The sequence below is a fragment of the Methylobacterium sp. TK26 genome, from assembly GCF_055361565.1.
In genome coordinates, this window is the sequence record NZ_CM143965.1 from 2,223,300 (window position 1) to 2,278,373 (window position 55,074).

The following is a 55,074-nucleotide window of genomic DNA, read 5'->3' on the forward strand; positions in this document are numbered from 1 at the left end:
CGTCAACGGCGGAGGGGGGTGGGACCACCCGATCCATCTCCACTTCGAGGAGGGTGTCACGCTCAACCGTGGCAACGGCCCGATCGGCCCGATGGAGAAGCTCGTCCGCAAGGACGTGTGGCGGCTTCGCCCCGGCGGCAGCGTGCAGATCCAGGTGCGGTTCGGCGAGTTCGGCGGCTCCTACGTCAACCATTGCCACAACACGGCGCACGAAGACTTCGCGATGCTGCTCCGCTACCAACTCCTGACGCCGAGCCCGAGCGATCCCGACTTCGCAAGCACCGGCAGCCGGCCACATTGGCAGATCTCGAACACGCCCCTCCCATCGCCGGACGGCGTGACCTTCAAGATCCCCGAGGTCCTGCCCGAGGCCGACCCGAAGAACACCCAGTTCTTCACGCCCAACAAGGTCTGACCGCCGCACCGCCGACGCCGGCTGGCCATGCCGACCAGTCGGGCACACCTTGGGAGCGCGGTCTCTCGAAGGCTGTGCGAGCCCCACACCGAGGTACGAGCCGCCATCTATGCCAAAGTGCCGACGTCGTCCGCGAAGGCGGGTTGGGATATCTCTTTTTGATAATTTCGCCCTACATGAGCAGTATCGCTATCTCAGGGAATCCACTTAATGGCTAAGCTACCGGTGCTCATGCTTGCGCTCGCCGTCAGCGCGAGTGCGTCCTTCATCGCGATGGCCGATCAGCCGGGACCGGACTGGATGCCACTTGAGCAGGTCAAGGCCAAGCTATTGTCTTCCGGCTACACGTCGATCACGAGCATCCAAGCCGACGATGGGCACTGGGATGGAGAAGGAATCAAGGACGGACAAAGAATGAAGTTCGAGCTCGATCCGAAGACAGGCGAAATTCTCGGCGAGGCGCTTCATTAAAGAGGGTCGGGGAAAGATCTGTCTGCTTTTCTTGTGAGGATGCGTTGCGGTTCTGTAAGGTCTCCCGGCGATAGCGGTGTGCCAGTTAGCAGTCGCGCCTCAAAAATTACCGCGTTACCTCAATCACATAAGTGTTCGCGCTTCTGTTCGGACTGGAGCGCCACCAACGCAAATTCAGCGACATTTGCAGCAAGTATCCTTCGGTGGTAGCTGCGTTCCAAGCGCGGCATCACGAGAAGATCGGCCATGGGCCTGCTGGATGGATTGCTCGGTCATGGCTCGGCCGTCGATGGAGCCTCGCTGGAGCGACGGCTGGACGGAATCCTGATCGAGGGCGAGACGGCGCGGCTCGCGTTCAAGATCATTCGGGACGTCTTCGTCTTCACCGAACGGCGCGTGATCCTGATCGACGTTCAGGGCGTCACCGGCAGCAAGGTCGAGTTCCTGTCGGTGCCCTATCGCGCCATCACCCGGTTCTCGGTCGAGACGGCCGGCACGTTCGATCTCGATGCCGAACTGAAGATTTGGGTGTCGGGTGCGGCGGAGCCGATCCAGCGGACCTTGAAGAAGGGCGCGGATGTCCGGGGCATTCAGCGCGCCCTTGCGGAAGGCGTCTTGCGTTGAACCATCCCTTGGCCGACCGCCCGCCTGATTGGCGCATCTCGCAACACGACCGGCCTATTCCTCCCAACCCGACCCTAAGAAGCGCTTGATGGCGTTTCTTGACCGGTGCGGGCGTAGGCCCTTCGCCTCAGCCTTGCAGGCTCTCGGCGAAGTCGTCGGGGATCTCACCCCATTGACCGAGGATGGTCACGCTTTCCAGTTCGCCGGTCTCGTCGTCGGCGACGACCTTCAGGGCGGCCGCGCCCGGCATCCGCTTCGCCAGATTCTCGGCCTTCTTGACCGCGCCGCTCTCCGTCTGGGCCTGCTCCTGACGGGCGGGCCGCAGGCGTTTGCGGTGAAGCTCGAACGGCTGCACCACGTAGCTTGTCTTCATCGCCATCAGCTGTCGGTCCTGTTCTGAAAGCTCAGTGGCGGCGGTCGAGGGCGGCGACGTAGAACCCGTCCGTTCCCGTGCGCAGCGGCGTCATCTGTACGCCGTGCGTCGTATGGCGGATGGCATCACCCAGGGACGCCGGAGCCCCGGCCAGCAAGTCGGCGGCGGGGACCGTCGCAAAGTCCCCCCGCCTCGAGAGCAACGCCGCCACGGCGTCATCGTTCTCAGAGGGGAACAGCGAGCAGGTGACGTAGACGACGCGCCCACCCGCCCGCACGAGGCTCGCCGCCCGGTCGAGCACCGCCGCCTGCTCCGCGTGGCGGGTCGCGAGGCTGCCGGGACGAAGGCGCCACTTGGCGTCCGGGTTGCGGCGCCATGTGCCCGAGCCGGTGCAGGGCGCATCCACCAGCACGCGATCCACCGTGCCGTCGAGGTCGGCGAGCACATCCGCGCGCTGCTTGCCGCCGCGCGGGGTGCGCACCTCGGCCTGAGCGCCGGAGCGGCGCAGGCGCTCGTGGATCGGGGCGAGGCGGCGTGGGTCGCCATCGGTGGCGATCAGCCGGCCGGCGTTGCCCATGGCGGCGGCGAGCGCCAGGGTCTTGCCGCCCCCGCCCGCGCAGAGGTCCACGACGGTTTCGCCCGGCTTCGCCCCGGCGAGCAGGGCCGCGAGCTGCGAGCCCTCGTCCTGGATCTCGTACCACCCGTCGAGGAACTCCGCCTCGACATGGAGCGCGGGGCCGCGTCCGTCGGCGCCGACCGGCACCCGCAAGCCCTGCGGTGCATGCGGCGTCGGGGCGGCGCCGTAGCCTTCGAGGGCGGAGAGGATGGTGTCGCGCGGGCCGCGCAGGGTGTTCACGCGCAGGTCGAGGGGCGCGCGTCGGGCGAGCGCGCGCAGTTCCGGGATCAGGTCGCCGCCGAGTGCGGCTTCGAGGTCGGGCAGGACGAAGGCCGGGGCGTCGCCCGCGATCTCCGGCGGGGCGGTGTCGAGGGTCGCTGTCTCGATGCGCGTGCGCTCCTCGGCCGTGAGGGCGGGCGGGGCGTAGCCTTCACCGGAGAACAGGGCGGCGATCGAGGGGGCAGCGAGGCCCTGCTGCAGGCGCAGGGAGCCGATCACGATGGCGCGCGGCGTGTCCGCGCCCATGATCCAGGCGGCGGAGGCGCGGCGGCGCAGGGCATCGTAGACGAGGCTCGCGATACCGGCGCGGTCGCCGGAGCCGGCGAAGCGGTGGGCGAGGCCCCAATCCTTGAGGGCGTCGGCGGCCGGGCGGCGGCGCTCGGTGATGTCGGCCAGGACTTCGATGGCGGCAGCGCAGCGGGCGGCGGGGGTCAGGGGCTCACTCCTCGAGTCGGTGGGTTCGCAACGGGATGTTCAGGGCGATAGCCCCGAAGTCGGCGGCGCGGAAGAGGTTTCGCGGCGGCCACGATAAGGCCAAGCTTTGGCGCGACGATGGATGGTCATGCCTCGCGGCCCGTTCGGGCGGCGGGCCTGCACCGGAGTCGCATCGTCCATGTCGTCCCACACTCGAATCGTCAGCAGGATCGTCCTGCTCGGCTTCGCCACGTCGCTGCTCGCCGCCTGCGCCACCGCGCCGGCCGCTACCGACCTGACGCCGCCCCCTCGCCGGCCAGTCGATGCCAAGACGCAGCTGGAATACGGCAACCCGCCCCCGCCGCCGCCGCGCTACTGATCCCGCACGGGCGGCGCTCCGGCGCCGTCCTTCACTGGGCCTTGGTTTCGCGTGCCCGACGCGCTTCGTAGGCCTTGAGGCCGGTATAGGCGAGGTCGAGCATCGGCGTCGCGATGCCCTGCGCTTGGCCGCGCGCGAGGAGGTCGCCGATCACATGGTCGGCCTCGATGCGGCCCCTGCCCTCGATGTCGCGCAGCATCGATGCCGTGAAGGTCGAGCCCGCCGCCGTCAGTTGCCCCCTGGCGCCCGAGGCGACCTTCTCGCGCGGGGCGAAGCCCGACGCTGCGGCGATGGCGGTGCATTCCTCGTGGAGGGACGTCAGGAAGGCGGTGCCGCCCGGTGCGGCCACGATGTCGCCGATGGCCGCGCGCATCAGGGTCGTGCCAGAGGCCAGCGTCGCGAGGAAGACCCACTTCTCCCACATCTCAAGCTCAATGCGGTCGGAGAGGCGCGGCTGGAACTTCGGCGCGGCAGTCTTCATCAGCGCATCGACCGAAGCGATGCGGTCGGTCGTGCCGCCGTCGCGCTCGCCGTAGGTGATGCTGCACAGCTCGCTCATGTGCCGGATCGTGCCCTCCGGCGTCAGCGTCGCCGCGATGGCGCAGCTTCCGCCGAGGACCTTCGCGGCGCCGAAGCGGGTATCCAGCGCATCGAGATGGGCCATGCCGTTCAGCACGGGCAGGATCGCGGTCCCCTCCCCCACGGCCGGGGCGACATCGGCGATGGCCGCGTCGAGGTCGTAGGCTTTGCAGGACAGGAGCACGAGGTCGAACGCCCCGGCCTGCGGAAGGCCGGCGGCGGTGATGGTGCGGGGCTCGCGCAGGTGCAGGTCCCCGAGGGGGCTGGCCACCTTCAGCCCCTCCGAGGCTAGCCGCGCGGCGCGGGCCGGGCGGACGAGGAAGGTGATGTTGGCGCCGGCCTCGGAGAGGCGCGCGCCGTAATAACCGCCCGTCGCACCCGCTCCGACCACCAGCGTCCGCATCGGCCTCGTCCTTCGTTCGTCAGGTCCGGGAGGGGTAGTTGGGGCTCTCGCGGGTGATCGTCACGTCATGGACGTGGCTCTCGCGAAGGCCCGCATTGGTGATGCGGATGAACTGCGCCCGCTCCTGGAACTCCGGCACCGTCGCGGCGCCGACATAGCCCATCGCCGCGCGCAGGCCGCCCGAGAGCTGGTGCAGCACGGCGGCCACCGGGCCCTTGTAGGGCACCTGACCCTCGATGCCCTCCGGCACGAGCTTGTGCGTGTCGCTCACCTCGGCCTGGAAGTAGCGGTCGGCCGAGCCGCGCGCCATGGCACCCACCGAGCCCATGCCGCGATACGACTTGTAGGAGCGGCCCTGGTGCAGGAACACCTCGCCGGGGGCTTCGTCGGTGCCCGCCAGCAGCGAGCCGAGCATGGCGACCGAGGCGCCCGCCGCGATGGCCTTGGCGAGGTCGCCCGAGTACTTGATGCCGCCATCGGCGATCACCGGCACGCCGGCCTCCGAGGCGGCCTCGACGGCCTCCATCAGCGCGGTCAATTGCGGGACGCCGACGCCGGCCACAATGCGGGTGGTGCAGATCGAGCCCGGCCCGATGCCGACCTTGATCGCGTCCGCGCCGGCATCGATGAGCGCCTGGGCGCCCTCGCGGGTCGCGACGTTGCCCGCCACCACCTGCACGGCGTTCGAGAGCTGCTTCACCCGGCGCACGCTGTCGAGCACCTTGATCGAGTGGCCGTGGGCGGTGTCGACCACGATGACGTCGCAGCCGGCATCGATCAGGCGCTCGGCGCGCTCGAACCCGCTGTCGCCGGTGGTCGTGGCGGCGGCGACGCGCAGGCGGCCCTGCTCGTCCTTCACCGCGTTCGGGTAGGCGACCCCCTTCTCGATGTCCTTCACCGTGATCAGGCCGATGCAGCGGTAATGGTCATCGACGACGAGAAGCTTCTCGATGCGGAATTGGTGCAGGAGGCGCTTGGCCTCGTCCTGCGTCGTGCCCTCGCGGACGGTGATGAGCCGGTCGCGGGTCATGAGTTCGGAGACGGGCTGGCTCGCCTCGGTGGCGAAGCGCACATCGCGGTTGGTGAGGATGCCGACGAGCTTGCCGCGGTTGCCGTTCGGCCCGCGCTCGACCACCGGGATGCCGGAGATGCGGTTGTTGCGCATCACATCCAGGGCGTCCGACAGGGTCTCGTCCGGGTGGATGGTGATGGGGTTCATCACCATGCCGGACTCGTACTTCTTCACGAGGCGGACCTGCTCGGCCTGCTCCGGCGGCTCGAGGTTGCGGTGGATGACGCCGAGGCCGCCCATGGCGGCCATGGCGATGGCCATCGGCGCCTCGGTCACGGTGTCCATCGCCGAGGACATGATCGGCATGTGGAGGGCGATGGTGCGGGTGAGCCGCGAGGCGATGTTTACCTCGGTCGGCATCACCGAAGAGGCGGCGGGCCTCAACAGCACGTCGTCGAAGGTCAGGCCCTCGATGATCGACGCGGAACTGAGTCGGGCCATGTGCCAACGGTCCTTGAAGCAAGCGGCGCGGGTCGCGCAGCGGGGAGCGGGTTGGCAAGTGGCCCTATCACGCAAGATGCAGCCACGCCAATGCGAGGATGCCGCGTCGCGGTAGGCTTGTGTGCATGGCTGGGAGGCGCGGACGCCTCACCGCGCCGGGACGGCCGGTCCCTTGTCGGTGTATTCCGGCGGCAGGCCGATATAATCCGCCGCGATACCGTCGATGCCGGGCGCCCGGCCGAAGGCCTCGCAATCGGGATCGAGGGGGGCCTCGCCGAGGATCGTCACGCGGATGCGGTCCCAGGTCGGCAGGGTGTTCGGGGCCAGGAACGGGTCCTCGCCACGGGCCATGAAGTACCCGAAATCCTGCCCGAACTCGCCCGCGAGGTCGTAGGGATCGCTGGAGGCTGCGAAGCGCGGCTGGCTCGTGAAGGAGTTGGCGGCGCCGCCCCAGACCATCGCGGCCCGCTGCTGGTGGCGGCGGTCCAGCGCTTCGGCCTCGACGGTGAGGCTTCCGAGGCCGATGGGCAGGCGCGGGATCGGGATGCGGCCGATGCCGTCCGCGAAGCCGACTCCGAGTTGCGAGGCGATACTCACCGCCGCCGAGCCGGCAATGGTTCCGCCCGCGCCGATGAGGTTCGTGGGCTCCACGTGTGTCACCTTGGCCCGGACGGTGAGGTCCGCGTCGCGGCTCGTCACGATGTCGTAGCGGAGCGACAGGTCGTAACAGAGCGCCCGGTCGGCCGCGTTGGCGATGAGGCGACGGTCGGCGGCCGTGAGCGGCGCCGAACCTTCCACCTCGGCCGGGAAGGAGGTCGGGATGATGCGCACGGTGCGCGCGCGCTCGACGGCCGGCCTGTCGATGTAGAGCCGCGCCTCGGTGGCGGTGGCCGCCGAACGCTGAAGCCGGTCGTAGCGCGTGAGCGATCCGGAGGAGTTGATGAACACGGTGCCGCATGCCGCGACCCCCGTCATCAGGGCCGCCGCAGCCAACAGGCGAGACAAGGCGCGACGGTCGGGCCGGCTGGATTGCATCCGCACTCTCAATATCATGCTCTCGGTGGAGCGCCCGCCACGCGGGCCGGACGGCGCAACGCCGGTCCTTGCCGAAAGCTTATCCGTCACGCCTGCGTGAGGATAGCGGCCAAGCTACCCGGGCCATGCCGCCACGCTCCGGCTGTGGCTTCGCGGATACAATTCTGAAACGCCCGGATGGAAAACGCCGCAACCCCACATGGCCTTGCGCGTCTCCCGTCCGATGCCCCGTTCCCTGACCCTCTCCCAACGGATCGTCCCCCTCACGGTGGCGACCGCCCTCTTCATGGAGAACACCGACTCGACGGTGATCGCTACGGCGCTGCCGAGCATCGCGGCGAGCCTTCACGAGGACCCCATCGCTTTGAAGCTCGCGCTGACGGCGTATCTCGTCAGCCTCGCGATCTTCATCCCCGTCAGCGGCTGGGCGGCCGACCGGTTCGGGGCGCGCACCGTGTTCCGCGCGGCCCTGTGCGTGTTCCTCGCGGGCTCGCTGGCCTGCGCCGAGGCGAACGGCCTCGGCGGGTTCGTGGCGGCCCGCTTCCTCCAGGGAATGGGCGGGGCGATGATGGTGCCGGTGGGGCGCCTCGTGGTGCTGCGCTCCGCGCCCAAGGCGCAACTCGTCACCGCCCTCTCCTACCTGACCCTGCCGGCCATGGTCGGGCCGGTGATCGGGCCGCCCCTCGGCGGGCTCATCACGACCTGGCTCGACTGGCGCTGGATCTTCTTCATCAACGTGCCCATCGGCATCGTCGGGTTCATCCTCGCGACGCTCTACTTCGAGGACCTGCGCGAGGAGGAGCGCCCGCCCCTCGACGTGCAGGGCTTCCTGCTGCTGGGTTCCGGCCTCGCCTCGCTGATGCTGGGGCTCGCCTCGCTGGGGCGGCACCTGCTGCCGGCTTCCGTCACCTGGGGATGCTTCGCCGCCGCCTGCCTGCTGCTGCCGGGCTATTTCTGGCATTCGCGCCGCGTGGCGCATCCGGTCGTGCGCCTCGACCTGTTGCGCTACCCGACCTTCCGCGCGGCGGTGACGGGCGGGAGCCTGTTCCGCATCGGCACGGGGGCCATTCCCTTCCTGCTGCCGCTGATGCTCCAGATCGGCTTCGGCCTCGATGCCCTGCGCTCCGGCCTCATCACTTTCGCCGCGGCGGCGGGGGCGATGTTCGTGAAGACAATGGCGCCCGCGATCCTGCGCCGCTTCGGCTTCCGGCGGGTGATGGTGGTAAACGCCGTGCTGGCCTCGGCCTTCCTGGCCGTGAACGGGCTGTTCACGGCGCAGACGCCCCATCTCGTGATGCTGGCGGTCCTGTTCGTCGGCGGGTGCTGCCGCTCGGTGCAGTTCACCTGCGTGAACGCCATCGCCTATGCCGACCTCGACAAGCCGCAGATGAGCGCCGGGACGAGCTTCGCCAGCGTGGCGCAGCAGCTCTCGCTGAGCCTCGGCGTCACCTTCGGAGCGCTGGCGCTCGAAGGCACGGCGGCGTTTCACGGGCGGACGGCGATCGAGGCCTCGGATTTCGGCCCGGCCTTCCTGGCGGTGGCCGTCATCTCGGTGCTGTCGGTGTTTCCCTTCCGCGCCCTGACGCCGGAGGCCGGCGCCGAGGTGTCGGGCCGGCAGATCGCCGCGACGCCGTCGAACGCGGCGCCGGGGCGAAGCTGAGCCTCAGGCCGCGCGGGCCTGGGGCGCCCGGCGTCCGCCGCCGGACTTCCCCCCCGACTTGGCGGCGGGCTTCGCGCGCGGCGCGGGCGAGCCCATGCGCCAGCCCTGCCAGCTCCAGGCCCCCGGGCCGGTCATCGCATAGAGGAGATAGCCGCCCGCGAGGCCGAGATCGGCCAGCATCAGCGTCCGCTCGGCCACCAGGGCCGGGCCGGTGAACTGCCAGAAGGCATGGAGCACGCAGGCCGTGGCGGCGGCGAACAGCGCGAGCGCAAGGCCGGTGAGGCGCGGCAGCACCCCGAGGATGATCGCGAGCGGCCCGAAGACCTGCACCACGACCGCCGTCGTCGCGACGGCGTTCGGGGCCGGCATGCCGGCCCCGGCGAGCGTCAGGGCGAAGCCGGAGACGTTCAGTGCGCGGGCGATGCCGGTGGGCAGCAGGGCCGCCGCCAGCAACAGGCGCGCGGCCAGAAGGGTGGCATCGTTGGCGCGGGCGAGCATGGGGGTGAGTCCGGGGCGCGAGGAAGTCCCTCAGACTCGCGGCTTCGATTGAACGCCCCGTTAAGCGCAACCGTAAATCAGGTGGATGATCCGGGCGCGAACAGGCGTCCGCGTTCCGTCCACGCGACCACGAGGAGGGCGAGGCCGCCGAGGGTGGCGTAGCCGATGCCGATGGGCATCACGGTGCCGTCGAAGGCATGGCCGATCAGGTAGCCGCACAGGGCGCCGAGGATGGTGGTGTAGCAGCCGAGGAACGACGAGGCCGTGCCCGCCACCGCGCCGAGGGGTTCGAGCGCCAGGGCGTTGAAGTTCGGCATGGCGAAGCTGATGAGGAACTGGTTCGCCGCCAGCACCCCGAGGAACAGGGCGAGCGGCGGATGCCCGCCATAGGCGAAGCCCAGCGCCACCTGCCCCAGCCCGACGATGGTGAAGGCGATCGTCCCGGCCTGCGAGAGCGTCCGCATCCCGAGCCGGCGCACGACGCGGGCGTTGATGAGCGTCGCCGCGCCCATGGCGCCCGCCACGAGGCCGAAGGCGACGGGAAAGAGCGGCCCGAGCTTGTAGAGCCCGGTGTCGAACACCTGCTGCGCCGAGCCGACATAGCCCATGATGCAGCCCGTCAGCAGGCCGAGCGCCGTGGCGTAGCCGACCGCGACGCGGGTCGAGAGCGTCAGCCGCACCGCCTGCGCCGTCGCCTTGAGAGAGAGCGGACGGCGGTATTCCGGGTGCAGCGTCTCCGGCATCCGCCACCCGAACCACGCCGTCACGATGAAGGCGAGGATCAGCATCGAGACGAAGACGTAGACCCACGAGCCGAAGGCCAGCATCGCGCCGCCGATGGCCGGGGCGATCATCGGCACGATCAGGAACACCATCATGATGAGCGACATCACGCTCGCCATCTCGCGCCCGGCGAAGCGGTCGCGCACGATGGCGGTGGACAGCACCCGCCCGCCGGCCGCGCCCATGCCCTGGATGACCCGCGCCGCGAGCAGCCAGCCGAAGCTCGGCGCCAGCATGGCCAGCACGCAGCCCGCGACGTAGACGCCGAGGCTCGCCAGCAGCACCGGCCGCCGCCCGAGGGCGTCCGAGAGCGGCCCATAGATGATCTGCGCCGGCCCGAAGCCGAGCATGTAGACGTAGACGAGGAGTTGAAGGTGGTTCGGATCGGTGACGCCGAACCGTGTCTCGATGGCCGGGAAGGCCGGCAGAAGGTTATCGATGGAGATCGCCGTGACCGCCATCATCAGCGCGACGATGGCGACGAACTCGGTGAAGCCGGGCCCCACCCAGGCGCGGCGGGTTTCGGCGGCCTTCACGGTCGGAAGGGCATCGGACAAGGGGCGACTCGCGAAACAGGAAGGCCGGGCGGCTCGCCGCCTCAGCGCGTGTCCTTCTAACGCTCATCGCCCCGCGCGGGCCGCAGTTCAGGCCGGCTGCGGGCGCATCCCGACTTCGGCCTCCGGCCGGCGCCCGACGAACAGGGACATCATCGCCGCCACGAGGCAGAGGATGCCCGCCGCCACGAAGGCTTGGGTGTAGGTCCCGCTGCCGGTGCGGGCGACGCCTGCGAGCCACGCCGCCGAGGCCGCGCCGATCTGGTGCGCGGCGGCGATCCAGCCGAACATCAGCGCCGCGTTGCCCTCGCCGAAGGCCTTGCCCGCGAGGTTCACCGTGGGCGGCACCGTGGCGATCCAATCGAGCCCGTAGAACACGGCGAAGAGCGACAGGCCGTAGAAGCTGAGATCGAACGAGTAGGGCAGGAAGATCAGCGAGAGCCCGCGCAGGGCGTAGTACCACGCCAGCAGCTTGCGCGAGTCGAACCGGTCGGTGAGCCAGCCGGAGGCCGTTGTGCCGACGAGATCGCAGATGCCCATCAGCGCCAGCAGGCCGGCGGCGGTGACTTCCGGGATGCCGTGATCGAAACAGGCCGGAATCAGGTGCGTGCCGACGAGCCCGTTGGTCGAGGCGCCGCAGATGAAGAACGTGCCCGCGAGCAGCCAGAAATCCTTCGAGCGCACGCCCAGGGCGAGGCCGCGCAGCGCCCGCTTGGCCGGGTTCTCGGTGAGCACCGGAACCGGCTGAAGGGCCGTCTCGCCGTAGCGCGGCAGGCCGAGATCCGACGGGCGGTCCCGCAGCAGCAGCCAGACCAGGGGCACGAGGACGAGGGTCGCCCCCGCGACGGTGAACGAGACCGTCCGCCAGCCGTGATCGACGGCGACGTGCGCCAGCAGCGGCAGGAAGACGAGCTGGCCGGTGGCGCTGCTCGCCGTCAGCAGGCCGAGCACGAGGCCCCGGCGCTGGCCGAACCACCGCCCGGCCACCGTGGCGCCGAGGACGTTGGCGACCATGCCCGAGCCCGAGCCGACGACGATGCCCCAGAGGAGCATCATCTGCCAGGGTGTCTGCATCAGGCTGGTGGCGCTAGTGCCGACCGCGAGGATGAGCAGCGCGCCGCAGACCGAGGCGCGCAGGCCGAACCGCTCGATGATCGCCACCGCGAAGGGGCCGATCATCCCGTAGAGGAAGATGTTGATCGCAATGGCGATGCCGATCGTCGCCGCGCTCCACCCGAACTCCTTCTCCCAGGGCACGATGAGCACGCCCGGCGTCGCGCGCACCCCGGCGCCGACGAGGAGTACCACGAACGTCACCGCTGCGATCACCCAGGCGTAATGGAACCGTGGGGCCGGGCGGATCTCGGCGGAAGAGGTCATGGTGTCGGGTCTCCCGCGCTCATGCGCGCAACGCTTCGGCCAGGGACCGCACCGAATCGGGATCGACCCGCTGCGCCAGTTGCTTCTGCGCCGCCTGCCAATGCGGCTTTGCCTCCGCAAGGGTGGCACGGCCGGCTTCGGTCAGTTCGGCCAGGCGGCTGCGCGCGTCGTTCTCCCCCGCGCCGACGCGCACGAGGCCGCGCCGCTCCAACGGATCGAGGTTGCGCGCCATGGTGGTGCGTTCGAGATCCGCCTCGGCGGCCAGCCGGGTGACGGGCAGCGGCCCGCAGCGGTCGAGAATCTTCAGGATGGCGTATTGCGTGACCCGCAGGCCGGTCGGCTTCAGGGCCTGATCGTAGAGGGCCGTGGCGGCACGGGCCGCCCGACGCAGCGCGCCGCAGGTGCAGATGTCTCGCTCCAGGGCCGGCGGCGCGTTCATGGATGGGTGTATATGCACCTAACTGGCTCCGAGCAAGCGGGTGACGGATCGCCGGGATCGACTCCCCTGCCTTAGCGGGTGTCATCGACTCGCTGAACGGCTCTGGTAACGCTCGGTCCGTCTGCAAACCCGGTACGGGAGACTCGCATGACCCTCGAAACCGCCACCGCCCTCTCCTCCCGCGAGGAGCGCAGCGCCCGGACGGGGCTCATCGATGCCGCCGCCGATCTCGTGACCGGCCAGGGCGGGACCGGCGGCTTCGTGCGCGACCTGTTCGGCCGCGTCCCGCCGGAGGATCTGTCGCCCTACCCCGCCGACGCCCTGGCCGAGCTCGCCGGCCGCGCGCGGGACTTCCTCGCCGCCCCCCGCCATCCGGGAGATCCGGCGCGGCTGCGGCTGTCCGACCTCACGCTCCCCCGAGACGGCAAGCAGCGGGACGTGACGGTACTCGAGATCGTCAACGACAACCGCCCGTTCCTCCTCGATTCGACGCTGGCGGCGCTGACCTTCCACGGGCTGACGGCGCAACTCGTCGCCCACCCGATCCTCGGCGTCGAGCGCGACGGGGGTGGCGGGTTGATTCGTGTCGTGGGCGAGACCACCGCCGACGCCCACGGCACGCTGGCGCGGGAGAGCCTGCTCCACATCCATCTGGATCGCGTTGAGGGCGAGGCACGCAAGTTCCTCGAAGCGAGCCTCGTCCAGGTCCATCACGACGTCGCCGACGTCGCCGCCGACCACGGGAAGATGCGGGCGCGGCTCGCCGACCTCGCGGCGAGCTACGGGCGGACCCCGTCGCCCCTGCCGGAGGCGGAGACCAGCGAGGCCCGCGCCTTCCTCAATTGGCTGGCGGACGGCCATTTCACCCTGCTCGGCATGCAAGAGCACGGCATCCAGGGCGACCAACATCCGCTCGTGCCCGAAACGAGCCTCGGCGTCCTGCGCGATCCCGGCACGGCGGTGCTGCGCCGGGGCGGGAGCCTCGTGGATTACACGCCCGAGATCCTCGCCTTCCTCGAAGAGCCGCAGGCGCTCATCATCACCAAGGCCAGTGCCCGCAGCCGCGTCCGCCGGTCGAACCATCTCGACTATATCGGGGTGAAGCTGTTCTCCGCCGCCGGCAAGCTCGCCGGCGAGGTGCGGATCGTTGGCCTGTTCACGGCGGCGGCCTATGCGAGCCCCGCCCGCGAGGTGCCGGTGATCCGCCGCAAGGTGGAGGCGGTCCTCGCCCGCGCCGGCCTCGACCCGACGAGCCATGCCGGCCGCAGCCTGCTCGCGGTGCTGGAGACCTACCCGCGCGACGACCTGTTCCAGATCGACATCGACCGGCTGACGCGCTTCGCCCTCGGCATCGTGGACCTCGCCGACCGGCCGCGCATCCGCGTCTTGTCCCGGCCCGACCGGTTCGGGCGGTTCGTGTCGCTCCTCGTCTACGTGCCGAAGGACCGCTACGATTCGGGCATCCGCGCGAAGATCGGCGCCTATCTCGCCCAGAGCTATGACGGGCGGCTCTCCGTCGCGCAGCCGGATTTCCCGGACGGGCCGCTGGCGCGCACGCACTACATCATCGGCCTGTCGGAGGAGGCGCCGCCGGAGCGCGACCCCGCCACGCTCGAAGCCGGGATCGCCGCCATCGTCCGCACCTGGGCGGATGGGTTGCGCGCGGCCCTGGCCGAGCGCGGCCGGGCGCGGGGGCTCGCCGCCCGCTACGCCGAGGCGTTCTCGGCCGCCTACCGCGAGAACTTCCTGCCGGAGGTGGCCGTCGATGACATCGCCACCCTCGATGCCTTGAGCGACACCAACCCCCGCGCCGTCTCCATCGGCCGGCGGGAGACGGACCCGCCCTCGCAGATCCGCCTGAAGGTCTTCTCGCGCGGCACCGCCATCGCCCTGTCCGACCGGGTGCCGGGGCTCGAAAACCTCGGCTTCCGGGTCATCAACGAGCGGACCTACCGCGTCGAGCCGCCCGGTACGGGCGAGGCGGAGCGGGTCTGGCTGCACGACATGCTGATCGAGCGCGCGACCGGCACGCCCATCGACGTGCCCACGCTGGAAAAGCCCCTTGGGGCGGCGATGCTCGCCATCGCCGACGATCTCGCGGAATCGGACGGCTACAACCGCCTCGTCCTCGAGGCCGCCCTCCCCTGGCGCGAGGCCGCGCTCCTGCGGGCCTTCGGCCGCTACCTGCGCCAGCTGCGCATCCGCTACGGGCAGGATTACATCGCCGGGACGCTCGCCCGGCACGCGGGCATCACCCGCGATCTCGTCGCCCTGTTCCATGCCCGCTTCGACCCGGCAACCGAGGGCGACCGCGAGGCGGCGCAGGCGGATATCCGCGCGCGGATCGAGGGGGCGCTCGCCGAGGTCACGAGCCTCGACGACGACCGCATCCTGCGGCGCTTCGTGAACCTGATCGAGGCGGCGATCCGCACGAACTTCTTCCAGGTGGACGAGGCCGGCGCCCCGCGTGGGACGATCAGCTTCAAGTTCGCCTGCGCCAAGGTTTCGGGGATGCCCCTGCCCCGGCCTCTGTTTGAAATCTTCGTCTATTCGCCCCGCGTCGAGGGCGTGCATCTGCGCTTCGGCTACGTCGCCCGCGGCGGCTTGCGCTGGTCCGACCGGCCGGAGGATTTCCGCACCGAAATCCTGGGCCTCGTGAAGGCGCAGCAGGTGAAGAACGCGGTGATCGTGCCGGTGGGCGCGAAGGGCGGCTTCTTCCCCAAGCGCCTGCCGCCTTCCTCCGACCGGGCGGCCTGGATGGCGGAGGGCACCGAGAGCTACCGGATCTTCATCCGCACCCTCCTCGAACTCACCGACAACATCGTGGACGGCGAGATCGTCCCGCCCCCGAACACCGTGCGGCAGGACCCGGACGACGCCTATCTCGTGGTCGCGGCGGACAAAGGCACGGCGACCTTCTCCGACATCGCCAACGCCATCTCCATCGAGAAGGGTCATTGGCTCGGCGACGCCTTCGCCTCCGGCGGCAGCCAGGGCTACGACCACAAGGGCATGGGCATCACGGCGCGCGGCGCCTGGGAGGCGGTGAAGCGCCACTTCCGCGAAATGGACGTGGACACCCAATCCGACACTTTCACCGTGGTCGGCGTGGGCGACATGTCAGGCGACGTGTTCGGCAACGGCATGCTGCTCTCGAAGACCATCCGCCTCGTCGCGGCCTTCGACCACCGGGACATCTTCCTCGACCCGAACCCCGATGCGGCGGCGAGCTTCGCGGAGCGCGAGCGGCTGTTCGCCCTCGGCCGGTCCTCCTGGGCGGATTACGACAAGTCGCTGATCTCTTCTGGCGGCGGGGTGTTCTCCCGCAGCTTGAAGACCATCCCCCTCTCAGCCGAGATCCGTGCCGCCCTGGCCTTCGACCGCGCCGAGGCGACGCCGGCCGAACTGATGCAGGCGATCCTGAAGGCGCCGGCCGACCTGCTCTGGTTCGGGGGCATCGGCACCTATATCCGCGCCACCACCGAGACCGACGAGGATGCCGGTGACCGGGCGAACGATGCGATCCGCATCGCCGCGCCGGAGCTGCGCGCCAAGGTGATCGGCGAGGGCGCCAATCTCGGCCTCACCCAGCGCGGGCGCATCGAGGCGGCCCGCTCCGGCGTGCGCCTGAACACCGATGCCATCGACAATTCGGCCGGCGTGAACACCTCCGACGTGGAGGTGAACATCAAGATCGCCCTGATGGGCCCCGAGCGCGACGGACGCCTGACCTACGACGCGCGCAACGAACTCCTCGCCGCCATGACCGAGGAGGTGGGGCACCTCGTCCTGCGCAATAACGAGTTGCAGACCCTCAGCCTGTCCCTCGCCCAGCGGGGCGGGCTCGGCGAGACCGGCTTCGCCATGCGGACCATGCAGGCGCTGGAAGCCGAGAACCGCCTCGACCGGTCGGTGGAATACCTGCCGGACGATGCGACCCTCTCCGAGCGGATGCGGCGGGGCGAGGGCCTGACCCGGCCGGAATACGCGGTGCTCCTCGCCTACGCGAAGCTGTCCCTGCACGACGCGATCCTCGCGAGCGCGGTGCCCAACGACCCGTATTTCGACCGCGAGGTGCAGCGCTACTTCCCGAAGGAACTGCGCGAGCGCTTCCCCGACGCGATCAAGGGCCACCGCCTGCGCCGGGAGATCATCGCGACGGCGCTCGCGAACATCATCGTCAACCGTGGCGGCCCCTCGCTGGTGACGCGCCTCGTGGACGGCACGGGGGCGGATGCCGCCACCATCGCCAAGGCCTACGCGGCGACGAGGGACGCCTTCGGGCTGATGGAACTGAACCTTGCCATCGACGGGCTGGCGGGGCGGATCGGAGGGCAGGCGCAACTCGGCCTATACGCCGAGGTGCAGGAGGTTCTGGCGAACCGCATCGTCTGGTTCATCCGCAACCTCGACCTGTCGGGGGGCCTCTCGCCCATCGTCGCCCGCTACCGGGACGGCGTCGCGGCGGTGGAGGCGGCGCTGCCGCAGGTGCTGGGCGAGGACGCCCGCGCCGAGGTGGAGGCCCGGGAGGCCGAACTCACCGAGCGCGGCATGGCGCAGCCCCGCGCCCGCCGCCTCGCCAGCCTGCGGGCGCTCGTCTCCGCGCCGGATATCGTGCGCGTCGCCGAAACGAGCGGGCGGCCGGTGGAGGACATCGCCTCGACCCACTTCGTGCTGGAGCGCGAGTTCGGCCTCGACGCCCTGGCCGCCGCCGCGCGGACGGCGCCCGTGTCGGACACCTTCGACCGCATCGCCCTGGAACGCGCGGTGGCCGGCATCGCCTCGGCCCACCGCCGGCTGACGGCGGAGGTCGTGGCGGATATCGGCGCCGGGCCGGAGGCGGTGGCCGCCTGGGTGAAGGCGCGGGGGCCGGCGCTCGCCCGCATCCGCGATGCGGTGGAGGGCATCGCCAACTCTGACCTGACCGTGTCCAAGGCGACCGTGGCCGCGAGCCTGCTCGCGGACCTCGCGCGGGCCAATTGACGGCAAAGGCAGCTTTCCCGGGTCGGGAAAGCACCCGGCGCCCGCGATTGCAATGGAAGGATCGCCTCCGAACGATCTCGGGGGCTTAGCGCCGTTGACCGGCCATTAACCGTGCCCTGCTACGACCGGTTAACCATGATGGTCGGTAGCAATCAGCGCTGTCATGTCGGCTGGTGGCCGATCTTCAGTTGCGGTTTGCGGGACGGGGGCAGCGAGTGCGGGGCTGGAAGACCGACAGCGATGCCGTAACGACGCGGGCCGTGCTCGTGCCGGCCGCCGGCGCCGCCCTGGCCCTCGGCCTCGTCGGGCTTTCCACCGTCGCCACCGCGCAGGCCCCGCCCCGCTTCGACGCGATCAGCCCCGTGCAGGGCGCCCCGGACAATCCCGGTTCCGGGCTCGATGCCGGCGCCAATGGCCTGCCGCAGCTGCGTCGGCGCCTGCCCGACAACCCGAACAGCGATGGCCGCACCACCCCGGGGACGCCGGGGCTCGGGGGCGAATCCGGCGCGGGCGGTTCTCAATCGAACGCGACGAGCCAGGGCTTTCAGGACCCGAACACCTTCCGCCTCGACGACCGCGTGACGATGAGCGGGGAGCGCACGGGCGGCAAGTCGACGGCGGTCTTCAATCGCGGCCTCTCCCCGGCCCTGCGCTTCCGCGCGGCGCCGTCCCGTCGCAACGGCTCGGCCATCCGCGGGACCATTCGGGAAAGCACCCAGGCCTCGGTGCAATCGCCCCGGCTGACGCCCGTGGTGCAGGAGGCCGTGATCGGCGTGCCCCTGCCCTACACGGCCACGGGCTCGCGCCTGCCGCTGCTGGCCACAAACCCTGCCCTCGGCCTGCTGACGCCGGGCTTCATCCTCGGCACCGATCTGTCCCGGCCGATCCCCGCCGCCGATCCCGCCTACGCGCCGATCGGCTTCCGGATCGGCACCTTCACGGTGCTGCCGACCTTCACCCAGAGCATCGGCTACGATTCGAACCCGGACCAGACCACCCGCCAACTTGCGAAGGGCTCGGTCGCCCTGCGCACGGAAGGCACGGTGGATTTCCGCAGCGACTGGTCGTCCAGTTCCCTCGATGGCTCGCTACGCGGCGCCTACCTCGAGACGCCGCAGAACGAGGTGGCGAGCCGCCCGGCGGCGGACGGCATCGTGAACATGCGCGTCGATGCCAACCGCGACCTGCGGATCGATGCCCAGGGCCGTTTCCTCATCGACACCCAGCGGACGACGACGCCGAACCTTCAGGCGGCCTCGGCCGTCAGCCGCCCCCTCGTCGCCCTGTACGGCGCGACGCTCGGCGCGACGCAGACCTTCAACCGCCTCTCTGTCACGCTGAGCGGCCTCGTGGACCGCTCCGAGTTCGAGGACGTGCGCCTGACCAACGGCGGTACGATCCGGCAGGCGGACCGCAACCTCAACCAGTACAGCCTGCGGCTGCGCACGGCCTACGAGATAAACCCCGACCTTTCGCCCTTCGTGGACGTGATCGGCGACACCCGCGTCTACGATCAGCGCATCGATTCCTCGGGCGTCCAGCGCGATTCGGATGGCGTCGGCGTGCTCGTGGGCGCCTCGCTCGGCCTCGCCCGCCAAGTGACCGGTGAGGTCTCGGCCGGCATCCAGCACCGCAGCTACGCCGACAGCACCCTCCGGGACATCGACGCGCCCCTCGTGAACGCCACGCTGGTCTGGACCGCGTCGCCCCTCACCACCGTGCGCTTCAATGCGGCGACGGGCGTCACCGAAACGACGATTCCCGGCTCGGCGGGCGTGCTCACCGAGGTCGCCACGCTGGAAGTGCAGCACGATCTGCTGCGCAACCTGTCCATCGTGTTCGGCGGCTCGGTCCTGCACAACGAGTACAAGAACAGCACCATCCGCGATAACGGCTTCTCGGCCACCGCCCGGCTCGATTACCGCTTCAACCGCTGGCTGACCCTGCGCGGCACGTATATCTACCAGCAGATCGACAGCACCTCGGCCTTTTCCAGCTTCCGGGACAACACGTTCCTGGTCGGGATGCGGGTGAACCCCTAATCGCGCCGCGCCGCGAAGAAGTCGCGCAGCATCGCGGCAGCCTCCCCCTCGCGGAATCCGCCATAGACCTCCGGCGCATGGTGGCAGGTCGGCTGGTTGAACACCCGCGGCCCGTGCTCCACCCCGCCCCCCTTCGGATCGAGGGCGCCGTAATACAGGCGGCGGATGCGGGCGAAAGAGATCGCCCCGGCGCACATGGGGCAGGGCTCCAACGTCACGTAGAGATCGCAACCCGACAGGCGCTCGTCATCGAGCGCGAGGCAGGCCGCGCGGATTGCCAGGATCTCCGCATGGGCCGTGGGGTCGCGCAGAGCCTTCGGCCGGTTATGCGCCACGGCGACGACCCGCCCGTCCTTCACGACGGCCGCGCCGACCGGCACCTCCCCCTCCTCCGCCGCCCGGCGGGCGGCCGCGAAGGCGAGATCGAACGGTGCCGTTCCTTCACTCAGCGGCACGCGGCGCTCCGATCTTCGTGATCATCGGAGATGTTAACAAGCGGAACATTCCTCGATGCATGCCCGTTGCTGGACCGACGCGGCTTTGCCGTAACAAGACAGAATGGAGTGACGCCATGAGCAGCACCACTGACAAGATCAAGGGCGCGGCCAACGAGCTGGTTGGCAAGGCCAAGCAGGGCATCGGCGACGCGACCAACAACGACAAGATGAAGACCGACGGCGCCGCCCAGGAGCTCAAGGGCAAGACCCAGAGCACGGTCGGCGACGCCAAGGACACCGTCAAGTCGGCCACCGACAAGCTCTGATCCATTGTCGGCCCGGCGCGGCGTTTCCCGGAAACGCCAGCCGCCGGGCCGTGTTATCCTCGCGAGAGGCGGTGCCGTCAGGGTACCGCTCTGCCCCATGGCGTAGGAGTTTCCCATGATCGGCTGGGCCATCACCTTTCTCGTCGTCGCCCTCGTGGCGGCCCTTCTAGGTTTCGGCGGCATCGCCGGTACGGCCGTCGAAGCGGCCAAGCTCGTGTTTTTCGTCGCGATCGCCCTGTTCCTGATCTCCGCCGTGTTCGGCGTGATGCGCGGGCGTTCGCCCAGGCTGTAAGGGTCTCAACCGAGCGATCCGGCCGGGCGATTGCGTATCCTCGCCCGCCGGATGCCCCCGGCGGTCTCGCCTGGGAGGGGCGGCTCTGATATGGGCCGCAAATGACCGACATTCCAAACGACGAAAACCCGGGCAAGGACCGGGACGACGCGCAATCGAACGAGCGCGAGGCTTCCTGGCAGCCGTCCACCGATGCGGGCAGCGCCAAGGATCTCGCCGAGGAGAAGGCGCCGCGCGGCAAGGCCCGCTCCGGCCCCTCCGGCGATGCCACGATGAAGCGCCGCGCCGCCGCGCCGGCCGCTCCCGCCGATGAGACGACGCCCGCCGAAGACGAGCCGGAGAACGGTTTCGCGGGCGAGCGGATCGCAAAGGCCATCGCGCGGGCGGGCCTCGCCTCCCGCCGCGACGCCGAGGCGATGATTCTCGACGGCCGCGTGAGCGTGAACGGTGAGGTGATCGATTCGCCTGCCCTCAACGTCACGGACGACGACAGCGTCGTGGTGGACGGCGAGCCCATGCCCGCCCGCGAGCGCACCCGCCTGTGGATCTTCCACAAGCCGCGCGGCCTCGTGACCACCGCCCGCGATCCCGAGGGCCGGCAGACCGTGTTCCAGGTGCTGCCCGAGGACCTGCCCCGCGTCGTGGCGGTCGGACGCCTCGACATCAACACCGAGGGCCTGCTGCTCCTGACCAACGACGGCGGCCTCGCGAAGGTCATCGCCCATCCCGACACGGGCTGGCTGCGCCGCTACCGCGTCCGCGCCCACGGCGACACCGATCAGGCGCAGCTCGACCGCCTCTCCAAGGGCGTGACCATCGACGGCATGGAATACGGCCCCATCGAAGCCACCCTCGACCGCGTCCAGGGCGACAACCTGTGGCTGACGCTCGGCCTGCGCGAGGGCAAGAACCGCGAGGTCAAGCGGATCCTCGAACATCTCGGGCTGCAGGTGAACCGCCTCATCCGCATGTCGTTCGGGCCGTTCCAGCTCGGCGACCTCGAAGTCGGGCTGGTGGAGGAGGTGCGCACCCGCGTCCTCAAGGATCAGCTCGGCAAGACGCTATCCGAGCAGGCCGGCGTCGATTTCGAGAGCCCGGTCCGCGAGCCCATCGCGGCCTTCGGCGGCGCGGCCAAGCCCGCCCGCTCGGACGCCGACCAGGGCAAGCGCCAGGATCGCCGCGCGCCCGCCCGGCCCGCCCCGCAGCGTGTCTCGACCGGCGGCTCCGGCCCCAATCCGCAGCGCTCCGTATGGCGGAACGAAGCCCCCAATGACGGGCCCTACAAGCCCGGCCGTCCGCCCCGGCGTGGCGCCGATCCGCGCATCGATCAGGCGCAGGCGGCCGAGCGCGGCCGGGAGCGCGTCGGCGCCATCAAGTCCGGCGACCGGCGGGTGCTGGTGGAGCGGCTGTCGCCCACCCCCGCCCAGCCCGCCGTGCGGGAGGAGCCCCGCCGCCGCTATTCCAAGGCGCCCCCCGGCGGGGCCAGCTTCGAGGGACGCGGCGACGAGCGCGCTCCGCGCGGCCAGGACCGGCCGGCGAGCGCCCGTCCGCCGAGGGCGTCGCGCCCCCGCGAGGAGGGTGAGAACACGGGCTTCCGGGGCAACGGCCCGCGCCGCGAGGGGGGAGCCCCGCCGCGCGGACGCTCCTTCGATCGCAACGAGGGCGGCGGGCAGCGCGGCGAGCATCGCGGGCCGCGCCCCGAGGGCGAGGGCTTCAAGGGTCGCTCCGGCGGGCCGGCGAAATCCTTCGGGGATCGTCCGGCGGGCAAGTCGTTCGGGGATCGCCCGGCGGGTAAGTCGTTCGGGGATCGCCCGGCGGGTAAGTCGTTCGGCGATCGTCCCGGGGGCAAGTCCTTCGGCGGCGGTGGCCGTCCCGGCGGGGGCAAGCCCGGTGGCGCGGCCGGTCGCGGCGGCAAGCCGGGCGGCGGCGGGTTCAAGGCTGGCGGGTTCAAGCCGGGCGGAAGCCGTCCCGGCGGCGGCAAGCCCGGCGGGCCGAAGGGCGGCGGTCGTCCGCCGCGCGGCACCCGGTAAGGCCGGCGCCCATGCGGATCGTCGGCGGGCAGTGGCGCGGGCGGCGTCTGGCCAACCCCCGGACGGACTCGATCCGTCCGACCTCCGACCGCCTGCGCGAATCGTTGTTCAACGTGCTCACCCACGGCTACGACGATGCCGTGGAGGGCGCGCGGGTGCTCGACCTGTTCAGCGGAACGGGCGCGCTCGGGTTCGAGGCTCTGTCGCGGGGGGCGTCCTACGCGTTGCTAGTCGATGAAGGCGCCGAGGCGCGCAGCGTGATCCGCGCGAACATCGAGGCGTTCGGCGCGGAGGGCATCACCCGCCTGTTCCGGCGCGATGCGACGAAGCTCGGCGAGGCCGGGCCTGCGGGGCGATTCTCGCTGCTGTTCTGCGATCCGCCCTACGGCAGGGACCTCGCTCCGGCGGCCCTCGCCAGCGCCGCCGCCGGGGGCTGGCTGACCGAGGATGCGCTCGCCGTGGTGGAGGAGGTCGCCTCGGCGACGGTGGCGCTGCCGCCGGGCTTCACCGAACTCGAACGGCGGGTCTACGGCGACACGGCGGTGACGATCGCGCGCTACGCGGCCTGACCGCGCTCAGTGCGCGGCCGGCTTCTCCGCTCGCGCCTCGGCGGCCTCGGCCTTCGTCGCGGGGGCCTTGGCCGTCTCCTCCTCGGCGCCGGACGTGGTGGCCTTGGAAACGCGCAGCATCGCCTTCACCATCGTGAGGATGCTCCGGCGCACCTCTTCGTCGGTGATCGTGGCGTAGGCGCGCAGCAGGTCGATGGCCCCGTCGCTGTGCAGTAGCATCTCGATGGCGTCGTCGGGCGGGGGCTGAGTCGTGTCCTCGAAGAATGTCGCGACGGACACGCCGAGTCGGTCGGCGATGGCCTGGAGGCGGCCGGCGCCAACGCGGTTCTTGCCGGCCTCATATTTCTGAACCTGCTGGAAGCTGATCCCCAGCGCCTCGGCCAGTTGCGACTGGCTGAGGCCGTTCGCGGTGCGCAGGAGCGCGATCCGGCTGCCGATACCCTGATCGACGGGGGTGGATTGCTTCGGCTTCGTCTTTCTCATCGCTACCGCTCCGGCAGGGATCCGGCACCGCCGACTTCCTCGGCACCTCAACCCCTGGTCGTAAGGCGATCTAACGCGATGACGATGAACAGGCTATGGGCGCCGCGCGGAAAGAATGCCTTCGCATGACTGAAAAACAGCCAAGCGCCGCAGGGCGCCCGGCTTCGAGCGCATGGCTCAGGCGTGCAGATGGGTGCCGCGCCCGATGCGATGGCCGTAGCCGCGCGAGCGGATCGGCTTCTCCGGCGACAGGGCTCGGGCCGCGGCGACGATGCCCTCCGCGTCGATGCCGTAGTGGCGGTACAGGTCCGCGACGGTGCCCGTCTGGCCGAACCGCTCGATGCCGAGGGCGCGGGTGCGGTGGCCGTGGACCGCACCGAGCCACCCCAGCGTCGCCGGGTGCCCGTCGATCACGGTCACGAGACGGCAATGGGGCGGGAGCCCATCGAGAAGGTCCTCGATATGCGAGCGCGCCTCCCGGTCCCCGGCCTCGCGGGCACGCTGGGCCGCCGACCATCCGGCATTGAGCCGGTCGTAGGAGGTGACGGCGAGGAGGCCGATGTCGCGCCGGTCCTCGGCCATCAGGCCCACCGCCTCGATCGCCTCCGGCGTCGGGGCGCCCGTGACGGCGACGACGAGGTCGGCGTTCGGGCCGGGCTCGCGCAGCCAATAGGCGCCCTCGATGATCCCCTGCTTCAGCGCCGGGCTCATCTCGCGCTGCGGTTGGGCGAGGCTGCGAGTGGACAGCCGAAGATAGACGGAGCCGCCCTCCTTCCCGTCGCGCTGCACGTAATCGAAGGCGTGGGCCATGATGACGGAAAGCTCGTCGACGAAGGCCGGCTCGAAGGTCAGGAGACCATCCTGCGCCATGCCGATCAGCGGTGTGTTGATCGACTGGTGCGCGCCGCCCTCCGGTGCCAGCGTCACGCCCGAGGGGGTCGAGCCGATGATGAAGCGGGCATCCTGGTAGCAGGCGTAGTTCAGGGCATCGAGGCCCCGGCAGATGAAGGGATCGTACAGCGTCCCGATGGGGATCAGCCGCTCGCCGAACAGCCGGTCAGACAAGCCGAGCGCCGAGAGCAGCAGGAACAGGTTCATCTCCGCGATGCCCAGTTCCATGTGCTGGCCCTTCGTGGAGAAGTCCCAGTTGAAGGTCGAGGGGATGCGCTCGGACTTGAACAGGTCCCGCATCTCCTGCTTCGCGAACAGGCCGCGACGGTTCACCCATCCGCCGAGATTGGTCGAGACGGTGACGTCCGGCGAGGTGGTGACGATGCGCTCGGCGAGCGGCGTCTCCTGCTTGCCGAGTTCGTTGAGGATCAGGCCGAACCCGGCCTGGGTGGAAAGGCTCGGCTGGCGCGGGCACGGGAAATCCGCCGGAACCGGCAGCTTCGGCGCCGCATAGCGGCGCGGCCCCGCCGAGAAGAACGGCGAGTGCTCGATGAACCGGCGCAGATCCGCTTCCGGCATCTGCGCGCCCTCGAAGGGCTCCCATTCGTGGCCCGCGCGGACGCCGACCTTCTCGCGGAACAGTTCCGTCTGCGCGGGGGTGAGGAGGCCGGAATGGTTGTCCTTGTGGCCGGCGAGGGGCAGGCCGTAACCCTTCACGGTGTAGGCGATGAAGACCGTCGGGCGGTCGTTGTCGGCCGCCGCGAAGGCCTTCAGCAGGTTCACCATGTCGTGGCCACCGAGGTTGCCCATCAGCGCGGCGAGTTCCTCGTCGTCGCGGCGGGCGACCAGGGCCAGGGCGTCGGGCTCGCTGGCGAGGTCCTGGTTGAGGCGCTTGCGCCACGCCGCGCCACCCTGGAACGTCAAGGCCGCGTAGAGCTGGTTCGGCGCGGTGTCGATCCAGCGGCGCAGGCTCTCGCCGCCGGGCTCGGCGAAGGCCGCATCCATCAGGCACCCGTATTTCAGGACGACCACGTCCCAGCCGAAGGAGCGGAAGATCTCCTCGAAGCGGGTGTAGAGGCCCTCGCGGATCACGGCGTCCAGGCTCTGGCGGTTGTAGTCGATGATCCACCACGTCCGGCGCAGGCCGTGCTTCCAGCCCTCCATGAGGGCCTCGAAGATGTTGCCCTCGTCCATCTCGGCGTCGCCGACGAGGGCGACCATGCGGCCCTCCGGCTTGTCCAGGCCCCAGCCATGGGCGCGGACGTAATCCTGCACCAGCGAGCCGAACAGCGTCTGCGCGACGCCGAGGCCGACCGAGCCGGTGGAGAAATCCACGTCGTCGGTGTCCTTGGTGCGGGACGGGTAGGATTGCACGCCGCCGAAGCCGCGGAAGTTCTCCATCTTCTCGCGGGTCTGGCGCCCGGCGAGGTATTGCAGCGCGTGGAAGACCGGCCCGGCATGGGGCTTCACCGCCACCCGGTCCTCCGGCCGGAGCGCCGCGAAGTACAGGGCGGTGAGAATCGTCGCCATGGAGGCGGACGAGGCCTGATGCCCGCCGACCTTCATCCCGTCGTGGTTCGGACGGATGTGGTTGGCGTTGTGGATCATCCACGTGGAGAGCCACAGGGCCCGGCGCTCGAGTTCCCCGAGGAAGGGCAGGCGCGGATCGGTGTGGGTGGCTTCGGGCGAAATGGCGGGGGACATCGGCGGTCTCTTCGGCGGATGCGCCAGCATCGCATGGGGCCGAAGGCAGGAATTGCCAATTCCCCTTCGCAGACGTAATTTTTTGGCCGATCCCGCTAAGACCGCGGCCTTGGACAGCAGAAGATGCCAGAACGCGCGATAGACGCTATCGACCGGAAGATCCTCGCAGAATTGCAGCGGGACGGGCGGATCACGGTGCAGGACCTCGCCGAACGGGTTGGGCTCTCACCCTCCCCCACCCTGCGACGCATCCGGCTGCTGGAGGAGGCGGGCATCCTGAAGGGCTATGTCGCTCTGGTCGATCAGGCGCGGGTCGGCCTGCCGATCTCGGTCTTCGCCTCGGTGAAGCTCGAACGGCAGCGGGAGGAGGAACTCGACCGCTTCGCGGAGGCCGTGGCCCGCTGGCCGGAGGTCGTGGAGTGCTACCTGATGACCGGGCGGCACGATTACCTCGTGCGGGTCGTGGTGCCCGATCTCGCCGCCTATGAGCGCTTCTTGAAGGACAAGCTCACCCGTCTCGGCGGCGTCGGCTCGATCGAATCGAGCTTTGCGCTGGGCCAGGTGAAGTATACCAACGTTCTGCCGCTTTAGCAGGGCCCGGCCACCCTAAGGACGGCCGGGATCGCTCGGCGGGGCGTCAGTATTGGATGCCCGTAAAGCGGCAGATCGTTTTGCAGCGTGGGCCACCATTGGTCCAATAAGACTTCGCGTGGCCGATGGAGCCGGTCATGTCCTGCGTCGGGTTCCCGCCCGGTCGCTTCACGACGATGTTGCACTTGTCCTGCGGCGTCTGCTGGTAGCGCGGGCAGGCCGGCGTATCCCGCCCGGCGAGCAAATCCATCAGCGTGTCGGAGCGTGCCTGGGCGTGGTCCGGCACTGAAAGCAGCAGCGTGGCAAGGGCCGCGACAGCGATTGCGAGTTTTCGCATGAATGCTCTCCATCTGGGCAGTTGTTGCTTCTTTTGCCGGCAGATGCAGCCATACCAGTGCAACCGTACTGCTAAAGTGCCTCCTCACACATCAGTATTGCCTAATTTTAATCCATCGAAGCTGTGATATTTATTGATGGATGATTGGGCGCCATCAAACGTGTCGTGCCGAAACGAAAACGGGCGCGGGATTCACATCCCACGCCCGCACGGTTTCGACGCTGGACCGGCGAAGGCCGGATACGTCACTCGATCCCGAGCTTCGCCTTCAGCAGGGCGTTCACCGCCGCCGGGTTGGCCTTGCCGCCGGTCGCCTTCATCGTCTGGCCGACGAACCAGCCGAGCAGGGTGGGCTTCTCCTTGGCCTGGGCAACCTTGTCGGGGTTCTTGGCGATGATCTCGTCCACGGCGGTCTCGATGGCGCCCGTGTCCGTCACCTGCTTCATGCCGCGTGAGTCCACGACGGCGCGCGGGTCGCCGCCCTCGGTCCACACGATCTCGAACAGGTCCTTGGCGATCTTGCCGGAGATCACGCCCTCGCCGATCAGGTCCACGATGGTGCCGAGCTGGTCGGCCGAGACCGGAGTCTGCTCGATGCCGAGGCCTTCCTTGTTCAGGCGGCCGAACAGCTCGTTGATGACCCAGTTCGCCGTCGCCTTCCCGTCGCGGCCCTTGGCGACCGCCTCGTAATAATCGGCGGAGGCCCGCTCGGCGACGAGCACGCCCGCATCGTAGGTCGAAAGCCCGAAATTCTTGACGAAGCGGGCCTTCTTGGCGTCCGGCAGTTCCGGAAGGCCCTTGGCGAGTTCGTCCACGAAGGACTGCTCGAATTCTAGCGGCAGCAGGTCCGGATCGGGGAAGTAGCGGTAATCGTGCGCCTCTTCCTTCGAGCGCATGGAGCGGGTCTCGCCCTTGCCGGGATCGAACAGGCGCGTCTCCTGATCGATCTTGCCGCCATCCTCCAGGATCGCGATCTGGCGGCGGGCCTCGGTCTCCACCGCCTGCCCGATGAAGCGGATCGAGTTGACGTTCTTGATCTCGCAGCGGGTGCCCAGCGGCTCGCCGGGGCGGCGCACGGAGACGTTCACGTCGGCGCGGAGGCTGCCCTTCTCCATGTCGCCGTCGCAGGTGCCGAGGTAGCGCAGGATCGTGCGCAGCTTCGTCACGTAGGCCTTCGCCTCCTCGGAGGAGCGCAGGTCCGGCCGGGAGACGATCTCCATCAGCGCCACGCCGGAGCGGTTCAGGTCCACGAAGCTGCGAGTCGGGTCCTGATCGTGCAGCGACTTGCCGGCATCCTGCTCCAGGTGAAGCCGCTCGATGCCCACGGTGAAGGACGTGCCGTCCGCCATGTCCACCAGCACCTCGCCCTCGCCGACGATGGGGTCCTTGTACTGCGAGATCTGGTAGCCCTGCGGCAGATCCGGGTAGAAGTAGTTCTTCCGGTCGAACACCGAGCGCAGGTTGATCTGGGCCTTCAGGCCGAGTCCCGTGCGCACTGCCTGCGCGACGCATTCCTGATTGATGACCGGCAGCATCCCCGGCATCGCCGCATCGACCAGCGAGACGTGGTCGTTCGGCTCGCCGCCGAACGCCGTCGCGGCACCGGAGAAGAGCTTTGCCTTGCTTGTCACCTGGGCGTGGATTTCCATCCCGATCACGACTTCCCAGTCGTGCAGGCCGCCCTTGATCAGCTTCTTGGGGTCAACGGGTGCGTTCATGATCGGTCCGAAGGCACTGAGCGGTGATGCCGTCCCATCCTCCGCCCTCATCCTGAGGTGCTGCGCAGCAGCCTCGAAGGAGGGATCCAGGGATCGTGCGACCGCTGGAGGATCCTTCGAGGCCCGCTCACGCGGGCACCTCAGGATGAGGGCGCGGGTGGGAGCGGCCGTATCGCGGTCAATTACGAGCCGCGTCGCGAAAAGATCAAGCGCGCCTTTGAGCGACTTGGCGCGCGCCGTAGCCGAGCATCGCCCAGAGCAGGGCCGCCACGGCGCGGACGGTGAAGAAGGTCGGCCCGTCATGGGTGATCGGCGCCGGCCAGGGGATGCCCGCCGCCGACACCGCCCACGAGAACAGCACGGCGATCGCGAAGGCGATGATCGCCGCGATGAAGCACTTGCCGAACTGGTCGGCCTTCCAGCCGAGATAGACCGCCACCACGATCAGCGCCGGGTCGAACCCGGCCCAGATCCAGACGGTCCAGGGATAGAACGGGACGGTCATGCCCACCACGCGGCGGGCAGCTGCGTCCGCCCGGCGGAATCCTCGATCACCTGCGCGGCGGCGAACAGCGTCTCCTCATCGAACGGACGGCCGATGAGCTGCAGGCCCAGGGGCAACCCCTGCGAATCGAGCCCCGCCGGCACGGCGATGCCGGGCAGGCCCGCCATGTTCACCGTCACCGTGAAGACGTCGTTGAGGTACATCTCCACCGGGTCGGCATTGGCCTTCTCGCCGATGCCGAAGGCGGACGAAGGCGTCGCCGGGGTGAGGATGGCGTCCACGCCGTCCGCGTAGGCGGCTTCGAAGTCGCGCTTGATCAGCGTGCGGATCTTCTGGGCGCGCACGTAATAGGCGTCGTAGTAGCCCGCCGAGAGCACGTAGGTGCCGATCATGATCCGGCGCTTGACCTCGCGGCCGAACCCGGCGGCGCGGGTGTTCTCGTACATCGAGGCGATGTCCTTGCCCGGCACACGCAAGCCGTAGCGGACGCCGTCGTAGCGGGCGAGGTTCGAGGACGCCTCGGCCGGCGCCACGATGTAATAGGCCGGCAGGGCGTAGGAGGTGTGCGGCAGCGAGATCTCCTTGATCGTCGCGCCGGCCGCCTTAAGCCACGCCGCGCCCTCGTCCCAGAGCTTCTGGATCTCGGCCGGCATGCCGTCGACCCGGTATTCCTTCGGGATGCCGATGGTCAGGCCCTTCACGCCGCGGCCCACCGATGCCTCGAAATCCGGCACGGGCAGGTCGGCGCAGGTGGTGTCGCGGGCATCCGCGCCGCTCATGGAGGCGAGCAGGATCGCGCAATCCTTCACCGTGCGGGCTATGGGGCCCGCCTGATCGAGGGAGGAGGCGAAGGCCACCGTGCCCCAGCGCGAACAGCGACCGTAGGTCGGCTTGATGCCGACCGTGCCGGTGAAGGCGGCGGGCTGGCGGATGGAGCCGCCCGTGTCGGTCGCCGTGGCGCCGAGGCAGAGCCGCGCGGCGACGGCCGCCGCCGAACCGCCGGAGGAACCGCCGGGAACGAGCGGCACGTCCGAATCCTTGCGGCGCCAGGGCGAGACGACGTTGCCGAAGGCGCTGGTCTCGTTGGACGAGCCCATGGCGAACTCATCGAGGTTGAGCTTGCCGAGCATCACGGCACCATCGCGCCAGAGATTGGCCGACACCGCCGATTCGTAATGCGGCTGGAAGCCCTTGAGGATCTTGGAGCCCGCCGTCGTCTCGACGCCTTCGGTGCAGAACAGGTCCTTGATGCCGAGCGGGATGCCCTCCAGCGGGCGGGCCTCGCCGGCGGCGATCTTCGCGTCCGACGCGTCGGCCATCGCCAGCGCACGGTCGGGCGTTTCGAGGAGGTAGGCGTTCAGCGCCCGGGCCTTGGCCATGGCGTCGAGATGCGCACTCGTCAGCTCGCGGGCGGAGAGGGTCTTCGCCTTCAGGGCGTCCCGCGCCTCGGCAAGGGTGAGTTCGTTGGGGCTGCTCACGCGTCTCAAGTCCCTGCGCGCCCTCTAGGCGCGTGCAAACGGAAGGGTCCGGCCCGGAGGATTACTCGACGACCTTCGGCACGAGGAAGTAATGATCCTCCGTTTCGGGCGCGTTGGCGATGACGGCGTCGGCGCGGCCGCCATCGGTCACGGCGTCCTCGCGCTTCTTCATCGCCATCGGCAGCACGGAGGTCATCGGCTCGACGCCGGAGACATCGACCGTGCCGAGTTGCTCCACGAAGGCCAGGATGTTGTTCAATTCGGCGCCCAGCGGCCCGACTTCGTCGTCGTTGACCGCGATCCGCGCCAGATGTGCGATCCGCCGCACAGTCTTCTCGTCGACCGACATGCCGCCCCGTTCATCGCGGCCGGGGAGTCGTTCCCTCGGCCGGGCGGGCTATAGCATTGCGGTTCCAAGCCCCGCAACGCACCGCGCTCAGGTGACGACGTGGTTCGGCCGCGATGTCTGCTCGACGGCGATGCCCGGCGGCTTGATCGGCCGCATCACGGCTTGCGCCGCGCCGAACACCAGCACCTCGAAAGCCAGGAGGAGCATCCAGCGATGCCGGCGTCGCCGCGCCCGCTGATCCTGTGTCGTGGTTGAAGCGACCGCCACAGCCGTCCCCGTTCGATCGGTTAACGAAGTCTTAACCAACCTTCTTAGCGGTCGTCGGCTCCCCGTACATCCGCCCTGAGCGCGCAGATGGTTAAGTCTGTGGACGGGACGGTGGCGCCGGGCCCGCGCGTCGCGTAGGCCCTGCGCCATGGACAAGCAGACGTTCCGCGACTTCGCGGTGGCCTCGCGTGGCGGCGCCCGCCTGATCGGCCTCGACCTCGGCACCAAGACGATCGGGCTCGCCCTGTCGGATCTCGGCCGGCAGATCGCGACCCCGCTGGAGACGATCAAGCGGGTGAAGTTCACGCCGGATGCCCTGCGGCTGAAGGCGATCTGCGAGACGCATCGCGTCGGCGGACTGGTGCTGGGGCTGCCCCTCAACATGGACGGAAGCGAGGGGCCGCGCGTGCAATCGACCCGCGCCTTCGCCCGCAACCTCGCGCCGATCCTGCCCCTGCCGGTGCTCTATTTCGACGAGCGGCTCTCGACGGCAGTCGTCACCCGCGCGCTGATCGAGGCGGACGCCTCACGCCAGCGCCGGGGCGAACTCGTGGACAAGCTCGCCGCCGCCTACATCCTGCAGGGATGCCTCGACGCGATGCGCAACGTCGCCGACGAGGATGCGGACGACGAGGAGGAGGCGTAGCGCCTTACGCCCCGGCGCTGGCGCGCATGCAGACGCGGTTTTCCGCGTCGAGGGTCACGCCTTCCCAGCCGGTGCCGGTCGAACGACCGCAAACACGAAAATCCTGATTCGCGGTCATGGGCGAGACGCCCCGGTGGCGGAAGCGCGCCGGCACCCGGCCGAGCATCGCCGTCGCGAGGTTCATGAGCAGCGTCGCCTGGATCGGCCCGTGCACCACGAGGTCGGCATAGCCTTCCACCTGCGTCGCGTAGGGATGGTCGTAGTGGAAGCGGTGGCCGTTGAAGGTCATGGCCGAGTAGCGGAATAGCAGCGTCGGCGTGGCCGGCAGCGTCCAGGATCGGTCGTAATCCGCCGGGTCGCCGCGCTCGGGCTCGGCGCCCGCGCCGGTCTGGGCACCCGCCGCCTCGCGGTAGACGATGTCCTGCCGCTCCCGCACCGCCGGTCCGTTGGGACCGCTCACGAGGTGATCGACAGTCACGAAGCACAGGCGCCCGCTGCGGCCCTCCTTGAACGCCACGTCCCGCACAGTCTCGACGCGGGTGACGGCCTCGCCCTCGCGGAGCGGTGCCAGCGTCTCGACCTCCCCGCCGGCCCACATCCGCCGGGGCAGCGGCACCGGGGGCAGGAAGCCGCCCTTGGCCGCGTGTCCATCCGGCCCGAGGGCGTCGATGGCCGGCGTGTCCGGCGCAAGGCACCAGTGCAGTGCAGGCCACGCCTCGCCCGTAGGGACGGGCGCCAGATGCGGTGTGAAGGTCGCCCGGAACTCGGCCATCAGCCGGGGCGTCACGAGGTCCCTGCCCTCGCGCGTCCGGCCGATCCACTCCGCGAAATCGCCGCCCATCCCCGGCTCCGTCACGCGGTGCGGCCGCCATCGACGGGCAGGTCGATGCCCGTGATGAACTCCGCCTCGTCGGAGGCGAGGAACAGCGCCGCCGCCGCGATGTCCTGCGCCGTCGAGAGACGGCCGAGGGGAATCGTGGAGATGAACTTGGTGCGATTCTCCGGCGTGTCGGGCACGCCCATGAACTCTTCGAGCAACCCCGTCGCGCCCATGACCGGGCACAGGGCGTTCACACGAATCTTCCACGGGGCGAGTTCGAGGGCCAGCGAATGGGTCGCGAGGCTCGCCGCCCCCTTCGAGGCATTGTACCACGTCAGCCCCGGACGCGGCCGGAGCGCCGCCGTCGAGCTGACGTTGAGGATCACCCCGCCGCCGTTGTCGCGCATAACCGGCGCCGCCGCGCGGACGAAGTGGAAGATCGACTTCACGTTGACGCGGAAGACCCGGTCGAAATCCTCTTCCGTCACCTCCATCAGCGGCTTGTTGCGGTGGGTGGTGCCGGCGTTGTTCACGAGGATCTGCGGCGCGCCGAACCGTTTGCCGGTTTCCTCGACGACGGAGGCCACGTCGGCGGCCGACCCGACATCCGCCGCCAGCGCGATGGCCCGGTCGCCGAGGCTGCGCGCCAGATCCTCCACCGCTTCCCGGCGGATATCGACCAGCGCGACCCGCGCGCCTTCGGCCGCGAAGCGCTCCGCGATGCCGGCGCCGAACCCGCCGCCCGCGCCCGTGACGATGGCGATCTTACCTTCGAGCCGCATGTCGTCCTCCCGTTATCGTTGGTCTCAGTTGGCCCGGAACTCCGCGCGGATCCGGGTGCTGTGCTCGCCTATGGCCGGCACGGGGCCGAGGGGGCGGACTTCGCCGTCGATCAGGACCGGCGGCGCCACGATCCGCGCCGTCCCGGCCGGCGTCTCGACCTCGGCGCGGACCAGCGCCGGATGAGTGGCGAGGTCGGCCAGCGTGTTCACGAAGCCATAGGCCGTGCCCGCCGCCTTCAGCCGCGCGGCGGCCGCGTCACGGTTGAGTTTCCCGAGCACCTGCCCGATCAGCCCATCGACGGACTCGCGGTTGGCGACGCGGGCATTGTTCGAATTGAAGCCATCGGCGCGGGCGAGCGAGGGCTGTTCGAGAACGCCCGCGCAGAAGGCGGCCCATTCCCGCTCGTTCTGGATGGAGATCAGCACGAGGCTGTCGTCGGCGGTGGCGAAGGCGCCGTAGGGGCTGATTGAGGGATGGGCGAGGCCGAGCCGCTGCGGCGTCCGCCCCGTGCCCTCGAAATACAGGAGCGGGACGTTCATCCAGTCCGCCGCGCCGCTGAACAGGCTGACCTCCAGCGCGGCGCCCTCCCCCGTGATGCCCCTGGCGATCAGGGCTTCGAGCACGGCGGCGTGAGCGTCCATCCCGCAGGCGACGTCGCAGACCGAGACGCCGACCCGCCCCGGCCCGGCGGGATGCCCGGTGATACCCGCGAGCCCGCTTTCGGCCTGCACCAGCAGGTCGTAGGCCTTCATGTCCGAATACGAATGGCCGGTGCCGTAGCCGGTGATGTCCACGGTGATGAGGCGCGGGTGGCGGCGGCGTAGTTCCGCCGAGCCGAAGCCCGCCCTTGCGGCGGCGCCCGGCGCGAGGTTCTGCACGAAGACGTCCGTCTCGCCGAGGATCCGGTGCAGCAGGGCCGCGTCGTCCGGGTCCTTGATGTCGGCCACGAGGCTTTCCTTGCCCCGGTTGAGCCACACGAAGTAGCTCGCCAGCCCGTTCACCGCCGCGTCGTAGCCCCGGGCGAAATCACCCTCCGGCCGCTCGATCTTGATGACGCGGGCGCCGGCATCCGCCAGCCGCGAGGTGCAGTAGGGCGCGGCGACCGCCTGCTCCAGGGCGAGCACGGTCAGCCCCTTCAACGGCAGCGAAGTCCCTCGGCCCTGCCTCTCAGGCGGCATCGCACCCCTCCCCCGATCCGCCCCTCACATGGCGCGGGATCGCCGGCCTGTCCAACCCACCCGGAGCGCCGGATCGATACGCCGGGAGGGAGTTGGATTCATTCACAGAGTGCGGACGCTAGATTGCACAAAACCTCGGGTTTAGTTTATGCGCCCACATTATGGTGATCCGCAGCAAAAGTAACATTGGGTCCTTGAAACGACCCTGTTTGTGATGACATTGCTGACGAACGAATCAAGATAACGGGGATCGACAACATGTCCGATGACGCCACGCAACCCGCAGGCGGTGATGTAATGCATCAGCTCGCGCTCTACGCGAGCGATGTCATCTCCGCGTACGTGGCGAACAACCCGCTTCCGGCGTCCGAGCTTCCGGCGCTCATCAGCAGCGTGCACGCGGCCCTGAAGCGTCTGGCCGAGACCGACATGGCCGAGAGCGGCGCGAAGGAATCCGACAAGGCCCATCGTCCGTCCAACTCGGAGATCCGCAAGTCCATCGGCCGCGACGGTCTGGTGAGCTTCATCGACGGCAAGGTCTACAAGACCCTGAAGCGGCACCTGTCGAGCCACGGGCTGGACCCGGAGACCTACCGCGAGCGCTTCGGCCTGCCGTCCGATTACCCGATGGTGGCGCCGAGCTACGCGGCCCGCCGTTCCGCCCTGGCGAAGGAGATCGGCCTCGGTCGTCCCGGTGCGCTGGCCGCCCGGCAGGCGAATCGCGACGCCGCCTAACGAAATCCGTTCGTTGCGAAACAACGGGCGGCTTTCGTCCCTCCTGGCTGGGCAATGCCTCATATTCGGGCTGGAGCGCGCTGGCGTGGAACAGTACCGAATGGCCCAAACTCACCTGGGAGGTACGACATGGACGCTGTCGTCTTTACGATGACGCGCGCGTCGACTTCGAACGACGCAGATCTTCGGCAGAAGAAAGCTGACGCGGACGCGCTTCACTCGGCGCTCCGCGCCAACCTCCGGGCGTGCGACGAGCGCACCGCGCGGTTGCGCGCCATGCTGCTGGCCGTCGGGGATGAAGCCCGCTCCTGATCCGTCAATACTGTTATCGGCAGGTGTGCGGCAGCTCATCGAGTTGGGCCGCCAGATCGCGGGCGGCGGCATAGGCCAGGAGTTCCGCGCAGGCGATCATCGCCGGATCGCCCTCTTTCCGCGCGGCATCGAGCATCGTGAGCGCCAGTTGCGCCGCCGCGATGTCGGGAGGGTCGTCGGACCTCTCATCCTGCCCCTTCTGGCTCGTCATATGCGGTCGATCATCGGCACGGCGTTGAACGTCAGGCCCTCCGCTGAACGATGAATGCGTGCTGCCGTTCCACCCGCCTCGGCACGGAAAAACGGCATGGTGCATCTCCGTGAGGTTGCCTTCGCGCCGCGCAATCCTGCGGGGATCGCGCTCAGCCGGCCTTGACGCACTGTCGAGCATGATCCTTGCTCCGCCGGCTTTGACCGAGGACAAGACGAGGCAATCGTGCTGCTCACCCCCCGCGAGAAGGACAAGCTGCTGATCGCGATGGCGGCGCAGGTGGCGCGCAACCGCCTCGCCCGGGGCGTGAAGCTCAACCATCCCGAGGCGGTGGCGCTCATCACGGATTTCGTGGTCGAGGGTGCCCGCGACGGGCGCACCGTCGCTGAGCTGATGGCGGCGGGCGGCACCGTACTGACAGCCGATCAGGTGATGCAGGGCGTGCCGGAGATGATCCACGACATCCAGGTCGAGGCGACCTTCCCGGACGGCACCAAGCTCGTGACCGTGCATCACCCGATCCGGGGCGCCCCCTCCGACGACGTGCCCGGCACGGTGACGACCCTGCCCGGCGAGATCGTCTTCAACGAAGAGGCCGAGCGCACGGTGATCGAGGTCGCCAATGTCGGCGACCGGCCGATCCAGGTCGGCTCGCACTACCATTTCTTCGAGGCCAATCCGGGCCTCGTGTTCGACCGGCCTTCGGCGCGGGGCAAGCGCCTCGACATCGCGCCGGGCACGGCGGTGCGGTTCGAGCCGGGCTCGACCCGGCAGGTGGCGCTGGTGCCGCTGTCGGGCGACCGCATCGTCCACGGGTTCCGCGGCGACGTGATGGGCAAGCTGTGATGGGTGCGGGCGCACTACGGAGGCCGACGCCGTGAGCAACACCCCGAAGCCCGCGAGCCTGCCGCGCGCGGCCTATGCCGACATGTTCGGGCCGACGACCGGAGACAGGATCCGGCTCGCCGACACCTCCCTGGAGATCACGGTCGAGCGCGATTTCACCACCTACGGTGAGGAGGTGAAGTTCGGCGGCGGCAAGGTGATCCGCGACGGCATGGGCCAGTCGCAGGCGCCGAACGCGGCCGGCGCGGTCGATACAGTCATCACCAACGCCGTGGTGCTCGACCATTGGGGCATCGTGAAATGCGATGTCGGCATCGTGCGCGGGCGGATCTTCAAGCTCGGCAAGGCCGGCAACCCGGACGTGCAGCCGGGCGTCGACATTGTCGTCGGGCCGGGCACGGAGGTGATCGCGGGCGAGGGCAAGATCCTCACGGCCGGCGGCTTCGACAGCCACATCCACTTCATCTGCCCGCAGCAGATCGAGGAGGCCCTGTGCTCGGGCATCACCACGATGCTCGGCGGCGGCACGGGGCCCGCGCACGGCACCTTCGCCACCACCTGCACGCCGGGTCCTTGGCACATCGCGCGGATGATCGAGGCGGCGGACGCCTTTCCGATGAACCTCGCCTTCGCCGGCAAGGGCAACGCCTCGCGGCCGGAGAGCCTGATCGAGATGGTGCGCGGCGGCGCCTGCGCCCTGAAGCTGCACGAGGATTGGGGCACCACCCCCGCCGCCATCGACACCTGCCTGAGCGTCGCCGACGAACACGACGTGCAGGTGATGATCCATACCGACACGCTGAACGAATCGGGTTTCGTGGAGGACACGATCGCCGCCTTCAAGGGCCGGACGATCCACGCGTTCCACACCGAGGGCGCGGGCGGCGGCCACGCGCCGGATATCATCAAGGTGGCGGGGCTGCCGAACGTGCTGCCCTCGTCCACGAACCCGACGCGGCCCTACACCCGCAACACCATCGACGAGCATCTCGACATGCTGATGGTGTGCCACCACCTCGACCCGTCGATCCCCGAGGATCTGGCTTTCGCCGAGAGCCGGATCCGCAAGGAGACCATCGCCGCCGAGGACATCCTGCACGACATCGGCGCGCTCTCGATGATGTCGTCGGATAGCCAAGCCATGGGCCGGGTCGGCGAGGTCATCATCCGCACGTGGCAGACGGCCGACAAGATGAAGCGCCAGCGCGGTGCCCTGCCGGGGGATTCCTCCGGCACGGACAATTTCCGCGCCCGGCGCTACGTGGCGAAGTACACGATCAACCCGGCCATCGCGCATGGCGTGTCCCGGCATATCGGCTCGGTGGAGCCCGGCAAGCTCGCCGATCTGGTCCTGTGGACGCCGGCCTTCTTCGGCGTGAAGCCCGATCTGGTTCTGAAGGGCGGCACCATCGCCGCCGCGCCGATGGGCGACCCCAACGCCTCGATCCCGACGCCACAGCCGGTCCACTACCGGCCGATGTTCGGCGCCTACGGGCGCGCGCCGTTCTCGACGGCCCTCACCTTCGTCTCCAAGGCCGCCCTGGAGGATGGCCTGCGCGAAAGGCTCGGCGTGCAGAAGCAGATGGTGGCGGTCGAGAACGTGCGCGGCGGCATCTCCAAGAAGAGCATGATCCTCAACGACGCGACCCCGGTGATCGAAGTTGATCCCGAGACCTACGACGTCCGCGCGGACGGTGAATTACTGGTCTGCGAGCCCGCCGAAATCCTGCCCATGGCCCAACGGTACTTCCTGTTTTGATCCGCGCCACACGCCTCCTCCGTGCCGCCGCCGTCACGGGCGGCGAGATCGTCGACCGCGTCGTGCTGGATCATGGCGAGCGCCACCGCCGCCGCACCGCCATGCGGGGTGTCGGCGGCACGCGCTTCCTGCTCGATCTGGCCGACGCGACGGTGCTGGATGACGGCGACGCCCTCGTTCTGGAGAACGGGCGACTCGTGGAGGTCGAGGCGGCGCCGGAGCGCCTTCTCGAAATCCGCGCGGAGAACGAGCACGCCCTACGGCGGCTGATCTGGCACATCGGCAACCGGCACATCCCGGCCGAGATCGGGCCGGAGGCGATCTGGATCGCCTACGATCACGTGCTCGCGGAGATGGTCCAGGGCCTCGGCGGCACGGCCGAGGAGGTGGAGCGCCCGTTCCGCCCCGAGGGCGGCGCCTATTCCGGCCATGGCCATTCGCATTCCCATGGCTGAGGACGCCGCGGAGGCGCTTCGGCTGTTCGCGTGGCTCTCCCCCGGCTACCCCGTGGGGGCCTACGCCTATTCGCACGGGCTCGAAGCGGCGGTTGAGGCCGGCGATGTCACCGGAGAGGACAGCCTCACCACGTGGCTCGGCGATGTCTGCGAGCGCGGATCACTCCGCAACGACCTGATCCTCGTGCACCATGCTCACGCCGCCGCCCTGGCTGGGCGGAAGGACGACCTCGCCGCCGTCAACGATCTCGCCCTGGCCCTCGCCCCCTCGCGGGAACTGCATCTCGAGACCAGCCAGCAGGGGCGCAGCTTCCTCGATGCGACGCTCGGTGCTTGGCCCTGCCCGGCGCTCACGGACGTGTCGGCGGCGCTCGCAGATTCGGTGGCCTATCCGGTGGCCGTCGGCGCGGCCTCCGGCGCGCATGGCATGAGGCTGTCACCCGTCCTCGGTGCCTACGCCCTCGCCTTCGTGCAGAACCTCGTCTCGGCGGCCCTGCGCTCGGCGCCCGTGGGGCAGGCGGCGGGCACCCGCGTGGTGGCGGCGCTCTCCGCTCGTCTCGTGTCGCTGGCGCAAGCCGCCGAGGGCGAGAGCCTGGACGAGATCGGCTCCGCCTGCCTGCGGCTCGACCTCGGCTCGTTCCGGCACGAGACGCAGTATTCCCGCATCTTCCGATCATGAGGCTTCAGCGATGAGCACATCCGCCAACGGACCCCTGCGGGTCGGCATCGGCGGCCCGGTGGGCTCCGGCAAGACGGCGCTGATGGAACAGCTCTGCAAGCGGTTCCGCGACCGCTACGAGATCTGCGCGATCACCAACGACATCTACACGAAGGAGGATGCCCGCATCCTCACCGTGGCCGGCGCCCTGCCGGAGGAGCGCATCCTCGGCGTCGAGACCGGCGGGTGCCCGCATACGGCGATCCGCGAGGACGCCTCGATCAACCTCGCCGCCGTGGCGCAGATGCGGGCGAAGTTCCCGAAGCTCGATCTGGTGCTGATCGAATCCGGCGGCGACAACCTCGCCGCGACGTTCTCGCCGGAACTCGCCGACATCACCCTCTACGTGATCGACGTGGCGGGCGGCGAGAAGATCCCGCGCAAGGGCGGGCCGGGCATCACCCGATCGGACCTGCTGATCGTCAACAAGACCGACCTCGCACCCCTCGTCGGGGCGGATCTCTCGGTGATGGAATCGGACACGAAGCGGATGCGCGGGGCGCGGCCCTACGTCTTCGCGTCCCTGCGGGCGGGCGACGGGGCGGATACCGTCGCCCGCTTCATCGAGGAGGCCGGCGGCCTCGGGCGCTAATGCTCGGCGGAGGCCGAGCGCGTCCGCGCCGTGGGTGCCGTACCCATCAGGGCGTCGAGGCGGTTCATCCGCGCGGAGAAACCGTCCATCGCGGCCTGCCGGGCCTTGGCCGCGGGCGCCGCCACGGCCTTGCCGTGGTGGACCGGGCGGGCCTGCGCGGCGAGAGTCGTCGCGGACAGCGCGACGCCGAGTGTGAGTATGCGAAAGAGATTCGTCATGGGACGTGTCTCGGAAGTCAGGAGACCCGAGAGTAATCCCGGCTTGGCCGTTCGAACGTGCGCTTCCGCACGCAAGTAACGGCAACAGTTTCACCGGCAACGATGAACCGTCCGGCGCCACGTACCGTTCCTCCCTCGCCCGGCCGCCCTGGCGGCCCCTGACGAGGACGCGGTCGATGCGGCATCTCCGGTGGCTGGCGGTTCTGCCGTTTCTCGGCATGCTGGTCGGCCCGTATTTCCTGAACCGGGTCGAGCCCTTCATCCTGGGCCTGCCGTTCCTGCTGGCGTGGCTGGTCTTCTGCGTGCTCGCCACCAGCGCGATCATGGCGCTCATCTACATCACCGATCCACAGAACCGCGCGCCGGAGGAAGGCCGTTGAGCGCCGCCCTCCTCATCGTCGCGGCGGCCTTCGCCGTTGCCCTGGGCCTCGGTCTGCGCGCCCGCGCCGGGCGGGACATGGGGCTCGAACAATGGACCGTGGGCGGGCGGGGCTTCGGCACCGCCTTCGTCTTCCTGCTGATGGCGGGCGAGATCTACACGACCTTCACCTTCCTCGGCGGCTCCGGCATCGCCTACGGCAAGGGCGCGCCGGCCTATTACATCCTCTGCTACATTACGCTCGGGTACGTGACCTCGTATTGGCTGCTGCCGCCGGTCTGGCGCTTCGCCAAGGAGCGCAGGCTGTTCACCCAGCCCGATTTCTTCGCCGCGAAATACGAGAGCCCCGCCCTCGGAATGCTCGTCGCCCTGGTCGGGCTCGTGGCGCTCGTTCCCTACATGGTGCTGCAGTTCAAGGGGCTCGGCATCATCGTCTCGACCGCCTCCTACGGGGCCATCTCGCCCACCGTAGCGGTCTGGATCGGCGCCATCGCCGTCACGGCCTATGTCGTGGTGTCGGGGGTGCACGGCTCGGCCTGGAACGCCGTGCTCAAGGATATCAGCATCCTCTGCGTGGTGGTGTTCCTCGGCATCTACCTGCCGCTGCATTACTACGGCGGCTACGAGGCCATGTTCCAGGCGATCGAGGCGCAGAAGCCCGGCTTCCTGGCCCTGCCCGCTTTGGGCCAGAGCCCGACATGGTTCGCCTCGACCACCCTGCTGACGGCGCTCGGCGCGTTCATGTGGCCGCACACGTTCGGCTCGCTCTACACGGCGAAGGAGCCGCGCTCCTTCCGGCGCAACGCGGCGATCCTGCCGCTCTACCAGCTCATCAACCTGTTCGTGTTCGTGGTCGGCTTCGCCGCCGTGCTGCAGGTGCCGGGGCTGACGGGGCCGGATGTCGACCTCGCCCTGTTCAAGCTGTCGCTCCAGAGCTTCCCGCCGTGGTTCGTCGGCATCATCGGCGCCACGGGCGTGCTGACGGCCCTCGTGCCCGGCTCGATGATCCTGATCGCCGGGGCGACGCTCCTGGCCAACAACATCGTGCGGCCCCTGCGGCCCGGCATGGACGATGCGGCGACCGCGAGCCTCGCGAAGGCCTTCGTGCCGGTGATGGCTTTGGTCTGCGTCGGCTTCACGCTGTCGGGCGGCGATACGATCGTCCAGTTGCTGCTGATGGGCTACAACTTCGTCACGCAGCTCTTCCCGTGCTTCCTGGCGAGCCTGATGCGCCGCAACCCCCTCGACAAGCGCGCGGCGGCGGCGGGGATCGTGGCGGGCGTGGCGATGGTCGCGGCCACTACGATCGGCGGGTTCAGCCTCGCGCATTACCCGCAGCTCGGGCCGCTGCGCGACGTGAACATCGGCGTGCTGGCGCTGGTGCTGAACCTCGTCGTCACGGCCCTCGTCGCGAAACTCGTCCAGCCCTCCGAGCGGGTCAGCCGCCTCGCTTCGCGGTAAGGATCGAGGCGGCCAGCACCGCGACGCTGACGAGGCCGACGAGCAGCGTCGAGGCGGCGTTGATCTCGGGGTTCACCCCGAGCCGCACTTGGCTGTAGAGGCGCATCGGCAGGGTGGTCGCGCCGGGGCCCGAGACGAAGCTCGCGATGACGAGATCGTCCAGCGACAGGGTGAAGGCGAGGAGCGCCCCCGCCACGATGGCCGGCGCCAGGAGCGGCAGGGTGACGGTTCCGAGCACCCGCAGCGGCCCGGCGCCGAGATCGGCCGCCGCCTCCTCCAGCGAGCGGTCGAGCCCCCGCAGCCGGGCCGAGACCACCACCGCCACGAAGCCCGTGCAAAAGGTGGCGTGCGCGATGACGATGGTGGCGACGCCCCGGTCGAGCCCGATGCCGATGAAGGTGAGGAGCAGCGACAGGCCGATCATCACCTCCGGCATCACCATCGGCCCGTAGACGAGGCCCGTGAACAGCGAGCGCCCCCGGAAGCGCCCGTGCCGCTCCATCGCCAGGGCGGCGAGCGTCCCGAGGATGGTCGCGATAAGGCTCGCGAGCACGGCCACGCGCAGGGAGACCCAGGCGGCGGCGATCAGCGGCGCGTCGGAGAACAAGGCCACGTACCAGCGGGTGGAGAACCCGCCCCAGACCGTGACCAGCGCGGAGGCGTTGAAGGAATAGGCGACCAGCACGAGGATCGGCGCGTAGAGAAAGCCGAGCCCGAGCCAGAGGGCGGCGCGCGTCACCCCGCTCATGCGCCCTCCCCGCCCGCCCGCAGGCTGTCGCGGAACAGCATCATCGGGCCGATGACGATGACGAGGAGCACGACCGCCACCGCCGCCGCGAGCGGCCAATCGCGGTTCGAGAAGAACTCGCTCCACAGCACCCGGCCGAGCATCAGCGTCTCGGAGCCGCCGAGGAGGTCCGGGATCACGAACTCGCCGACCATCGGGATGAAGCACAGCCCGGCGCCGGCCGCGATGCCGGGCAGGCTAAGGGGCAGCGTCACGGTCCAGAACACCCGCGTCGGGCTTGCGCCAAGGTCGGCGGCGGCCTCGCGCAGGCTCGGATCGAGGCGGTTCATCACCGCGTAGAGCGGTAGCACCATGAACGGCAGGTAGGCGTAGACGAGGCCGATCATCACCGCCGCGTCGGTGTTCAGGATCTCCAGCGGCTGCGCGATCACCCCGAGCTTGAGGAGCGCGAGGTTCAGCAGGCCCTCCTGCTTCAGGATCGCGATCCAGGCGTAGATGCGGATCAGGAAGCTCGTCCAGAACGGCACCACCACGAGGGCCACGAGCAAGGGCTGCCAGCGTTCAGGCGCGCGGGCCAGGGCGTAGGCGATGGGCGTGCCGATCAGGGCGAGCAGCAGCGTCGCCGCTCCGGCATAGGAGAGCGAGCCGATGACGGCCGCCTGATAGAGGTCGTCGCGGGCGAGCGTCAGGTAGTTCGTGAAGTTCAGCGCTTCGAGGAAGCTCGACCAGCCGTCGAGGCCGCCCTGCCAATCGAGGATCGGCAGGTAGGGCGGGATGGCGGTCGCCGGCTCGGACAGGCTGATCTTCAGCGTGACGAGGAAGGGCAGCAGGAAGAACGCACCGAGCCACAGGAACGGCGGGGCCCGCAACAGGCGGGCGACGATCCTGTCGGGCTTCAGAGCCGCCATCGCGTCGCCTCAGGCCGGGAGGATGACGGCATCCGCCGGAGCGAAGCCGACCTGCGTCGTGGCCCCTCGTTCCGGGCCAGTCCCGGGCGGGCCGCTCGCGCGCAGGAGCGTTCCATCGGGCAGGCGCAGGACACGGCGGATGCGGTCGCCGAGGAAGGTCTCGTCCTCGACGGCGGCACTGAGGCTCCCTTCGCCGAGAATCAGGCTCTCCGGCCGCACCGCGATCACCACCTCCGCGCCTTCGGCGGATACGGCATCGCCGGCCTGGGCCGTCAGCGTGCCATGGGCGGTGACGATCTCGCGCGTGTCGCCCGGACCCGCCGGGCCGAGCCGGCCGGGAATGAGGTTCACGTCACCGAGAAGCCCCGCCACGTAGCGGCTCGCCGGGCGGCGGTAGAGGTCGGCGGGCTTGGCGACCTGTACGAGGCGCCCCCGCTCCATCACCCCAATACGGTCGGCCAGCATCATCGCCTCCTCGGGATCGTGTGTGACCACCACGAAGCTCGTGCCGAGCCGCCGTTGCAGGCCGCGCAACTCCCCTTGCGTCTCCTCACGCAATCCACGGTCCAGGGCGCCCAAGGGCTCGTCCAGCAGGAGAAGCCCCGGCTCGCGGGCGAGGGCGCGGGCGAGGGCGACCCGCTGGCGCTGACCACCCGAGAGCGTGTCCGGCCGGCGCTCGCCGAACCCTTCCAGGCGCACGAGGCGCAGCAAGGCCGCGACACGGTCCTTCGCGTCCGGCCGTCCCTTCAGCCCGTAGGCGATGTTGCCCGCGACGCTCATGTGCGGAAACAGGGCGTAGGACTGAAACATCATGTTTACCGGCCGCCGATGCGGCGGCAGGGCGGTGATGTCGGCGCCGCCGACCTCGATGACGCCCCCGCTCGGGCTCTCGAACCCCGCGATCATCCGCAGGAGCGTACTCTTCCCGCAGCCCGAGGGGCCGAGCAGGCAGAAGAACTCCCCCGGCGCCAATTCCAGATCGACGCCATCGACGGCGACATGCGTGCCGAACCGTTTGACGAGGCCCCGGATCCTCAGGGATGGCGCCGCCAAGGGGTCAGGAATCCTCGCGCAGGGCCTCGGCGACCCGCGCCTCCAGCAGATCCGGCCGGCGCAGGACCAGCGCGCCGCGCGTCCGGTCCACGAGGCCCTCGGCCGCCATGGCGGTGAATTCCCGCGTCACCTGCTCCCGGCGGCAGCCGATGCGCGCCGCGAGGACGTGGTGATAGGGCGGCGGCGTCACCACGCGCTCGCCGCCGGCGCCGGCGCGGGGCACCGAGAGGCGCAGCAACTCCGCGTAGAGCCGGTGCCGCAGGTCGAGGAGCGCGTGCTCCATCAGGCGGGTGTTCAGTTCGCGCACGCGCTTGGCGAGAAGGCGCATCAGCCGGTCGGCGATAGACTCCGAGGCGAAGACGATCTGCCGGAACACGCTGGCGGGCACGACGCAAACCTCGCCGCGCGTCAGCGCCGTCACGTTGGCCGAGCGGCCGATTCCGTCGATGGCAGCCAGTTCGCCGAAGAAAGCGCCCCCGCGCATCTCGCCGAGGATGACTTCCTTGCCCGATTGGGTGCGGTTGAGAATCCGCACCTCGCCCGAGGCGATGAAATAGACGTCGGTGGAAATGTCGTCGAAGTCGACGAGCGTTTCGTTCTCATCGAACCGCCGCCAATGACAGCGATTCTCGAAGGTCGCGAGCTCGATGCCCGCATCCTTGAAGAACGGAATGGTCCCCAGGCGCGCCATTACCGATGTACCTCGCCGTCCCCAGCCCCTTCGGCTTCCGGCCGGCGTCCCCGGAAAAGAAACCGCCCGATCCCTCGCGATGCGAGATCCGCCGAGCCCTTCGGAATGGTGGCCGGGGCGTTGAGCAGGGTCAACCCATGACGAGAGTGTGATTCCTCCTTTGACGTGGATCACGGCATATGGATCCACTTGCCTATCCTTCTTTTCCCCGATGCGGAACGTCTCGAACCTCTCCACTCCAGCGCCCTTCGCGGCGACGGGACGGCGCCAAGCGACCCTGGGCGCTGCCTTCGAGCGGTCGGGACGCGGCTTGCATACCGGCTGCAGCGCGCGGGTGAGGGTGTCCCCCGCGCCCGCCGGGCATGGGATCGTGTTCCGTCGGTGGTTTCGGGATGGGCGCTCCATCGACATTCCCGCCCTGTGGCATTGCCAGGAGACCGCGCCCGCCTGCACGGCGCTGCGCGGCGAGGGCGTCCTCGTGCGCACCGTCGAGCACCTGCTCGCCGCCCTCTACGCGTTGCGCATCGATAACGCGCTGATCGACACCGACGCGGAGGAGATGCCGATCTTCGACGGCAGCGCCCTCCCCTGGTGCGAGGGCATCGCGGGGGCGGCGCGCATCGAGCAGCGAGAGCCGACGCGGGTCCTGCGCGTCCTGCGCCCGATCAGCATCGTGGACGGGCATCGCCGGCTGTCCATCGGCCCCGGACGCGGCCTGACGGTCTGCGCGCATATCGAACTCTGCCATTTCGGCACGTTCGATTGGCAGGGGGCGATCACCCCCGAGAGTTTCCAGCGGGAGATCGCCCCCGCGCGGAGCTTCGGCCGCTTCATGCGGGTGATGGCGGGGCGCGCCTACGGTTTCCTGATGCGCAAGCCGCTGCTCCAGGGCTGCGGGCCGCGCTCGGCGGCGCTCCTGTTCCGCGACCGGGTGATCGGGGGCCTGCGCATGGAGGACGAACTCGTCCGCCACCGGGTGCTCGACATCGTGGGCGACCTCGCCCTCATCGGGTATCCGGTGGAAGGGCTCGTCATCGCCTCCCACACCTGCCACGACCTCAATCACGCCCTCGTCGCCGCCCTGATGCGCGACCGGACGGCGTGGGAACTGGTCTGAGCCAGCCCTCAGGCCGAGAGCTGCTCGTCGTCGATATCGCTGGCGAAGGCCACCGGGCCGAAGGCGCGCAACAGGTCGGTATCGAGCTTGCCGGTCATGTCGAGCATGATCCCGTAGGCGGTGCGTGCGCCCATCGGCGCCTTGTAGGTCCGCCGTTCGATCAGCGCCGCGAAGATATCGCAGATCGTCACCAGCCGTACGACGTCGGGAATCTCCTGGCCGCGCAGGCCGTCGGGATAGCCCTCACCGTCCAGGGTCTCGTGGTGCGAGCGCACCACCCGCATGACGGTGTCGCTGAAGCCCTTCCCCTCCAGCATCTCGAAGCCGATCTGCGCGTGCCGCGCCATGATCTTGCGCTCGGGCACGGTGAGCGGGCCCGGTTTGTTCAGAATCTCCAGGGGAATCCGCGCCTTGCCGATGTCGTGCAGCAGCGCCCCCTTGGTGAGGAGATGCGCGTCGGCGGGGTTGAAATGCAGCGAGGTGGCGAAGGCCGCCGCCAGCCCCGCGACGGTGAGGCAATGCCGGTGGGTCACGTCATCGAAGGCGGCGACGAGGCTCAGCCAGTCACCCACCTTCATGTCGAGGATGGCGCGGTTGACGATCTCCGTGCCGTGATCGACCAGATCGTGCGCCGGACCTTCCGCCGTGAAGATCGAGGCGAACACCTCTTGCGCCGCCTCGACATGCTGCACGGGCGTCAACGACACCGCCGGAGCGGGCGCCAGCGCATCGACGGTCTTCGCCAGCAGGGCGGCGGCGGACATGGCGGGGAGGGATTTCGAGGCGCCGAGCATCGTGGCCTGGATCTCGCCGCGCTCCGCGTTGCCGTGGAACAGGTAGAGCAGCGGCGTCGCCGGCCCGCGTGCGCTGGCGAGGGCGCGCTTCAGCCGGTTGATCGAATCCGAGTGCGGCAGGTGGATGTCGGCGATGATGAGCCGCGATTCGGCGGTCGTGGGGCCATCCTCGTACAGGTCACGGACGAGCGCCGCCCCGCCGACCGCACGGGCGAGGCGGTTTCCGCTCTCGGGGTCGTCGGTGAGGATGAGGATCGGATTCGCCACGCAAATTCTCACTTTGTGCGTTGTGAAACGTTAAAAAGCTCAATTCGCAAGATCAATGTGTCTGAATGTAGCATCGCTAGACTGTTGCGCGTCTAAGATGCCAAATCGTTAAGGCGGCGGTGAAACTCGGGCCTTGCCTCGCGGGCTTCGCCCGGCCAGAACGCCGCGATGCTGCGCGTCAACGACCTGACCTACCGCATCGGCGAGCGCCTGATCCTCGACGCTGCGAGCTTCACCATCCCGGAGGGAGCCCATGTCGGGCTCGTCGGCCGCAACGGCGCCGGGAAGACGACCCTGTTCCGGGCGATCCTCGGCGACCTGCCCGTGGATTCGAAGGCGGTGTCCATGCCCAAGGGCATGCGCATCGGCGCCGTGGCGCAGGAGGCGCCGGCCGGGCCGGAGAGCCTGCATGCGGTGGTGCTCGCCGCCGACACCGAGCGCGCCACGCTGATGGCCGAGGCCGAGCACGCGGACGGCCTCCGGCGGGCCGAGATCGAGACGCGGCTCGTGGATATCGGCGCCCATTCGGCCCCCGCCCGGGCGGCGGCGATCCTGCATGGCCTCGGCTTCGACGCGGCGGCGCAGGCCCGGCCCTGCGCGGACTTCTCCGGCGGCTGGCGGATGCGCGTGGCCCTGGCGGCGGTTCTGTTCTCCGAGCCCGACTTGCTGCTGCTGGACGAGCCGACCAACTACCTCGACATCGAGGGCACGCTCTGGCTCTACGATTACCTCGAGCGCTACCCGCGCACGGCCATCGTCATCAGCCACGACCGCGACCTGCTCGACACATCCGTCGATCACATCCTGCACCTCGACCGGGGCAAGCTCTCGATCTACCGGGGCGGCTACACGAGCTTCGCGCGGCAACTCTCCGAGAAGCGGACGCTTCAGGCGAAGGCCAAGGCGAAGCAGGATGTGGAGCGCGCGCATCTCCAGAGCTTCATCGACCGTTTCAAGGCCAAGGCGACCAAGGCGCGGCAGGCGCAATCGCGCATGAAGCGCCTCGCCAAGATGGAGCCCATCGCCGCCCTCCTCGAAGACGACGTGCCGGTGATCCACCTGCCGAGCCCGGAGAAGCCGCTCTCGCCGCCCATCGTGGCGATGGACCGGGTGAAGGCGGGCTATGGAGAGCGCGTGGTGCTCACGGGCCTCAACCTCAGCCTCGCGCCGGACGACCGGGTGGCGCTGCTCGGCGCCAACGGCAACGGCAAATCCACCTTCTGCAAGCTGATCGGCGGGCGCCTGCCGCCCCTGGCGGGGGAGATGAAGCGCTCGTCCAAGATGGACGTGGCCTACTTCGCCCAGCACCAGCTCGACGAGTTGCGCCCGGCCGAGAGCGCCTACGCCCATGTGCGCACCATGATGCCGGACGTGCCGGAGGCGAAGGTGCGCTCCGCGACCGCCCGCCTGGGCTTCGGGGCGTCCAAGGCGGACACGCCGGTCGAGAAGCTGTCCGGTGGCGAGAAGGCCCGCCTGCTCATGGGGCTCGCGGCCTTCCACGGGCCGCACCTGCTGATCCTCGACGAGCCGACCAACCACCTCGACATCGAGAGCCGGCAGGCCCTCGTGGAGGCGATCAACGATTACGAGGGCGCCGTGATCCTCGTGAGTCACGACCGCTTCCTCATCGAGGCCTGCGCCGACTGGTTGTGGCTCGTCTCGGACGGCACGGTGAAAACCTTCGACGGCGACATGGACGATTACCGCCGCCTCGTGCTGGCGGGGCCGGAGCGCGAGGGCGAGCGCGCGGCCGACGCCGCCGGGGGGCAAAAGGCCGAGGCCCGGCGGGCGGGCGTGGAGAAGCGGGCGGCCCTGGCGCCCCTGCGCAAGCGCCTCGAAGGGGTGGAGGCGCGGATGGCGAAGCTCACCGCCGCCATCCAGAAGATCGATACCGCCCTGGAGGATGGCTCGGCGTTCCGTGAGAACGCGGCCAAGGCCGGGGAGATCGCCAAGATGCGTGCCGACGCCGCGAGTGCCCTCGCGACGGCGGAAGAGGAATGGCTCGCACTGTCCGGGGAGATCGAGGCGGCCCTGGCCTGATCGGCCGCCTCCCCCCGCTCACGCGGCGCGCACGGTCTTGAGGAACCGGGAGACCTCCTCCGTCAGGTGCTCGGACTGGCGGGACAACTCGCCCGAGGCCGCCAGCACATGCGTCGCGGCGTTGCCCGTGTCCTCGGAGGCGCGGGCGACGCCCACGATGTTGCTCGTCACCTGGCTCGTGCCCGACGAAGCCTGCGAGACGTTGCGGACGATCTCCTGCGTCGCCGCGCCCTGCTCCTCCACGGCCGCCGCGATGGTGGTCGCCATGGTGCTGATCTCGCGGATCCGGCCGGTGATCGCGCCGATGGCGGTGATGGCCCGGTCGGTGACGCCCTGCACCTCGCCGATTTGCCCGGCGATCTCCTCGGTCGCCCGGCCGGTCTGGTTGGCGAGTTCCTTCACTTCGGCCGCGACCACCGCGAAGCCGCGCCCCGCATCGCCCGCGCGGGCGGCTTCGATGGTGGCGTTCAGGGCGAGGAGGTTGGTCTGCGACGCGATGTTCGAGATCATCCCCACCATGTCGCCGATCCGCGTCGAGGTCTCGCGCAGGGCCTGCACGAGGGCGGCGGTCTGGTCGGCCTCGGTCATCGCCAGTTCGGCGAGACCGGCCGAGCCCTGCACCTGCCGGCCGATCTCCTGCACCGAGGTGCCCAATTCCTCCGCCGCGGCCGCGACCGTGCTGACATTCGTGGCGGCCTCCTCGGCGGCGGCGGCGACGGTGGTCGATTGCGCCGCCGTCTCGGCGGCGGCCGAACTCATCTGCTGGGCGGTCGCCTGAAGCTCCGTCGCGGAGGAGGACACCATCCCGACGATGCCCCCCACGGCGGTTTCGAACCCATCCGCCAGTTCCACCATCGTGCGCCTGCGCTCGTTGGCGGCCGCCTCGTCGGCCTGATGCTGCATCTCGGCCTGTTCCTGGGCCTTGCGGGCGACCATGTCCTTGATGGCCTCCACCGCCTTGCCCACGGCGCCGATCTCGTCGCCGCGCTGCGCCTCGGCGATCTGCGCGTCGATGTCACCCTTCGCCATGCGCTGGAGCACCGACACGAGGCTGCTCAGCGGCCGGTTGATGCCGAAGATCACGATGGTGAAGGACAGCACGATCGCGAGGGTGAACCCCACCAGGGCGGTGCCGATCAGGATGAGCCCCGCGCGGCTCTCGGATTGCGAGGTCGCCTCGCGAAGCGCCTCGAACTCCTTCTTGAGGGCGGCGGTGCGCGCCTGGATCCTGTCCCGGAGCTTCGCCCGGATCGCCGAGGCATCGGAGACGGTGATCTTGGTTGCGGCCTCGATGTCGCCTTTCATCCGAAGCTCGACGGCGCGGTTCAGCAGCGTCGTCAGCTCGTCGAGGTTCTGGCCCATGCCTTCGTTGGCCGTACGGCGCTCGGCCGTGTCGGCGAGCCTGTTCAGGTGGTCGAGGGCGGCCTGCGATGCCGCTAACGCGTTCTCGTAGCGCACCCGATAGCTTGCCACTTTGTCGTCGCGCTTCTCGATGAGCATGTTGCGGACGACGACCGACGCCTCGTTCGTCTCGACATTGAGCTTCAGAATGTATTCGAGACGGACAGCCTGAAATTCCGTGATGACCCGGATGTCCTCGGACAGATTGATGAGCGTGGTGCGCGCATAGAACACCAATCCGCCCGCAAGAAGGGCGAGGACGATCTGTGGAATTGCCACCTTGACCATCAGGCGGCTGTCACGGAAGAAATTCATCGAGGCCATCCCAAGCCGAGAACCGGCCGCTCCGTACGGTGGAGCGACAGGCCTTAGGCTCGCGCAAATCCCTCCAGAAAACCTGATCGACGCGATCCCGGAGCAGCTTATAATAAGGCTGAAAATCAATCTTTTTGCCTATATTCAGCAAATATTCTTCGGATAACCAGTCATCCTAGCAGGCATAAACAGCATAAATCCGATGTATCTACTTGCGGTTGTATGAGGCCTCGCGGAGTTTGCCGCCGGTACGGGGACATGCGATGGACGGCGCCATGTCCACCCTCGATGCAGTCCGGCGTGCCCAATACTGGCTGTCGCAAGTCGGCAAGTCTCGGGCGCGGAACCCGCGCCTGCTCGTTCTCGGAGTCTGCCAAGCCGGCACGGTGGCGCGGGCCATGCGCTACCTCCTGCCCGACGCACAGGTGGATTTCCTCTCCGTCTTCACCCTCGGCCGCCGATATCGCCGCCTCGCGGACGTGATCGCGCGGGCCGACCGCTACGACGCCGTCTTCACCAACATCTACCTGCCGCCCTTCCGCGACGGCGGGACGATCCTCGATCTGCGGGCCCGGCCGAACGTCCACGTCATCCCGACCGTGGCCTTCGCGGCGTATCACCCGGACGTGGTGTCCGTCGGCGTGCAGGACCACGCGACCCTGCGCGGCCTGATCTCCGGCCCGATGGGGCATTCGCACTCGGCGGTGACGCTCTTCGCCTACCTCGCCGGCTTCTCGCAGGCCCAGGCGCTGCGGCTGTATGACGAAGCGGTCTTCGAGCGCCTCGGCTATTACGAGTTCTGGGACGAGTCGGTGGCGAGCCTGCGCCGGCTCGGCACGGAGGCGGGCTACGACCTCGACGGGCATCTCACCCGCTGGGCCCGGCGCGGCTGCTTCATGCACTCGACCAACCACCCCAAGCTCTACGTGATGAGCGATATCGCGCGGGGGCTGCTCGGAAAGGCCGGCATCGCCTTCGAGGAATGCGACCTCGATGCGTTCCTGCCCGACGACCTCGGCGGCATGGGAAGCTGGCCGGTCTATCCCGAGATCGCCCAGCATTACGGGGTGCCGGGCAGCGCCCTGTTCTTCAAGGCCGAGACGCCCCGCTCCGGCCCCGCCCGCACGATGACCCGCGCCGCCTATGTCGCCGCCGCCTATTTCTATTACGACAACCGGCCGAAGGACGTTCTGGTGAGCCAGCGGGTCCAGGCGTGGCGGGGGGATGCCGCCACGGTCGACTTCCTGCGCCATGCGGCCGGGCACCGGGAGGAGGCGCCCCTCGCAGCACGGCGCGGGGCGCGCGCCCTGGCGGGGTCCATCGTCGCAGGGTAGCGGCGACGCCTTGGTCGCCCCCGCGCGGGATTGTAAGTTGCGACCTCTTGGCACCTTCGGCCCGAACCCGCGTTGACGGGCTGGCCCACACCCGACCCCTTCCCCCTGCGATGTGCTCCCTCGCTCGCCCGTCCGGGCGCACACTCCTCACCCTCGCGGCCTCGGCGGGCACGTTCGCCCTCGCGCGCCATTTCCGCAGTGAGACGGCCGATCCCCTCCCCGCCGCCCTGCCGGGGATGCGCGAGAGCGTGGCGGACGAGCAGGCCGGCACGATCTCCTACTATGCCTCGCCGGAGGGAACGGGACGCCCGCTGCTGCTGATCCACTCGATCAACGCTGCCGGCAGCGCCTACGAGACCCGCCCGCTCTACCTGCATTACCGCGAGAGCCGGCCTGTCTACGCCCTCGATCTGCCGGGCTTCGGCTTCTCCGAGCGCAGCCGGCGGCGCTACACGCCGCGCCTGATGGCCGAGGCGATCCACGCCGTCACGGCGCAGATCCGCGCCCGGCACGGTGGCGACACCGTCGATGCCATGGCGATCTCGCTCTCCTGCGCGTATCTCGCCAAGGCCTGCCTCGCCCGGCCGGGGGATTACGCCACGCTCGGCCTCATCAGTCCCACGGGCTTCGACGGGCGTCTCTCCGGTGAGGGGCCGCCGGACGGGCATCGCGGGCGGGACGTCGTGCGCGGTCTGCTCGACAGGCCCCTGCTCGGCCCCGCCCTGTTCGGGGCGCTGGCGAGCCGGGTGAGCATTCGCTTCTTCCTGGAGAAGACGTTCGGCGCAACGAAGATCGACGAGGGGCTGCTCGACTACGCTTACGCCACGGCCCACCAGCCGGGGGCGGAGCACGCGCCGTATTGCTTCATCGCCGGGCACCTGTTCCCGACCGATTCGACGCTGCTCTACGACCGCCTGCGCCTGCCGGTGTGGATGATCCACGGCCAGCGCGGCGACTTCGTGGATTACCGCCTCGCCCCGCGCTTCGCCGACCGGCGCAACTGGCGGATCGATACGGTGCCGACCGGCGCGCTACCGCAATTCGAGCGGCTGCGCGCCGTGACGGCCTGTTACGACAGCTTCCTCGGGGCGATCAGGCTTCCGCCGCGACAGGGGTGATGCGGTAGCGCAGCCAGACGGTGCCGTCGTCCAGTGGCTCGCAGGATTGCAGGTCGAGCTTGCGCCGCTTGCCCATGGAATCGGATTCCTCGCCACGGAAGTCGAACACGGCCGGCGTGCCGGAGACGCCATCGACGGCCGGCGCCAGGAGCAGGCTGAGTTCGTCGATCACCCCGGCTTGCAGCATCGACCCGTTGATGTGCCCACCGCCCTCCACCAGCAGGCGCTCGATGCCGAACAGCGCCTTCAGCTTGCGCACCGCCAGCGCAAAATCGACTTCGTGCTCCCCGGCGAACAGGTAGGATTGGCCGCCGGCCTTGAGCGCGCGCAAATGATCGTCGGGCACCGATTCCGTCAGCACCACGACCACATGGTCCCCGGTGATGTCGTTGCGGGCGCCCCAATCGAGCCGGCCGCGCGCGTCGAGGGCGATGGCGTAGCCCTTCACCTCGCGCGTCGCGACATGGTCCTCGCGCGGCACCGGCACGCCGTCGTCGGCCGGGGCCTGCGGCAGCGGGTCGGCGCTGTCCGCATAGCCCTGCATGGTGATGCGCCCGCACATCCAGGCATCGCCGCCGAGTTCGGCATGGATGCGCTCGTAATGCCGGTCGGCATCGGCCAGCCAGCGGCGAACCTTGATCCGCCCATCGACGGAACTCGTCATGTGGCAGAGGACGTAGGGGCGGTCGGGGTGGGGATTGTCCATGATCGGCTCGGGTGGCGTCGCGAGAGCCGGTATCGCTCCGGCGGCGCGATTG

Annotated in this window: 55 protein-coding genes (1 of these 55 cut by a window edge); 26 read left to right on the forward strand and 29 right to left on the reverse strand. The window is 69.5% G+C overall.

Features of this window, described 5'->3' with window-relative positions:
- The 3 genes from ACXJ1Y_RS10645 to ACXJ1Y_RS10655 form a co-directional block, all read left to right on the forward strand.
- Positions 1–415, forward strand: the end of a protein-coding gene (locus ACXJ1Y_RS10645) for a multicopper oxidase domain-containing protein (RefSeq protein WP_463849972.1). Its footprint begins 2,048 nt before the window's first position; 415 of the gene's 2,463 nt are visible here — the last part of the coding sequence; the start codon falls outside the window, past its left edge; it ends in the stop codon at positions 413–415.
- Positions 416–646: 231 nt separating this feature from the next.
- Positions 647–886, forward strand: coding sequence for a PepSY domain-containing protein (locus tag ACXJ1Y_RS10650; protein ID WP_463849973.1), 240 nt, complete (start codon positions 647–649; stop codon positions 884–886).
- Positions 887–1,132: 246 nt separating this feature from the next.
- Positions 1,133–1,510 (forward strand): PH domain-containing protein, encoded by a 378-nt coding sequence (locus ACXJ1Y_RS10655; RefSeq protein ID WP_243955820.1) that lies wholly within the window; start codon positions 1,133–1,135, stop codon positions 1,508–1,510.
- A gap of 127 nt (positions 1,511–1,637) precedes the next feature.
- Here the strand turns inward: ACXJ1Y_RS10655 and ACXJ1Y_RS10660 are convergent, their stop codons facing one another.
- Positions 1,638–1,889 carry a hypothetical protein gene (locus tag ACXJ1Y_RS10660; protein WP_243955816.1) on the reverse strand — a complete coding sequence of 84 codons (252 nt, stop codon included), beginning with the start codon at positions 1,887–1,889 and terminating at the stop codon, positions 1,638–1,640.
- A gap of 25 nt (positions 1,890–1,914) precedes the next feature.
- A complete protein-coding gene (locus ACXJ1Y_RS10665; RefSeq protein WP_463850092.1) occupies positions 1,915–3,213 on the reverse strand; it encodes an RsmB/NOP family class I SAM-dependent RNA methyltransferase in 1,299 nt (432 codons plus the stop codon).
- Between the two features lie 178 nt (positions 3,214–3,391).
- Between ACXJ1Y_RS10665 and ACXJ1Y_RS10670 the strand changes: the two genes are divergently transcribed.
- On the forward strand, positions 3,392–3,571 hold the full coding sequence (locus ACXJ1Y_RS10670) for a hypothetical protein (protein ID WP_342165656.1): 180 nt from the start codon (positions 3,392–3,394) through the stop codon (positions 3,569–3,571).
- Between the two features lie 31 nt (positions 3,572–3,602).
- Here ACXJ1Y_RS10670 and panE read toward each other — a convergent pair whose 3' ends face one another.
- The 3 genes from panE to ACXJ1Y_RS10685 form a co-directional block, all read right to left on the reverse strand.
- A complete protein-coding gene (gene panE, locus ACXJ1Y_RS10675) occupies positions 3,603–4,553 on the reverse strand; it encodes a 2-dehydropantoate 2-reductase (protein WP_463849974.1) in 951 nt (316 codons plus the stop codon).
- Positions 4,554–4,572: 19 nt separating this feature from the next.
- The gene (gene guaB / locus ACXJ1Y_RS10680) at positions 4,573–6,066 is read right to left on the reverse strand and encodes an IMP dehydrogenase (RefSeq protein ID WP_463849975.1); all 1,494 of its coding nucleotides are present in this window, start codon (positions 6,064–6,066) and stop codon (positions 4,573–4,575) included.
- A 147-nt stretch (positions 6,067–6,213) separates the two neighbouring features.
- Complete coding sequence (locus tag ACXJ1Y_RS10685; protein ID WP_463849976.1) at positions 6,214–7,101, reverse strand: DUF3313 domain-containing protein; 888 nt, start codon at positions 7,099–7,101, stop codon at positions 6,214–6,216.
- Positions 7,102–7,324: 223 nt separating this feature from the next.
- On the opposite strand from ACXJ1Y_RS10685, the gene ACXJ1Y_RS10690 reads away from it, so the two are divergent.
- Entirely contained in the window at positions 7,325–8,761 is a 1,437-nt protein-coding gene (locus ACXJ1Y_RS10690; RefSeq protein ID WP_463849977.1) for an MFS transporter, read from the forward strand.
- A gap of 3 nt (positions 8,762–8,764) precedes the next feature.
- Here ACXJ1Y_RS10690 and ACXJ1Y_RS10695 read toward each other — a convergent pair whose 3' ends face one another.
- The 4 genes from ACXJ1Y_RS10695 to ACXJ1Y_RS10710 all read right to left on the reverse strand — a co-directional run bounded on the left by ACXJ1Y_RS10695 (position 8,765) and on the right by ACXJ1Y_RS10710 (position 12,415).
- Positions 8,765–9,259, reverse strand: a complete 495-nt coding sequence (locus ACXJ1Y_RS10695; protein WP_463849978.1) for a DoxX family membrane protein — start codon at positions 9,257–9,259, stop codon at positions 8,765–8,767.
- A gap of 77 nt (positions 9,260–9,336) precedes the next feature.
- Entirely contained in the window at positions 9,337–10,503 is a 1,167-nt protein-coding gene (locus tag ACXJ1Y_RS10700) for a multidrug effflux MFS transporter (RefSeq protein ID WP_463850093.1), read from the reverse strand.
- Positions 10,504–10,686: 183 nt separating this feature from the next.
- A complete protein-coding gene (locus tag ACXJ1Y_RS10705) occupies positions 10,687–11,976 on the reverse strand; it encodes an MFS transporter (RefSeq protein ID WP_463849979.1) in 1,290 nt (429 codons plus the stop codon).
- Positions 11,977–11,995: 19 nt separating this feature from the next.
- The gene (locus tag ACXJ1Y_RS10710; protein WP_463849980.1) at positions 11,996–12,415 is read right to left on the reverse strand and encodes a MarR family winged helix-turn-helix transcriptional regulator; all 420 of its coding nucleotides are present in this window, start codon (positions 12,413–12,415) and stop codon (positions 11,996–11,998) included.
- Positions 12,416–12,562: 147 nt separating this feature from the next.
- On the opposite strand from ACXJ1Y_RS10710, the gene ACXJ1Y_RS10715 reads away from it, so the two are divergent.
- Entirely contained in the window at positions 12,563–17,398 is a 4,836-nt protein-coding gene (locus ACXJ1Y_RS10715) for an NAD-glutamate dehydrogenase (protein WP_463849981.1), read from the forward strand.
- 215 nt (positions 17,399–17,613) lie between these two features.
- The gene (locus ACXJ1Y_RS10720) at positions 17,614–19,440 is read left to right on the forward strand and encodes an outer membrane beta-barrel protein (RefSeq protein ID WP_463849982.1); all 1,827 of its coding nucleotides are present in this window, start codon (positions 17,614–17,616) and stop codon (positions 19,438–19,440) included.
- On the opposite strand, the gene ACXJ1Y_RS10725 is transcribed toward ACXJ1Y_RS10720, so the two are convergent.
- Complete coding sequence (locus tag ACXJ1Y_RS10725) at positions 19,437–19,895, reverse strand: nucleoside deaminase (protein ID WP_463849983.1); 459 nt, start codon at positions 19,893–19,895, stop codon at positions 19,437–19,439. The two genes, ACXJ1Y_RS10720 and ACXJ1Y_RS10725, sit on opposite strands and share 4 nt — an antisense overlap.
- A gap of 116 nt (positions 19,896–20,011) precedes the next feature.
- Here ACXJ1Y_RS10725 and ACXJ1Y_RS10730 point away from each other — a divergent pair, with 116 nt between their 5' ends.
- The 4 genes from ACXJ1Y_RS10730 to rsmD all read left to right on the forward strand — a co-directional run bounded on the left by ACXJ1Y_RS10730 (position 20,012) and on the right by rsmD (position 23,094).
- The gene (locus tag ACXJ1Y_RS10730) at positions 20,012–20,203 is read left to right on the forward strand and encodes a CsbD family protein (RefSeq protein ID WP_243955795.1); all 192 of its coding nucleotides are present in this window, start codon (positions 20,012–20,014) and stop codon (positions 20,201–20,203) included.
- Between the two features lie 115 nt (positions 20,204–20,318).
- On the forward strand, positions 20,319–20,495 hold the full coding sequence (locus tag ACXJ1Y_RS10735; protein ID WP_238249729.1) for a DUF1328 domain-containing protein: 177 nt from the start codon (positions 20,319–20,321) through the stop codon (positions 20,493–20,495).
- Between the two features lie 101 nt (positions 20,496–20,596).
- The gene (locus tag ACXJ1Y_RS10740; protein WP_463849984.1) at positions 20,597–22,525 is read left to right on the forward strand and encodes a pseudouridine synthase; all 1,929 of its coding nucleotides are present in this window, start codon (positions 20,597–20,599) and stop codon (positions 22,523–22,525) included.
- Positions 22,526–22,536: 11 nt separating this feature from the next.
- Positions 22,537–23,094 carry a 16S rRNA (guanine(966)-N(2))-methyltransferase RsmD gene (rsmD, locus tag ACXJ1Y_RS10745; protein WP_463849985.1) on the forward strand — a complete coding sequence of 186 codons (558 nt, stop codon included), beginning with the start codon at positions 22,537–22,539 and terminating at the stop codon, positions 23,092–23,094.
- 6 nt (positions 23,095–23,100) lie between these two features.
- Here the strand turns inward: rsmD and ACXJ1Y_RS10750 are convergent, their stop codons facing one another.
- Together ACXJ1Y_RS10750 and ACXJ1Y_RS10755 are read right to left on the reverse strand one after the other, a co-directional pair.
- Positions 23,101–23,577, reverse strand: a complete 477-nt coding sequence (locus ACXJ1Y_RS10750) for a helix-turn-helix domain-containing protein (RefSeq protein ID WP_463849986.1) — start codon at positions 23,575–23,577, stop codon at positions 23,101–23,103.
- A 177-nt stretch (positions 23,578–23,754) separates the two neighbouring features.
- Positions 23,755–26,172, reverse strand: coding sequence for a thiamine pyrophosphate-binding protein (locus ACXJ1Y_RS10755; protein WP_463849987.1), 2,418 nt, complete (start codon positions 26,170–26,172; stop codon positions 23,755–23,757).
- Between the two features lie 123 nt (positions 26,173–26,295).
- Between ACXJ1Y_RS10755 and ACXJ1Y_RS10760 the strand changes: the two genes are divergently transcribed.
- Positions 26,296–26,763, forward strand: coding sequence for an Lrp/AsnC family transcriptional regulator (locus ACXJ1Y_RS10760; protein ID WP_342165675.1), 468 nt, complete (start codon positions 26,296–26,298; stop codon positions 26,761–26,763).
- 46 nt (positions 26,764–26,809) lie between these two features.
- Here the strand turns inward: ACXJ1Y_RS10760 and ACXJ1Y_RS10765 are convergent, their stop codons facing one another.
- From ACXJ1Y_RS10765 to gatC, 5 genes are all read right to left on the reverse strand, one after another.
- Positions 26,810–27,100 carry a hypothetical protein gene (locus ACXJ1Y_RS10765; protein WP_463849988.1) on the reverse strand — a complete coding sequence of 97 codons (291 nt, stop codon included), beginning with the start codon at positions 27,098–27,100 and terminating at the stop codon, positions 26,810–26,812.
- A 245-nt stretch (positions 27,101–27,345) separates the two neighbouring features.
- Positions 27,346–28,818, reverse strand: coding sequence for an Asp-tRNA(Asn)/Glu-tRNA(Gln) amidotransferase subunit GatB (gene gatB, locus ACXJ1Y_RS10770; RefSeq protein ID WP_463849989.1), 1,473 nt, complete (start codon positions 28,816–28,818; stop codon positions 27,346–27,348).
- Positions 28,819–29,023: 205 nt separating this feature from the next.
- Entirely contained in the window at positions 29,024–29,323 is a 300-nt protein-coding gene (locus ACXJ1Y_RS10775) for a hypothetical protein (RefSeq protein ID WP_463846283.1), read from the reverse strand.
- On the reverse strand, positions 29,320–30,801 hold the full coding sequence (gatA, locus tag ACXJ1Y_RS10780) for an Asp-tRNA(Asn)/Glu-tRNA(Gln) amidotransferase subunit GatA (protein WP_463846284.1): 1,482 nt from the start codon (positions 30,799–30,801) through the stop codon (positions 29,320–29,322). The genes ACXJ1Y_RS10775 and gatA overlap by 4 nt, the downstream gene beginning before the upstream one ends.
- A gap of 61 nt (positions 30,802–30,862) precedes the next feature.
- Entirely contained in the window at positions 30,863–31,150 is a 288-nt protein-coding gene (gene gatC, locus ACXJ1Y_RS10785) for an Asp-tRNA(Asn)/Glu-tRNA(Gln) amidotransferase subunit GatC (protein ID WP_463846285.1), read from the reverse strand.
- A 415-nt stretch (positions 31,151–31,565) separates the two neighbouring features.
- On the opposite strand from gatC, the gene ruvX reads away from it, so the two are divergent.
- Entirely contained in the window at positions 31,566–32,063 is a 498-nt protein-coding gene (gene ruvX, locus ACXJ1Y_RS10790) for a Holliday junction resolvase RuvX (RefSeq protein WP_243955779.1), read from the forward strand.
- A 4-nt stretch (positions 32,064–32,067) separates the two neighbouring features.
- On the opposite strand, the gene ACXJ1Y_RS10795 is transcribed toward ruvX, so the two are convergent.
- The 3 genes from ACXJ1Y_RS10795 to ACXJ1Y_RS10805 are packed head-to-tail and all read right to left on the reverse strand — an operon-like array spanning position 32,068 to position 34,844.
- The gene (locus ACXJ1Y_RS10795) at positions 32,068–32,904 is read right to left on the reverse strand and encodes an HTD2 family dehydratase (RefSeq protein ID WP_463846286.1); all 837 of its coding nucleotides are present in this window, start codon (positions 32,902–32,904) and stop codon (positions 32,068–32,070) included.
- A gap of 11 nt (positions 32,905–32,915) precedes the next feature.
- Positions 32,916–33,665: a glucose 1-dehydrogenase gene (locus ACXJ1Y_RS10800; RefSeq protein WP_463846287.1), complete on the reverse strand. Its 750-nt coding sequence runs from the start codon at positions 33,663–33,665 to the stop codon at positions 32,916–32,918.
- A gap of 24 nt (positions 33,666–33,689) precedes the next feature.
- On the reverse strand, positions 33,690–34,844 hold the full coding sequence (locus ACXJ1Y_RS10805) for a CaiB/BaiF CoA transferase family protein (protein WP_463846288.1): 1,155 nt from the start codon (positions 34,842–34,844) through the stop codon (positions 33,690–33,692).
- A gap of 258 nt (positions 34,845–35,102) precedes the next feature.
- On the opposite strand from ACXJ1Y_RS10805, the gene ACXJ1Y_RS10810 reads away from it, so the two are divergent.
- Positions 35,103–35,579, forward strand: a complete 477-nt coding sequence (locus tag ACXJ1Y_RS10810; protein WP_463846289.1) for a Ros/MucR family transcriptional regulator — start codon at positions 35,103–35,105, stop codon at positions 35,577–35,579.
- A 129-nt stretch (positions 35,580–35,708) separates the two neighbouring features.
- A complete protein-coding gene (locus tag ACXJ1Y_RS10815) occupies positions 35,709–35,891 on the forward strand; it encodes a hypothetical protein (protein WP_463846290.1) in 183 nt (60 codons plus the stop codon).
- Positions 35,892–35,904: 13 nt separating this feature from the next.
- Here the strand turns inward: ACXJ1Y_RS10815 and ACXJ1Y_RS10820 are convergent, their stop codons facing one another.
- Complete coding sequence (locus tag ACXJ1Y_RS10820) at positions 35,905–36,102, reverse strand: hypothetical protein (protein WP_463846291.1); 198 nt, start codon at positions 36,100–36,102, stop codon at positions 35,905–35,907.
- 225 nt (positions 36,103–36,327) lie between these two features.
- Between ACXJ1Y_RS10820 and ACXJ1Y_RS10825 the strand changes: the two genes are divergently transcribed.
- Genes ACXJ1Y_RS10825 through ureG form a run of 5 tightly spaced genes read left to right on the forward strand, consistent with a single transcriptional unit; the run spans position 36,328 to position 40,472 of the window.
- Positions 36,328–36,948, forward strand: a complete 621-nt coding sequence (locus tag ACXJ1Y_RS10825; RefSeq protein WP_463846292.1) for an urease subunit gamma — start codon at positions 36,328–36,330, stop codon at positions 36,946–36,948.
- A 31-nt stretch (positions 36,949–36,979) separates the two neighbouring features.
- A complete protein-coding gene (gene ureC, locus ACXJ1Y_RS10830; RefSeq protein WP_463846293.1) occupies positions 36,980–38,707 on the forward strand; it encodes an urease subunit alpha in 1,728 nt (575 codons plus the stop codon).
- The gene (locus ACXJ1Y_RS10835; protein WP_463846294.1) at positions 38,704–39,162 is read left to right on the forward strand and encodes an urease accessory protein UreE; all 459 of its coding nucleotides are present in this window, start codon (positions 38,704–38,706) and stop codon (positions 39,160–39,162) included. Before ureC ends, ACXJ1Y_RS10835 begins: the two co-directional genes overlap by 4 nt.
- A complete protein-coding gene (locus ACXJ1Y_RS10840) occupies positions 39,155–39,841 on the forward strand; it encodes an urease accessory protein UreF (RefSeq protein WP_463846295.1) in 687 nt (228 codons plus the stop codon). The genes ACXJ1Y_RS10835 and ACXJ1Y_RS10840 overlap by 8 nt, the downstream gene beginning before the upstream one ends.
- Before the next feature lie 10 nt (positions 39,842–39,851).
- Complete coding sequence (ureG, locus tag ACXJ1Y_RS10845) at positions 39,852–40,472, forward strand: urease accessory protein UreG (protein ID WP_342165691.1); 621 nt, start codon at positions 39,852–39,854, stop codon at positions 40,470–40,472.
- On the opposite strand, the gene ACXJ1Y_RS10850 is transcribed toward ureG, so the two are convergent.
- Positions 40,469–40,690 (reverse strand): hypothetical protein, encoded by a 222-nt coding sequence (locus ACXJ1Y_RS10850; RefSeq protein ID WP_463846296.1) that lies wholly within the window; start codon positions 40,688–40,690, stop codon positions 40,469–40,471. The two genes, ureG and ACXJ1Y_RS10850, sit on opposite strands and share 4 nt — an antisense overlap.
- A 176-nt stretch (positions 40,691–40,866) precedes the next feature.
- Here ACXJ1Y_RS10850 and ACXJ1Y_RS10855 point away from each other — a divergent pair, with 176 nt between their 5' ends.
- Positions 40,867–41,070 (forward strand): DUF3311 domain-containing protein, encoded by a 204-nt coding sequence (locus ACXJ1Y_RS10855; protein ID WP_463846297.1) that lies wholly within the window; start codon positions 40,867–40,869, stop codon positions 41,068–41,070.
- Positions 41,067–42,530 carry a sodium:solute symporter family protein gene (locus ACXJ1Y_RS10860; RefSeq protein WP_463846298.1) on the forward strand — a complete coding sequence of 488 codons (1,464 nt, stop codon included), beginning with the start codon at positions 41,067–41,069 and terminating at the stop codon, positions 42,528–42,530. The genes ACXJ1Y_RS10855 and ACXJ1Y_RS10860 overlap by 4 nt, the downstream gene beginning before the upstream one ends.
- Here the strand turns inward: ACXJ1Y_RS10860 and ACXJ1Y_RS10865 are convergent.
- Genes ACXJ1Y_RS10865 through ACXJ1Y_RS10880 form a run of 4 tightly spaced genes read right to left on the reverse strand, consistent with a single transcriptional unit; the run spans position 42,508 to position 45,930 of the window.
- On the reverse strand, positions 42,508–43,278 hold the full coding sequence (locus ACXJ1Y_RS10865; RefSeq protein ID WP_463846299.1) for an ABC transporter permease: 771 nt from the start codon (positions 43,276–43,278) through the stop codon (positions 42,508–42,510). The genes ACXJ1Y_RS10860 and ACXJ1Y_RS10865 overlap by 23 nt on opposite strands.
- Positions 43,275–44,186, reverse strand: coding sequence for an ABC transporter permease (locus tag ACXJ1Y_RS10870; RefSeq protein WP_463846300.1), 912 nt, complete (start codon positions 44,184–44,186; stop codon positions 43,275–43,277). Before ACXJ1Y_RS10870 ends, ACXJ1Y_RS10865 begins: the two co-directional genes overlap by 4 nt.
- 9 nt (positions 44,187–44,195) lie before the next feature.
- Positions 44,196–45,239: an ABC transporter ATP-binding protein gene (locus ACXJ1Y_RS10875; protein WP_463846301.1), complete on the reverse strand. Its 1,044-nt coding sequence runs from the start codon at positions 45,237–45,239 to the stop codon at positions 44,196–44,198.
- Positions 45,240–45,243: 4 nt separating this feature from the next.
- Positions 45,244–45,930 carry a Crp/Fnr family transcriptional regulator gene (locus ACXJ1Y_RS10880; protein ID WP_463846302.1) on the reverse strand — a complete coding sequence of 229 codons (687 nt, stop codon included), beginning with the start codon at positions 45,928–45,930 and terminating at the stop codon, positions 45,244–45,246.
- A gap of 211 nt (positions 45,931–46,141) precedes the next feature.
- Here ACXJ1Y_RS10880 and ACXJ1Y_RS10885 point away from each other — a divergent pair, with 211 nt between their 5' ends.
- Positions 46,142–47,047, forward strand: coding sequence for a UDP-3-O-acyl-N-acetylglucosamine deacetylase (locus tag ACXJ1Y_RS10885; protein ID WP_463846303.1), 906 nt, complete (start codon positions 46,142–46,144; stop codon positions 47,045–47,047).
- Positions 47,048–47,055: 8 nt separating this feature from the next.
- Here ACXJ1Y_RS10885 and ACXJ1Y_RS10890 read toward each other — a convergent pair whose 3' ends face one another.
- Positions 47,056–48,108: an HD-GYP domain-containing protein gene (locus ACXJ1Y_RS10890; protein WP_463846304.1), complete on the reverse strand. Its 1,053-nt coding sequence runs from the start codon at positions 48,106–48,108 to the stop codon at positions 47,056–47,058.
- A gap of 168 nt (positions 48,109–48,276) precedes the next feature.
- Between ACXJ1Y_RS10890 and ACXJ1Y_RS10895 the strand changes: the two genes are divergently transcribed.
- Positions 48,277–50,148: an ABC-F family ATP-binding cassette domain-containing protein gene (locus ACXJ1Y_RS10895; RefSeq protein ID WP_463846305.1), complete on the forward strand. Its 1,872-nt coding sequence runs from the start codon at positions 48,277–48,279 to the stop codon at positions 50,146–50,148.
- Positions 50,149–50,166: 18 nt separating this feature from the next.
- Here the strand turns inward: ACXJ1Y_RS10895 and ACXJ1Y_RS10900 are convergent, their stop codons facing one another.
- Entirely contained in the window at positions 50,167–51,864 is a 1,698-nt protein-coding gene (locus ACXJ1Y_RS10900) for a methyl-accepting chemotaxis protein (RefSeq protein WP_463846306.1), read from the reverse strand.
- 263 nt (positions 51,865–52,127) lie between these two features.
- On the opposite strand from ACXJ1Y_RS10900, the gene ACXJ1Y_RS10905 reads away from it, so the two are divergent.
- A complete protein-coding gene (locus ACXJ1Y_RS10905) occupies positions 52,128–53,198 on the forward strand; it encodes a WcbI family polysaccharide biosynthesis putative acetyltransferase (protein WP_463846307.1) in 1,071 nt (356 codons plus the stop codon).
- Between the two features lie 110 nt (positions 53,199–53,308).
- Positions 53,309–54,316, forward strand: coding sequence for an alpha/beta fold hydrolase (locus ACXJ1Y_RS10910; RefSeq protein WP_463846308.1), 1,008 nt, complete (start codon positions 53,309–53,311; stop codon positions 54,314–54,316).
- Here the strand turns inward: ACXJ1Y_RS10910 and ACXJ1Y_RS10915 are convergent.
- Entirely contained in the window at positions 54,291–55,022 is a 732-nt protein-coding gene (locus tag ACXJ1Y_RS10915) for a RibD family protein (protein ID WP_463846309.1), read from the reverse strand. The two genes, ACXJ1Y_RS10910 and ACXJ1Y_RS10915, sit on opposite strands and share 26 nt — an antisense overlap.
- Between the last annotated feature and the right edge of the window lie 52 nt (positions 55,023–55,074).

Coding starts and splice junctions, on each gene's coding strand:
- ACXJ1Y_RS10650 (WP_463849973.1), top strand. CDS start 647: ATGCTTGCGCTCGCCGTCAGCGCGAGTGCGTCCTTCATCGCGATGGCC.
- ACXJ1Y_RS10655 (WP_243955820.1), top strand. CDS start 1,133: ATGGGCCTGCTGGATGGATTGCTCGGTCATGGCTCGGCCGTCGATGGA.
- ACXJ1Y_RS10660 (WP_243955816.1), bottom strand. CDS start 1,889: ATGGCGATGAAGACAAGCTACGTGGTGCAGCCGTTCGAGCTTCACCGC.
- ACXJ1Y_RS10670 (WP_342165656.1), top strand. CDS start 3,392: ATGTCGTCCCACACTCGAATCGTCAGCAGGATCGTCCTGCTCGGCTTC.
- panE (WP_463849974.1), bottom strand. CDS start 4,553: ATGCGGACGCTGGTGGTCGGAGCGGGTGCGACGGGCGGTTATTACGGC.
- guaB (WP_463849975.1), bottom strand. CDS start 6,066: ATGGCCCGACTCAGTTCCGCGTCGATCATCGAGGGCCTGACCTTCGAC.
- ACXJ1Y_RS10685 (WP_463849976.1), bottom strand. CDS start 7,101: ATGCAATCCAGCCGGCCCGACCGTCGCGCCTTGTCTCGCCTGTTGGCT.
- ACXJ1Y_RS10690 (WP_463849977.1), top strand. CDS start 7,325: ATGCCCCGTTCCCTGACCCTCTCCCAACGGATCGTCCCCCTCACGGTG.
- ACXJ1Y_RS10695 (WP_463849978.1), bottom strand. CDS start 9,259: ATGCTCGCCCGCGCCAACGATGCCACCCTTCTGGCCGCGCGCCTGTTG.
- ACXJ1Y_RS10700 (WP_463850093.1), bottom strand. CDS start 10,503: ATGGCGGTCACGGCGATCTCCATCGATAACCTTCTGCCGGCCTTCCCG.
- ACXJ1Y_RS10705 (WP_463849979.1), bottom strand. CDS start 11,976: ATGACCTCTTCCGCCGAGATCCGCCCGGCCCCACGGTTCCATTACGCC.
- ACXJ1Y_RS10710 (WP_463849980.1), bottom strand. CDS start 12,415: ATGAACGCGCCGCCGGCCCTGGAGCGAGACATCTGCACCTGCGGCGCG.
- ACXJ1Y_RS10715 (WP_463849981.1), top strand. CDS start 12,563: ATGACCCTCGAAACCGCCACCGCCCTCTCCTCCCGCGAGGAGCGCAGC.
- ACXJ1Y_RS10730 (WP_243955795.1), top strand. CDS start 20,012: ATGAGCAGCACCACTGACAAGATCAAGGGCGCGGCCAACGAGCTGGTT.
- ACXJ1Y_RS10735 (WP_238249729.1), top strand. CDS start 20,319: ATGATCGGCTGGGCCATCACCTTTCTCGTCGTCGCCCTCGTGGCGGCC.
- ACXJ1Y_RS10740 (WP_463849984.1), top strand. CDS start 20,597: ATGACCGACATTCCAAACGACGAAAACCCGGGCAAGGACCGGGACGAC.
- rsmD (WP_463849985.1), top strand. CDS start 22,537: ATGCGGATCGTCGGCGGGCAGTGGCGCGGGCGGCGTCTGGCCAACCCC.
- ACXJ1Y_RS10750 (WP_463849986.1), bottom strand. CDS start 23,577: ATGAGAAAGACGAAGCCGAAGCAATCCACCCCCGTCGATCAGGGTATC.
- ACXJ1Y_RS10755 (WP_463849987.1), bottom strand. CDS start 26,172: ATGTCCCCCGCCATTTCGCCCGAAGCCACCCACACCGATCCGCGCCTG.
- ACXJ1Y_RS10760 (WP_342165675.1), top strand. CDS start 26,296: ATGCCAGAACGCGCGATAGACGCTATCGACCGGAAGATCCTCGCAGAA.
- ACXJ1Y_RS10765 (WP_463849988.1), bottom strand. CDS start 27,100: ATGCGAAAACTCGCAATCGCTGTCGCGGCCCTTGCCACGCTGCTGCTT.
- gatB (WP_463849989.1), bottom strand. CDS start 28,818: ATGAACGCACCCGTTGACCCCAAGAAGCTGATCAAGGGCGGCCTGCAC.
- ACXJ1Y_RS10775 (WP_463846283.1), bottom strand. CDS start 29,323: ATGACCGTCCCGTTCTATCCCTGGACCGTCTGGATCTGGGCCGGGTTC.
- gatC (WP_463846285.1), bottom strand. CDS start 31,150: ATGTCGGTCGACGAGAAGACTGTGCGGCGGATCGCACATCTGGCGCGG.
- ruvX (WP_243955779.1), top strand. CDS start 31,566: ATGGACAAGCAGACGTTCCGCGACTTCGCGGTGGCCTCGCGTGGCGGC.
- ACXJ1Y_RS10795 (WP_463846286.1), bottom strand. CDS start 32,904: ATGGGCGGCGATTTCGCGGAGTGGATCGGCCGGACGCGCGAGGGCAGG.
- ACXJ1Y_RS10800 (WP_463846287.1), bottom strand. CDS start 33,665: ATGCGGCTCGAAGGTAAGATCGCCATCGTCACGGGCGCGGGCGGCGGG.
- ACXJ1Y_RS10805 (WP_463846288.1), bottom strand. CDS start 34,844: ATGCCGCCTGAGAGGCAGGGCCGAGGGACTTCGCTGCCGTTGAAGGGG.
- ACXJ1Y_RS10810 (WP_463846289.1), top strand. CDS start 35,103: ATGTCCGATGACGCCACGCAACCCGCAGGCGGTGATGTAATGCATCAG.
- ACXJ1Y_RS10815 (WP_463846290.1), top strand. CDS start 35,709: ATGGACGCTGTCGTCTTTACGATGACGCGCGCGTCGACTTCGAACGAC.
- ACXJ1Y_RS10820 (WP_463846291.1), bottom strand. CDS start 36,102: ATGACGAGCCAGAAGGGGCAGGATGAGAGGTCCGACGACCCTCCCGAC.
- ACXJ1Y_RS10840 (WP_463846295.1), top strand. CDS start 39,155: ATGGCTGAGGACGCCGCGGAGGCGCTTCGGCTGTTCGCGTGGCTCTCC.
- ureG (WP_342165691.1), top strand. CDS start 39,852: ATGAGCACATCCGCCAACGGACCCCTGCGGGTCGGCATCGGCGGCCCG.
- ACXJ1Y_RS10850 (WP_463846296.1), bottom strand. CDS start 40,690: ATGACGAATCTCTTTCGCATACTCACACTCGGCGTCGCGCTGTCCGCG.
- ACXJ1Y_RS10855 (WP_463846297.1), top strand. CDS start 40,867: ATGCGGCATCTCCGGTGGCTGGCGGTTCTGCCGTTTCTCGGCATGCTG.
- ACXJ1Y_RS10865 (WP_463846299.1), bottom strand. CDS start 43,278: ATGAGCGGGGTGACGCGCGCCGCCCTCTGGCTCGGGCTCGGCTTTCTC.
- ACXJ1Y_RS10870 (WP_463846300.1), bottom strand. CDS start 44,186: ATGGCGGCTCTGAAGCCCGACAGGATCGTCGCCCGCCTGTTGCGGGCC.
- ACXJ1Y_RS10880 (WP_463846302.1), bottom strand. CDS start 45,930: ATGGCGCGCCTGGGGACCATTCCGTTCTTCAAGGATGCGGGCATCGAG.
- ACXJ1Y_RS10885 (WP_463846303.1), top strand. CDS start 46,142: ATGCGGAACGTCTCGAACCTCTCCACTCCAGCGCCCTTCGCGGCGACG.
- ACXJ1Y_RS10895 (WP_463846305.1), top strand. CDS start 48,277: ATGCTGCGCGTCAACGACCTGACCTACCGCATCGGCGAGCGCCTGATC.
- ACXJ1Y_RS10900 (WP_463846306.1), bottom strand. CDS start 51,864: ATGAATTTCTTCCGTGACAGCCGCCTGATGGTCAAGGTGGCAATTCCA.
- ACXJ1Y_RS10905 (WP_463846307.1), top strand. CDS start 52,128: ATGGACGGCGCCATGTCCACCCTCGATGCAGTCCGGCGTGCCCAATAC.
- ACXJ1Y_RS10910 (WP_463846308.1), top strand. CDS start 53,309: ATGTGCTCCCTCGCTCGCCCGTCCGGGCGCACACTCCTCACCCTCGCG.
- ACXJ1Y_RS10915 (WP_463846309.1), bottom strand. CDS start 55,022: ATGGACAATCCCCACCCCGACCGCCCCTACGTCCTCTGCCACATGACG.